Below are 55,028 nucleotides of genomic sequence, written 5' to 3'. Positions count from 1 at the left end.
GACGAAGCGCAGCGCGCCCTGATCCTGGCCGACGCCCAATGGCGCAGTGCCCAACGAGCGCTGGAGGCCTTGGCGCCAAACGGCAGCCAGCTCGCGCTGGCGGTGGCGGCCGTGGGCAGCGCCCAGGCGAACGCCGCCGCCGCTGCCGCGCGCCTGGCCTACACGCGGGTGCGCGCGCCGCAGGCGGGCCTGCTCATTGCCCGCAATGTGGAGGCCGGCGACGTGGTGCAGGCCGGCAAGCTGCTGATGACGCTGTCGCCCGCCGGCCAGACCCAACTGGTGGCCGACGTGGATGAAAAGAACCTGCGCCTGCTCGCGCTCGGCCAGGCGGCTCTCGCTTCGGCGGATGCCTATCCGCAGCGCCGCTTCGACGCCCGGCTGGCCTACATCAACCCCGGCGTGAATGCGCAGACCGGCGCGGTGCAGGTGAAGTTCGACCTGCCGGCCGCGCCGGCCGAATTGCGCCAGGACATGACCGTGTCCATCGACATCGAGGTGGCCCGCCGCCCGCAGGCCCTGCTGCTGCCGGTGGCGGCCTTGCGCGAGCCGGCATCGGCAGCGCCCTGGGTGTTGCGCGTGGTGGAGGGCAGGGCCGAGCGCTGCGTGCCCAAGCTCGGCCTGCGTGCCGGCGGATGGGTGGAGGTGCTCGAAGGCCTGACACCTGGCGACCGCGTGCTGCCGGCCACGGCCGCTGTTGCGGCGGGTGACCGGGTGCGGGTGGCCGCGCCGTGAGCTGGCTCACCTGGCGCCCGCGCGCGCCGTTCGAGTGGACCGTCGCGCTGCGCTTTCTGCGCGAGGGGCGCTTGCAGACGCTGTTCATCATTGCAGGCGTGGCCGTCGGCGTTGGCGTCATCGTGTTCATGTCGGCCTTGCTGGCCGGTCTGCAGGGCAACTTCATCCAGCGCGTGCTGTCCGCACAGGCCCACATCCAGCTGCTGCCGCCGCGCGCCGTGACGCGGCCGCTGCTGGCCGCCGGTGCCGATCAGCGCGTGGCGGCCACCGTGCAGCCGCCGCAGCAGCGCGTCCGCACGGTGGACCAATGGCGCTCGGTGCGCGAGCAGGTCCAGCAGTTGCCGCAGGTCCGGGTGGTCACGCCGGTGGCGGCCGGATCGGCCCTGGTGCTGCGCGGCACGGCGAGCAAGGCGGTGTCGGTCAGCGGCATCGAGCCCGAGAGCTATTTCCGCATCGTCGACCTGTCCGACAAGATCGTCCGCGGCAGCGCCCGGCTTTCGAGCAGCGACGTGCTCATTGGCACCGAGCTGGCCAGCGACCTGGCCGTGGATGTCGGCGACAAGCTGCGGCTCAGTGCCGCCAGCGGTGCGGTGATGGTGTTCAACATCAGCGGCGTCTTTGACCTCGGCAACAAGGGCGCCAATGAGCGCAGCGTCTTCGTGCCCCTGCGCGGCGCGCAGAGCTTGCTCGGTCTCAGCGGCCAGGTGACGAGCCTCGAGGTCACGGTGCGCGACGTCTACGCCGCAGAGGAGGTGGCGCAGCGCATCGCGGCCGACACCGGCGTGGAGGCCGACAGCTGGATCAAGGCCAGCGCCCAGTTCTTCTCGGCGATCAGTGCGCAGACCACGGCCAACCGGGCGATCCGTTTCTTTGTCGGCCTGTCGGTCGCCTTCGGCATCGCCAGCGTGCTGGTGGTGGTCGTGGTGCAGAAGTCGCGCGAGATCGGCATCCTGCGCGCCATGGGCATCTCGCAGGGTCAGGTCATGCGTGTGTTCCTGCTGCAGGGCGGCCTGCTGGCCTGCGGCGGTGGGCTGGCGGGCTGTGCCATCGGCGGGCTGGCCCTGGTGGCCTGGCAGCAGTTCGCCCGCAATGCGGACGGCACACCGCTGTTCCCGCTCAGCTTCGATCCCATGCTCTACCTGGTGGCCCTGCTGGTGGCCACTGTGACCGGCCTGCTGGCCGCCTACGCGCCGGCCCGCCGTGCCGCGCGGCTCGACCCTGTGGTGGCCATCCGTGGATAGCAAGTCAAGCACGCCCGTCGTGGCGCTGCGCCAGGTGCGCAAGGCCTTCAATGTCGGCACGCCGATCGAGACCGAGATCCTGCACGGCATTGACCTCACGCTCGAGCGGGGCGAGTTCTGTGCCGTGATGGGCCCCTCGGGCTCGGGCAAGAGCACCTTGCTGAACATCGTCGGCCTGCTGGACCGGCCCACCAGCGGCAGCTTGAGCGTGACCGGGCAGGAAAGCACCGCACTCGACGATGCGGCGCTGACCCGCTTGCGCGGCCACACCATCGGTTTCGTGTTCCAGTACCACCACCTGCTCAGTGCCTTCACGGCCGTGGAGAACGTGATGATGCCCATGATGGGCGCGGCCGGATTCCAGACCCGCGAGATGCGCGAGCGCGCAGCCGGCCTGCTGGAGAGCGTCGGCCTGGCCAAATGGATCGACCAGCCGGCCGGGCGGCTGAGCGGCGGGCAGCAGCAGCGCGTGGCCGTGGCCCGCGCGCTGGCCATGAACCCGGCCCTGCTGCTGGCCGACGAGCCCACCGGCAACCTCGACACCAAGAGTGCCGACGAGGTGTTCGAACTGCTGCGCCGCTTCAACCGCGAGCACGGCACGGCCGTGCTCTTCGTGACGCACAACGCGGAGCTCGCCACGCGTTGCGACCGCCTGATCGAGGTGGTGGACGGCCGGGTCACCGGCCGCACCACCGTCTAGCCGCGCCGGCTCAGAACGAGTACTTGCCGCGCACGAAGTAGCGCGCCCCGTTGATGCCGAAGGGCACGGTCTCCCAGCCATAGGTGAAGCCGAGCGCATTGAGCGGGAAGCCGGCCGCGTCGTTCCACTTGTCCGGATGCACATTGAAGATGTTCTGGCCGCCGACGCTCACGTCGAACTGCTTGTTGATCTTCCAGTTGAGCGACAGGTCGGTCAGCCACTTGCCGCTCCAGGTCTGCTTGACGCCGGTGAAGCCCTGGCCACTGACCTGGCCGTAGTAGCTGTTGTTCAGGTTGACGCGCCAGTCGCCACTCTTCCAGGTGCCGCCGAGGCTGCCGCGATGGTGGGGCAGGGCTTCCTGCAAGAGCGTGCGCTGGGTCTGGTCGAACAGCACGTCGCTGGACAGCACCGAGCTCTGCGAATGGATGGCCGTGATCGTGGTCTTGTTGTAGCTGTAGGAAGCATCGAGCGTCAGCGTGTCGCTGCCGGCAAGCTTCATCGTGTACTGGCCGACGAAATCGGCGCCCACGGTCTTGGTGTCGATCGCATTGGTGAACAGCGTGGCCGCACCCAGGTTCAGGTTGCGCAGGATCACGCGCACCGGGCAGACCTTGGCATCGGTGCAAGCGGCCGAGTTGGCCTCGGGGCCGATCTCGCTGGAGAAGACGATGCGGTCCTTGACGCGGATGTTGTAGAAGTCCGCCGTCAGCGAGACGCCCGGCGCCGGCTGCAGGGTCAGGCCCAGCGTGGCGCTCTTGGAGCGCTCTTCCTGCAGCGGCTTGATGCCGAAGGCCGTGGCCAGCGCGCTGCCCTGGCGCGCGGTGACGGTGTCGGTCAGCTGGCCCTGCGCGCCCAGCGTCGTCGAGACCTGGCTGAAGTACTGCTGCTGGATGCCCGGCGCGCGGAAGCCCGTGTTGACCGAGCCCCGGAACGAGAGTCCCTCGCTGGCCCTGAAGCGCATGGACAGCTTGCCGGTCGTGTTCTTGCCGAAATCCGAGTAGTCCTCGAAACGCAGTGCTGCGCCGAGCAGCAACTGGTCGGTGACCGAAGACTCGGCATCGGCATAGACGCCCACGCTGCGGCGGCTTTTGTCCACCGCCGTGGCCGGCGTGAAGCCCGGGAAGCCCTGGATGCCGGCGGCCGCCGCGCCACCGGTCTGGTTGGCGATGAAGATGGCGCCCTCGTTCTTGCGGCCATAGGCGTAGGAGACCGGATCGCCGGCCTGGATCTCGAAGCCATCGGAGCGCCATTCGGCACCGGTCGCCACATACAGCGGCTCCTTGCCAATGCCCCAGTCGAGCTGGCCCTTCACATCGAAGTTGGCCGTGGTCTGGTTGAAGCGCAGCGTGCCGTCCTTGGCCGAGGTGGGCGTGTCGGCATAGATGCCACCGCCCGGCTTGGGCTCGTAGTACCAGGAGACGTTCGCCGTGTTGCTGGAGGCGAACTCGAACTGGTTGTGGCCGCGGTTGATGCTGGCGTCGTAGCTCCAGGTCTTGTCGATCTGCCCGCGCAGGCCGAGGGCCATCGACCAGTCGTCGCTGGTGGTCAGGAGCGTCGGCAGGAAGCCGTTCGGGTACAGCGCGGGGATGGTGCGGCCGTCGCCGCTGGGGCGGAAGAAGCCCGAGGAATTGCCCTCGCGGCTCGAGTAGCCGCCGAAGAAGTAGAGCTCGGACTCGCCGACCGGGATCTCGCCATTGGCCCAAAGCAGCTTGCTCTTGGTGGCGGCATCGCCGATGCGCTGCGTCACCCGGGGCGGCGAGACACGCAGCGAGTCGAGGCCGGCGCGGTTGGTCTCGCCCCGGTCCACATATTCGGCGCTGAGGTTGAGGAAGCCGTTGCCGAGCGCGAAGCCGGTGTTGGCGCCGAACTTCCAGGTGTCGCCGTCGCCCTTGCTGGTCTGGCTGTACTCGCCGGTGACCGTGCCGCCGTCGTTCTTGCGCTTGAGGATGATGTTGATGACGCCGGAGATGGCGTCCGAGCCGTACTGGGCGGAGGCACCGTCGCGCAGCACCTCGATGCGCTCGATGGCCGAGACCGGGATGGTGTTGATGTCGGTGCCGGCCGAGCCGCGGCCGATGCTCTGCTGCACGTTGACGAGGGCCTGCTGGTGGCGGCGCTTGCCGTTGACCAGCACCAGCACCTGGTCGGGGCCCATGCCGCGCAGCGAGGCCGGCCAGATCAGGTCGGTGCCGTCGGAGACGAAGCTCTGCGGGAAGTTGAATGAGGGCGCCAGCTCCTGTAGCAAGCGGCCCAGTTCCACGGCGCCGCTGGAGGCGATGGTGGCGGCGTCGATCACGTCCACCGGCGAGGCGCTGTCCGCCACGCTGCGGATGGAGGCGCGGCTGCCGGTCACCGTGACCAGTTCCAGGCTCTTGGCCTCGGCCGGTTTGGCGTTCTGGGCCAGGGCCCCGCTGCTGGCCAGCGCGGCGGCCAGGGCCAGCCAATGGGGCTTGAATTGCGGACGAATTCGGAAGACGGAATTGGATGCAGTCATGGTCTTGTCCCTCTGGGTTGTTTGCCCTTGCGGCAGGCGCGCTGGATATTGAAGGACAGCTCTGATGGAGCTGTTGTTGTGCGCGCAGCGAGCCTAGCGTGCGCATATCGCGCCGCCAGAGGGTTGCTACCAGGGTGTTGCGTGCGGCGGACGGGCCGCCGGCATCAAGCGTCTTCGCCGTCCAGCAGCTTGCGGACGGCCGCCAGCAGCTCGGGCCTGGTGAAGGGCTTGTCGAGGCTCAGGCAGCGGGTCTTGTCGAGAAATCCGCGTGCGGCGGCCGAGAGGGTGTCGCCGGTGACGAAGACCATGCGGCGGGCGAGGCCCGGCGAGAGCTCGCCGACGGCGCGCCACAGGGCGGCGCCATCCATGTCGGGCATGCGCAGGTCGGAGACGATCAGGTCGAACTGGGCCTCCTGCAGAAGCGCCAGCGCCACGGCGCCGGACTCGGCCGTGGCCACCTCGTAGCCGGCGCCCTCCAGGAAGGCGCGCATCAGGTCGGCGATCTCCTGCTCGTCGTCCACCACCAGCACGCGGGCCTCGCTGCCCTGGTCCAGCGCGTCCAGCGGCGCGGGTGCCGTCACGGTCTCGGCGCGGCCGCTGACCGGCAGGCTCAGGCGGAAGCTGGCGCCCTGTTCGCTGCTGGCTTCCAGCACCAGGCTGCCGCCATGCTCGCGGGCAATCGAGCGCGAGACCGAGAGGCCCATGCCCGTGCCCACGCCATCGGCCTTGGTGGTGAAGAAGGGGGCGAAGATCTGTTCCTGCAGCCCGGGCGGCACGCCCCGGCCGCTGTCGGCCACGCGCAGCCAGATGCGCGGCGCGCGGTCGCTGCGGCGCTCTTCCAGGCCGCTGCTGATGCTCAGGGTCCGCGCGCCCTCGCAGCCCACCATGGCCTGCTGCGCATTGACCAGCAGGTTCAGCACCAACTGGCCGATCTGGTCGGGGTCGGCATGGACCTGGGGCAGCTCGGGCGCGAGGGCCAGGCGCAGCTCGATGCCGTGGCTGCGCAGGCCGTAGTGCAGCAGCTCCACGGCCGCGCGCACCAGCTCGTTGATGCCGACCGTGCTGCGCTCGGTGGGCTTTTGCCGCGCCATGTTGAGGAAGGTGCGCACGATGCGGCCGCAGCGCTCGGCGGCCTCGTGGATGCGCAGCGCGTCGGTGGCCAGCGCATGGCCTTGCAGCTTTTCTTCGAGCAGGGCGGCCCGGCCCATCACGATGGCCAGCGGGTTGTTCAACTCATGGGCCACGCCGGCCAGCAGGCTGCCCATGGCGGTCAGCTTCTCGCTCTGGCGCAGGGCCTCGCGCTGGCGCTCGATCTCGGCCTGGGCGTTGTGGCGTTCGGTCAGGTCGGCGATGGAGGCGGTGAAGTAGGCGCGCCCGCCGACCGAGGTGCGCCACAGCACCATCTCGATGGGGAACTCGCTGCCGTCGATGCGCAAGGCCGACATCTCGACGCGCCGGCCGATCACGCGGGCCGCGCCGCCGCCGGCGATGCGGCTCATGCCCTCGTCGTGGGCGCGCCGGTAGCGCTAGGGAATGATCAGCTCGGCCACTGAACGGCCCAGCGCGGCCTCGCGGCTCATGCCGAACATGGACTCGGCGGCCGGATTGAACTCGACCACCAGGCCGCGCTCGTCGGTCGACACGAGGGCGGCTAGCGCGTGGTCGACGATGGAGGCCTTCAGCGCCTGCGTGGTCTCCAGCTCCTCGATCTTGCTGGACAGCTCGGCCTCGCGCTGCTGCAGCGCCGTCCAGTCCAGGCTGATGATGATCAGCGAACGCAGCGGGTCCTCGCGCGGCCCGGTGGGCAGCAGGTGCTCGCGCATGTAGCGCCGGCCCCGCGCGGCGAGCTCGATCCAGCCCTCCCAGCTGGCAGCCTCACCGCGCCGCAGACGCTCCTTCAAGGGCTGGTAGGCCTCGTAGGCGGGCAGCCCGATGATGCGCGAGATCGGCTGGCCGAGGACCTGCGCGGGCGCGAGGCCAGTGAAGCGGAAGAACTCGTCGTTGGCATAGCAGAGCCGCTCCTCCTGATCCAGCGCGACGACGCGGGCCGGCACCTGGTCGAGCAGGGCCGTCAGCAGCGGCAGGCCGACCTCGCCGAGCGCGGCCAGGTTGCCGCAACCGGGCAGGGTGGGCAGGCGCAGGGGCAGGGCGGCTTGCATGGCGAATTGAATGCCGGATTCAGGCGCCGGGGACGAAGACATAGCCGACGTTGCGCACCGTCTTGATCAGCTCGGGCTTGTCGGGGTTGCGCTCGATCTTGCGGCGCAGCCGCATGATGCGCAGGTCGATGGAGCGGTCGAACACGTCCCAGCCGCGGTTGTGCGCCTGCTCCATGATCTGGTCGCGGTTCAGCGGCCGGTTCGGGTGGCGGGCAAACAGGGCGAGCAGGTCGAACTCGGCCGCCGTGATCTCGATCTCGCCGCCCGCGCCATCGAACAGCCGGCGCTGCTCCAGGTCAAGCCGGCAGGCACCGAAGGCCACGCGCTGGCTGTCGGCCGGCGGCATGGCCGGCGGCGCTGCTTGAGACACGGCGCTGGCGCGCTCGGCCAGGCGGCGCGTCACGGCGCGCACCCGGGCCAGCAGCTCGCGCAGCTCGAAGGGCTTGGGCAGGTAGTCGTCGGCGCCCAGTTCGAGGCCGACGATGCGGTCCACCGGATCGCTGGCCGTGGTCAGCATGACGATGCCGACCTGGGGCCGCGTCTCGCGCAGCCAGCGCGCCAGCGAGAGGCCGTTCTCGCCCGGCATGTTCACGTCCAGCACCAGGAGGCCAGGGTTGTGCCGCTGCAGCAGCTCGCGCGCCTCGGCCGCATCGGCCGCCATCAAGACCTGCAGGCCATGGCGCTGGAAATACTCGCCCAGCAGCGTGCGCAGCTCGGGCTCGTCGTCCACCACCATCACCTGGGTTTGCGGGCTCGTCATCTCGGCATCGCTGAAGGCTTGTGAGTCGGGCGGATGATAGCCAGGGTGGTGCGCGATGCTTGTCATGGAAATCAGCATCGCGGCCCCTTGTATCGGCGCGGTTTCAGGCCAGGTTTCAAATGTTTCAGGCCGGCATGGCCTCGGCGGCTGAGTCCATCATCGTGCGGCTGATCACGCCGTACATCGCCACCCAGGCCTCGCGCACTTCGGGCGTGAAGCGCTCGCCGAGGCCATCGGCCAGCGTGCGCAGCAAGGCGGCGCCGACGGTGCCGTAGTGCTCGTCGCGCACGCCGTAGCCGGCGTGGCGCTGGCCCATCTTCTGCAGCACCGGCATCAGCTGGCCGGGATGCTCCAGCAACGACACGGCAGCGGCGATCATCTGCATCAGGCGCTGCCCCTGCATCTGCATGTCGCCCATGAACATAGGTCGCAGCGTGGGGTCGGCGGCGAACAAGTGGCTGTAGAACAGGGCCGCAGCCTGCGGGGCGATGGGCTCGACCAGGGCGAAGCTGTGGCGGATGAGGGTGATCTGGTTCGGGGTCATGCGGTTCTCCGGGAGGTGTGGGGGGATCAGACGGGGCCTTGCATCAGCGGCAGGGCACCGCCCAGCACGGCGAGGCCGAGCGGCAGCAGCACGAGGCTCCAGCCGCGCGGGGCGGCGCGGGGCGGCTCCAGCAGGTCTTCGGCAAAGGCTTCGCTGCGGAAATCGGGCGGCAGCAAGGGGGCGGGTTCAGTGGCGCGGGGCAGGGTCACAAACTTCATGGCGGACTCCGGTTGTCGATGTCCGCACTGTCGGCCCGGCCTGTATCAATGCGGTGTCGCGCCCACAGGCCCTGCGTTTCAGTTGTTGCGGCGGCCGCCGCTTGGGCCCAAGATGCGTTGGTCCTTGGGGCCTTGGCTGTATCAGGAAGGGGCCGTGATGAGCACCGAACTCCAGAACCGTTTGCAGGACCTGCGCCGGCAACTGCGCGAGATCGTCGAGGCCCGCTATGCCGGCGACCTGAGCGAGGCCGAGCTCGAGGAGCGGGCCGTGCAGGCGCAGGACTGCGAATACCTGCTCGTGGCCTGCAAGCTGGCCCGCAGCGAGCGCGAGCAGGCGGCGCTGGAGCTGCCCTGGCTTTCGCCCGAGCGCCAGGCCGACCCGCGCGAGTCGCTGCGGCGCATCCGCGAGATCTGCCAGCAAAGCCCCGATGCCTACAGCGCCGTGCAGGCGGTGCTGGTCACCCATCCCAGCGTGCCACGCGGCAACCTAGTGCCGGCGATCAAGATGTTCCGCAGCGACCTGAGCCAGCTGTCGGTGGAAGACCTCTCAGGCCTGATCACCGCCGCCTGGAACGGCGGCCAGCAGGGCTTCGAGGCGGTGCTGCGCACCCGCAAGAGCGCGCCGCGCACGGCCACGGCCTCGCTCTGGTCCAAGCACGACGAGTAGGGCCGACTACCAAGCAGCGGCGCCAGCCTCGCCCAGGCGCATCAGCGTTTCGCTGCACAACTCCACGGTGGCGATGCAGGCCAGGCCTTCGCGCTCCACCTCGGACATCAGCGCGAGCCAGGCTGCCAGGCCTTCCAGCACCACCTTGGTCCGGGCTGTCGAGACCCAGCCGGCCTCGGTCAGCTGGCCGAGGTAGATCCAGGTCTGTCGCCGTGACAGGCCCGAGAGCTGGCCGACGAAGGCCTGCGCCACCGGCAGCGGCAGTCGGCTGCGCGGCGTGGTTTCGGCCAGCGGCGGCGCCAGGGCCGAAGCGAGCGTGGCCAGCACGCTGACCAGGCGCTGGAAGCCGTTGCCGGCCAGGCGCATCGTGATCTGGTCCTGCAGTCGCGCCTCGGTGGCGGCATGCAGCAGGGCGGTGTCGCCGCGCTCATGCGAATCGGGCGACTGGCTCAGCTGGGTGCGCGGAATGCTGATGGTCACCACGTCGACGAGGGCGTTGACCTCGTAGCGTGCCGCCAGCTTGCCCAGCGGCGAGTTCCAGCCGATCACGTCTCCGAGCCACAGGGCCGCCACGGCCACGCTGGAGTTGCCGGCCACCTTGGCCATCAGGCAGGCGGCGCCGCTGCTGATCGCCACCCATTCGCCGAGCTCGCTGCCGGCCTGGATGATGGTTTCGCCACGGCGGTAGGTCTTGACCCGGGCATCGGTCATCCAGGCTTGGGTGGGTTCGGGCGGCAGCTCGGGGCCGCCGTGGGAACTGCGGGGTTTCATCAATGGAATCTCGGTGGCGCTCGGGCCACTTTTGGGCTGACGAGCTTTTAGGGGATGCGCGGCCGCAGCGGTCGCCGAAGTAGCGGGGGGCGAGGGCGCCCTAAGCGGCTTGACCGCAGCAGCGTTCTCTGAGCCGCATCACCAGATGGACAGGCTGCGCGTCAAGACACGCTGCAGCCAGGTGCGCGAGGCGGCTTCCGACACGTCGCCCTGGCCGACGTTCTCCAGGCTGGCGTTGACCACGTCCTTGGAGCTGACGATGTTGCCGGGGCGGATGTCGCGCGGGTCCAGCGTGCCCGAGAAGCGCAGCGTGCTGCGGCCGCCGTTCAGCCCCGTGCTGCGCTCGCCAGCCACGACCAGGTGGCCGTTGGGCAGCACATTGATCACGGTCACGGCCAGTTGGGTACTGAAGCTGCTCGAGGCCTCGGTGTTGCCCGATCCCTTGAAGGAGTCGCTGCCCGAGGCCGTGGCATCGGCATTGAGGATGGTCTCGATCACGCCGCCCTTCTTGCGGCCGGGGCCGGGGCCCTTGACCGCGAGCTTGTTCTCACGGCTCGTGTCGCTGCTGCTGCGCTGGCTGGCCTGCAGGCTTTCAGCGATGTCGACCTTCAGGGTGTCGCCAATGGCCTGCGGCCGCCGCTCGCTGGAGAACAGCGAATTGGCTGGCATGTGAGCCTGGTAGATCGCGCCGTTGTTGGGCCGCTCCAGGTACAGCGGTGCCTTGACCGGTGCGGCCAGCATCGGGCCTTGCACCAGCGGCGGGGTGGAGCAGGCGCCGAGCAGCAACAGCGGCGCAAGCAGGAGTGGAAGGGCGGGAAGCGCGGGAAGGGATGAGGGGCAGGTCTTGCTCATGGTGTGTCTCCCTGGCCGGCTCAGCTGCTGAAGCCGGTAATGACGGCCTTGACCACGGGCGCCAGCTTGCGCCGCGTGGTCGACCATTTGCTGCTGCCGTAGTCGCTGTCCACGGCATAGGCGCTGCTGGCCATCAGGTTGCCATTGGCGTTGTGCAGGCTCAATGCCGCGGAGCTGAGGTAGGCGCGGTAGCCGTCTGCCAGCGGTGGCTGGCCCCATTCGATGGTGGCGGCATAGCGCAGCCAGTAGCGGCATTCCTGCTGGCCGGAACCCGGTTCGTACACGCGGCTACTGACGCCTTGCTCGCGCAGCTCGAGTTGCAGTGCGGGCACCAGGTCTTCGAGCTGGGTCGCGCGGTTGTATTCGATGCACAGGCTCTGCATCACCGGCTCGCCGTGGTGCACCGTGTTGATGGCCTTGCCCGGTGCGTAGGCGATGGCCGTGGTGCCAGCGACATCAGCCGCCTTCACGAGTCCCCAGGCCTGCAGCGGCGCCATCACCGAGCAGGCGGACAACAGGCCGAGTGCGGCAAGGCCAGCGAGCGCCGCCCTCATGCCAGCACGTCGATCAGGGCGCCACCGGCCAGCGCGGCCAGGGCCGCATAGCCGACGGCGGACTCCACCGCGTCGCCGGCACGGCCGGCCGCGTCGGTCACCGCGCCTTCCACGGCATCGGCCACCTCGCCGACGCTGCTTCGCACCGAGCTGATGCCCTTGACCAGGTTGTCTGCGCCGGTGTTGACCAGGTGAATCGCGCTTTCCCCGACCGCATCGATGGCATCGGCCGCACCGCCTATCAAATCAGCGCCGGCCTGGCCCACGCCAGTGACCAGGCCCTTCACCTCGCCGGCGATGGCCAGGGCCGAGTCTTCCAGGGCGCGCAGGCTCTCGGCGCTGAAGCTGGTCTGCACGCCGGCAGAAGCGGCTGAAGCCACTGCGGCCGGCGCAACGCCAGGCTCGGCGGCAGCCGCTTTGCGGGCGGTGCTTTCATCGGTGCGCGGCGCGACGGCGCGCGCACCGAGCGCATCGCCGCTGCTGCCGGCGCTCGTGGGCAGAAGGGGGCTCATCGGCGGCTCCGTCCGGCTCAGAGCGGTGCCGCTGGCGCCGGTGCCGCAGCCTGGGCGTTCTTCAGCAGTTCGCTGAAGCTGCCGGGCTGCGCCTTGCCGGCGTTGCCGGCGTTGGCGGCGTTTGCAGCGGTTGGTGCAGGCTTGGCCGTCGTGGGTTCGACCTTGTTGAGCGGCAGGTTGACGTGCATGGCAATGGCCTTTCTGTGTCAGTACAGAAATTGTTGCCAGCTCATGTTTTCAAGAAGCGCCGAGTACGGCGCCTCAGGCTCGGGACTTCGGTGCCTGGGTGATGGATGTCACTCAATCAGCCCGGCGGCAATGGTGGTGAGCGGCCGTGGGTCGACGTCACCGACCCACGACACCCTGCAGCGAATTGGCAAACGCCGGCCCGCTTCCGTCAACAACTCGGCGCAAGGTAGTGGGGACGCCTCGGACGTTCGCGTGGGCATCCGCTACTCGGTGAGCCAACATCTGCCAGGCATTGAGCCCGACTCGACGCGGGGCGCGGGACATTTGGCGGTGGCCAGGCAACATCTGGCCCCGACGGTTCAGCCGGTCCGGCAGCGAGGGGTCGGCAGAGCCCTAAATCAGGGCAATGAACTCAAGGCAGTTGCGCTGCCTCCACCCTGTTTACCAACCGGTCCTCCAACCTAGTGAAAGTACCTCTGTTGGGGCGATTTCTGTCCTCGTACTCGACCTTGTATGTCTCAACAACAATATTCAGGAAGCCAATTGCGGGGCCAGCGTTGCCTCTGGCCGCCACCAGCCCCTCCGGCGTCCAATTGAAAATACCACTTCGGTTCTCGCGTAAACCCTCAGAGAGGGCCCCACGGGTTGGGTACTTGCTCAAAAGATTAGTGATGTACAACCTGTAATCCACACGCTCTGAATAGTTGCAAAATTGTCCGCCATTGAGCGGCTTGCACGAAAAGTCGCCAATATCTATGGAAATTTCCCGCGTTGCTACGCTGCCGACCCTGTTGAAGCCGGTAATTTTGTAGCTATTCGGCGAAGTCCGTTCACTGGGTAACTTCTGTTTCGCTGACGACAACTCCATGCTGGCTTTTAGTATGGCAGATTGCAAATCTGCCAGGATTGGCGATCCATTGTTATTGAAGGCTGCTGTGATTCGTGCCTGATTCGCTGACGCTCGTCGCTCTTCTTCAGCATGGCCAACATTGATACGCTCGGCTTCTAAAGCTGCGCGTCGCTTCGATAGCGCTTGCTTGATTTCCGGATCCATCCCCGCCCTTAGTGCGGTCCTGGTATCGCCAAACACGTGAGGAAGGATTTCAATCAGACTTTGCTGATTGCCCGCAGAATTGATTTGCTGGAGCAGGCTTGGCTTGATTGCATCAATGGCCATCTGAGATTGCGAAACGTAGATTTCTTGCTCTCTGGCCTGAGCTTGCTTCAGTTGGTCCTTTTTTTGAGCGACCGGGGGCTTCTCGTCGACATTCGGGTGGCGGCCGCCAAGTGAATCCAGCTGTACAAAACTCCTCAGTGCATGTGTTCCAAATTTTCTCTCATTGAAGCTGAAGCAAGTTGAAATGTCCTTGCTGAAAGTGTCAAACTGGATCAGTAAATCTAGCTTTTCCAGCGGTGGTCGCTCCGAAGTTGAGAAATCTGAGAGTATTTTTGTGCGGATCTCAGCCTGTTTGATGTGATAGGAGTATTGAGCAATTGCGATTTCCGTCTCTGCGGCGCTCAGCGCGGCAAAGTTGTAATCCAAGTCGGCTTGTTGCGGAGCTGCAGGCTCCGGCTGTCCGGCAGATTCAAGAAGGCGCCTGCCTTGTGCGCCGGCATTCGCCGCCGCAACTCTTGCGTCGTGCCCCATTTGCGTTGGCTTGTTATATGGATTGGTTCCTGCTCTAGGGAGATGGCGTTGGATTTGTGCATTGATATAAAATAGTCTCGCCCAATTGTAGGACTGGAGCGCAGTTTGATAGCCTTCTCCCATGAGTTGGCCCCATTCGGCATGTTTTTGATAATCGTGGCCTGATTTGTCTCGAATGGGCGAAAACTTCGAATCCGGCATGCACATTTTCTTCAAGGCATCACTTTGCTCAAACTTCGGGTCCGGGTATTTGATATCGATGCCTGGAATGCGAACCTCTTTGAGCTGCAGGTCTGGCTGCAATTGCTGTGCAATGGATGAATTTATTCCCAGCGAGAGTGTGGAAATTAAAAGGTAGAGCTGATATTTTTTCACAATGGCTCTTTGTATAGGTTTAAGAAACAAAATAATTGCTTATGTGCCGGTTGTCTTGGTGTTCTTCGTTTGCAGTGGATTCAGTGAGTTGAAATGGCATTGTTGGAATTAGATCTCTGCAGTGCATCCGATTCAAGAAACCTCTGAGCTTGCAGGTCAGGTGCTGGCTGCAACGCCAGACGAATCGATGCCGATGTTCGTCAGGGCACCGAGAGGGCCTCGCGGCTGATCGGACAGGCATAGGCATGGCTGCCAGCCCGCCCCAGGCTGCCGCCAGGCAGCTCGATCACTTCGACGCCGGCCTCGCGCAGTTGGGCGTTGGTGTGGACATTGCGCTGCCAGGCCAGCACCTGGCCGGGTGCGGTGGCGAGCAGCTGGCCGCCGTCTTCCCAAGGGCCGCCAGGATCACCACCGCTGACCACGACGCGCAGCTGCTTGAGCGACAGCGCCTCGGCCAGCACCTGCAAGAGCGGGTGCGGCTCGGGGCGCACGTCGAGCTGGTCGTCGCGCGCACCCCGGCGCAGGCTAAAGGTCTGCGACGCATTGAGCGCGCTGCCGCCGACGACCACCAGGTCGCGGTCGCAGAAGCTCAAGAGGCGGTCCAGATGGCAGCCCGCAGGCTGCGCGGGCAGCTGGGCCACCAGCACGCGGTCGGCACCGCCACGCTTCAAGAGGTTGCGGGCCAGCTGGCTCACCGCCTGCACCGAGCTGTGTTGGCCGAGGCCGAGCAGCACCAGGCCCTTGCTGAGGGGCATCACGTCGCCGCCGGCCAGCAGGGCGGGGCCATGGTCCTGCTCGCCTTCGCCCCACCAGCCTGTGTTGCAACCGACGAAGCGGGGGTGGAAGTGGTAGACGGCACCGAGCAGCAGGGCCTCGTCGCGCCGCTCGGGTTCGCGCAGCCGCGAGAGGGCCACGCCGTCGCCGATCCAGACGCTGCTGTCGCGCATCAGCACGCTGCCCGGCAGCGGGGTGAGCAAGGGTGTGCGCGGATCGGCGCTGCGCAGCTGCAAACCCTGCGGCTCGCTCGCTTCGAAGGGCAGCTCGGCGCGCAGCAGGCCGCCTATCAGGCGCTCGGCCAGTTCGGCGGCGGGCAGGTCCTGCAGCCAGGGGCGCAATTGCTGGGCCAGCTCCGCATCGACGCGACTGACATCGAGCCAGCGGTCCAGCAGCCAGTTGCGTGCGATGCGGCGCTCCAGCGTGGCAGCGAGCAGGTGGTGCAGCTCCAGCACTTCGACGCCCAGCAGGCGCAGCGCGGCGCAGAAGCGGCCGTGTTCTTCGGCGGCCTGATCGACCAGGGGGAGGGCATCGAACAGCGCGCCGGCATCACTGCCTGGCCGCTGCCGGCGCTGCGCCATGCCGGGCTTGCACACCAGCACCTGGCGCAGACGCCCCAGCTCCGAATGCACGCCCAGCGACGGGTCCATACCGCTACCCCAGCAATGAATGCGGCGAAAGACTACGGGAAAAGCCCGGCCGGCGCGCGCTGGCGGCCGGTAACAGCCGCAAGCATTGGCATCCGGTCGCCTGAAGATGGGACGCCCGATTGGCGCGGCGCCCACGGGTTTACGGCGAGGCGCCGCCGCTGGCGCGCTGAGACACTGCCCTCCAATCCAGCGAGGAAGAAAGAGAGACCCGACGATGGCCCGCCCCACCGAAGCCTGGCTCACGGCGCAGTACGACAACCGCGCCCGCGTGCCCGAGGCGGCCGTGCTGCTGCGGCGCTGGGCCGAGGCTTCGTCGCTGGCCCGCTCGCAGACCGAATGCCGGCTCGACATCGCCTACGGCGAGGAGCCGGGCGAGACGCTCGATGTCTTCCCCACGCCAACGCCTGGCGCGCCGGTGCTGGTCTTCATCCACGGCGGCTACTGGCGGGCGCTCGACAAATCGGACCACAGCTTCGTTGCCCCGGTGTTTGCCGACGAGGGCGCCCTGGTCGTCGTGCCCAACTACGCGCTGTGCCCCACGGTCAGCATGGAGCGCATCGCGCTGCAGATGGCGCGGGCGCTGGCCTGGGTCTGGCGGCACGCGGCCGAGCATGGCGGCGATCCGAACCGGATCGTCGTGGCCGGCCATTCCGCCGGCGGCCACCTGGCCGCGATGATGAGCTGCTGTGATTGGAAGGCCGTGGGCATCGACCTGCCGCGCGACCTGGTCAAGGGCGCGCTCTCCTTGTCGGGCCTGCATGAGCTGGCGCCGCTGATGCGCACGCCTTTCTTGCAGCGCGACCTGCGGCTCGATGCCGAGGCGGTGCGCCGTCTGAGCCCGGTGAACTTCCCGGCGCCAGCATCGCCGCTTTATGCCCTGGTCGGCAGCGAAGAGAGCGAGGAGTACAAGCGCCAGGCCGAGGTGCTGCGCGAGGCCTGGGGCGCGCGGGCCGTGCCAGTCTGCGAGGAGGTGGCGGGATGCCACCACTTCAACATCGTGCACGAGCTCTGCGACCCCGAGAGCCGCGTGCACCGCATGGCCCGCCACCTGCTCGGCCTGCGCTGGTATAGCGGCCTGCTATGAAGCGGATAGTGGCTTTGTATTGGCACGCCGAGGTGCCTTGAGTTAGCGTCGTCAGCCCGGGTTCCCAGTCAGTCAATCAGTCAATCACCAATCATTGGAGAGCGATCATGGGCTTGAAAGGATCTAAGACCGAGCAGCACCTGAAGGACGCCTTTGCCGGCGAATCGCAGGCCAACCGCCGCTACCTCTACTTTGCGAACAAGGCCGACATCGAAGGCCAGAACGACGTGGCGGCGCTGTTCCGCTCCACGGCCGAAGGCGAGACCGGCCATGCGCATGGCCACCTGGAATTCCTTGAAGCCGTGGGCGACCCCGCCACCGGCCTGCCCATCGGCGCCACGCGCGACAACCTCAAGGCCGCCGTGGCCGGCGAGACCCATGAGTACACCGACATGTACCCGGGCATGGCCAAGACGGCGCGCGACGAGGGCTTCGACGAGATTGCCGACTGGTTCGAGACCCTCGCCAAGGCCGAGCGCTCGCACGCCAACCGCTACCAGAAGGCGCTCGACGCCCTGGTGGACTGAGCATCCAAGCAACCATGGCGGCGTCTTCGGACGCCGCGCTTCATTGGGGCCTTGAGCATGAGCCATCGCGAGGGAAATCTGGAAGCGCCGACCCGGCATCCGCTCGACTGGAAGAGCGCCGAGTTCTACGACGAAGACAAGTGCCTGCACGAGCTCGAGCGCGTCTTCGACATCTGCCACGGCTGCCGGCGTTGCGTCTCGCTGTGCCAGAGCTTCCCCACGCTCTTCGACCTGGTGGACGAGAGTGCCAGCGGCGAGCTGGACACGGTCAACAAGCAGGACTTCTGGAAGGTGGTCGACCAGTGCTACCTCTGCGACCTCTGCTACATGACCAAGTGCCCCTATGTGCCGCCGCACCCATGGAACCTCGACTTCCCGCACACCATGCTGCGGGCCAAGGCGATCAAGTTCAAGAAGGGTGAGGTCGGGCGCGGCGAGCAGTTCCTCGCGTCAACCGATGTGCACGGCCAGTTCGCCGGCATCCCGGTGGTTGTGCAGATCGTCAATGCGGTCAACAAGACCGGCGTGGCGCGCAAGGCGCTCGACGCAACGCTGGGTGTGCATCCCGAGGCCTGGATGCCCGAGCTGGCCAACTGGCGCTTCCGCTGGGGCGCGGCCAAGAGCACGGCCCAGGTGGTGACCAACGGCGAGCGCACGCCGGGCAAGGTGGCGATTTTCTCGACCTGCTACGTCAACTACAACGAACCCGGCATCGGCCATGACCTGCTGAAGGTGCTGGCGCACAACGACATTCCCTATGTCGTCGTCGAGAAAGAGCAATGCTGCGGCATGCCCAAGCTGGAGCTCGGCGACCTGGCCACGGTGGAGCAGCACAAGGACGCCAATATCCCGGTGCTGGCCCGCTATGCGGCCGAGGGCTACGCCATCCTCAGCGCCGTGCCCAGCTGCACGCTGATGTTCAAGCAGGAGCTGCCCTTGATGTTCCCGGCCGAGGCGGCGGTGCAGGCCGTCAAGGAGGCGATGTGGGACCCGTTCGAATACCTGGTCGCGCGGCACAAGGATGGCCTGCTGAAGACGGACTTCAGGACCGCGCTTGGCAAGGTCAGTTACCACGTTCCCTGCCATGGCCGGGTGCAGAACATCGGCCGCAAGACCGAGGAAATGTTCAATCTGATCGGCCAGACGGTGGAGGTGAAGCTCAACACCGTCGAGCGCTGCTCCGGCCATGCTGGCACCTATGGCGTGAAGACGCCCTACCACCCGGTGGCGATGAAGATAGGCAAGCCGGTCTTCAAGGCCATGGCCAAGGACGAGCCCGACCACATCGCGAGCGACTGCGCGCTGGCCGGCCACCACATCGCTCAGGGCATGGCGGCGGCCGGGACGCCTGCGCGCAGTCTTTCGCATCCGCTGAGCCTCGTGCGCCTTGCCTATGGATTGGAGTGATGCGATGAGCCGCACGATGATCACCCCCGAGAGCCTGATGACGCTGGAGGCCTATGCCAAGTACCGCAAGGCCCACAAGCCCGAGGTCATTGCCCACCGCCGGCTGCGCAGCGTGCAACTGGGCGAGCACCTGAACCTGCAGTTCGAGGACGAGCAGACGGTGCGCTACCAGATCCAGGAGATGCTGCGCATCGAGAAGATCTTCGAGGAAGAAGCCATCCAGGGCGAGATCGAGGCCTATGCGCCCCTGGTGCCCGATGGCTCGAACTGGAAGGCCACGATGCTGATCGAGTATCCCGATCCGCATGAGCGCAAGCGCGAGCTGGCGCGCCTGATCGGCGTGGAGGACCGCATGTTCGTCGAGGTCGAAGGCCATGCGCGCATCTACGCGATTGCCGACGAGGACCTGGACCGCGAGAACGAGGAGAAGACCTCGGCCGTGCATTTTGTGCGCTTCGAGTTCCCGGCGGCCGCACGCGAGGCGGTGCGGGCTGGCGCTCGCGTGAAGCTGGGTTGCGACCACGGCAACTACCCGGCCCATGTGGAGATCGCAGCGGAGACGCTGGCCAGCCTGGCGGGTGACCTGCGCGGGAGCTAGCCGGTCTCGACCTCGCGTCTCATGGCGGTGAATTGGGCGAACTCCCAGGAGCGCAGGCCCACCATCAGCGTGAAGCCATCGCGGCTGCTGCTCGGCAGGCGCTGGTCTTCGGCATGCAGGCGCGCCAGGTCAGCGGCCAGCTGCTGGATCTTCTGCACCATCTCCTGCGCGCTGGCACTGGTCAGCCGGCCATGGACCAGCATCAGGGTCTCGCCGCTGCCGTCGAAATTGCCGGCGAAATAGTCATCCACCACGAACTTGCGCAGGAAGCGCTGCACCGGCCCGTCGGGCATCCAACGGAAGGCGCGTGCCACGCGCAGCCGGTAGCGGTTCAGCGGCTTCAGCTCGATCAGTCCGAGCCGGTCCAGCTGGGCAAGGTGGCGGATGCCCTCGGGCTCGCTGATCTCATAGGTCTCGACGATCTGCTCCAGCGTCCAGTGGCCGAGGCAGCTGATGGCCACCAGCATCAGCACCGGGTCGCTGACGAGGGCCGTCTCCTGCTCCAGCGTCAAGGAATCGCTCTCGGGCGTGCTGGCGTCCGCGGCCTGGCGCATCAGGTCGTCCAGGCTGAGGCCGATGGCCTTGCAGATCTCGGCCAGCCGCGACAGCGTCATGTCCTGCAGCGAGAACATGCGCTTGACGCTGGATTCACTGAGCGTCAGCCGCGTGGCCAGTTCGCGGTAGGTGATGCCGGCGGCCCGCATCTCGGCGCGCAGCACCTGCAATAGTTTTTCGGGGCTGCTCATCGGGCAGTAACGGCAGTCATGCTCAGAGTAAAGGAATGTAAGTACAGCATTTTGATACTCGTTCGGCCTTTGACTTGTACATGGTTCATTGAAACGGTACTCCTCTGCCGAACTGGCAATACTAGGGTCATCCCGGATCGGCCGGGAGAAACCTGGAGATAGATCTGACATGACGAAGACCCGCAACACCATCGCCCGCCTGATCGCTGCCACGCTGCTTGCCGGCACGGCCGTTGCCGCCTCGGCGCAGAGCCTCAGCAAGCCCGAGCCCTATGCCGGCGCCAGCCTGGGTGTCTACAACAAATACAAGCTGGACTGCAGCGCCGGCGTCAGCTGCGACCGTACCGGCAGCTGGGGCGGCCGCATCTACGGCGGCCTGGACTACGGCAGCTTCGCCGTCGAAGGCGTGGCCTTCGGCGCGAAGGCTGGCCAGGGCACGCTGCGCCTGGGCAATGGCACGGCCACGCCGGGCTCGCTGAGCATGACGGGCGCTGGCGTGCAGGGCGTGCTGCCCTTCCTGGTCCATGGTGACTTCTCGCTCAAGGGCAAGCTGGGTCTGGCCTATGTGCGTGGCAAGGCCAGCATCGCCGGTGGCGTGCAGGATGATTCCAGCTGGCGTCCCATGGGTGGCATCGGCCTGTCCTATGCGCTGAACAAGCAGGTCTCGCTGAACGCCGACTACGACACCGTGCAGGCCAAGTACAACAGCGCCGGCAAGGTCCGAACCGACATGGTCTCGCTGGGCGCCAGCTACAAGTTCTGAGCGACGTCCCCTGTTGCCGCCTTCCCGCTTCGGGAGGGCGGCATTTGTCTTTCGCAATGGGCACAATCGGGCGCCTCAACCGGGGAACCCGATGACACATTCAACCGCTTTCTGGCGCGGCTGGCGCCCCATGACCATTGGCATGGTTCTGCTGGCCTCGGTCGGCCTCAGCCTGGCGCAAGTCGAGCCACCTGTGGCAAGCAAGATGCCGAAAGACGTGACGGTCCATGGCGACCGCCGCATCGACGACTACTTCTGGCTGCGCGAACGCGACAAGCCCGAGGTGATGGCCTACCTGAAGGCCGAGGCCGACTACACGGCCCAGTACTACAAGCCGCTCGCCGGCCTGCAGGACAAGCTCTATGCCGAGCTGGTGGGCCGCATCAAGCAGGCCGACGAAGGCGTGCCGGCCCGCCAGGGTGCCTGGTGGTACAGCTCGCGCACGCTGGAAGGCAAGCAATACCCGCTCTTCGTGCGCCGCGCCGCCAGCGGACCTCAGCGCAGCTATGACGCCGCTGCGCCCGAGCAGACCTTGCTGGACCTGAATGCGCTGGCCTCGGGCCGCAAGTTCCTGGCCGTGAACCTGATGCAGGTCAGCCCCGATGGCAAGCGCCTCGCGTACTCGCTGGACGAGACGGGCGCCCGCGATTTCGAGCTGCATGTGCGTGACATTGCGACTGGAGAGGACGTCGCCTGGAAGGCCGCACGCACCGACGGCGCGCAATGGGCTGCGGATTCAAAGACCCTGTTCTACGTCACCTCCAACGAGGCCAAGCGCCGCAACCAGCTGTGGCGCCACCGTCTGGACGGCAATGGCCCGGACGAGCTGATGTTCGAGGAGAAGGACGAGCTCTACAACATGGGCCTCGGCCGCTCCGCCGATGGCCGCTACCTGATGCTCTACAGCATCGCCAAGGACACGACCGAGATCCGCGTGCTGCCTGCCGACAAGCCGCTCGCCGCCTGGCAGGTGCTGCTCGCACGCAAGAGTGGCATCGAATACTCGGCCGAGCATCGCGAGGGCCAGCTCCTGCTGCGCATCAACGACCGGGGCCCCAACTTCCGCCTCATCTCGCTGCCGCTGCCCAAGAGCCTGAACGTCACGCCGGCCCAGCTGGCCAAGGCCAAAGAGCTGATACCGCACCGCGAGGACGCGATGCTGGAGCGCGTTGCCCTGTTCAAGCAGTACATGGCCGTGCAGGTGCGGGAGCAGGGCTCGGTCAAGCTGCGCGTGTTCGAGCATGCGCATCCGGGCAAGCCGCGCGATATCGCGTTTGATCAGGCCGTGTTCACCGCCACCGTGGGTGATAACCGCGAGTACGACAGCGACACGCTGCGCCTGAACTTCCAAGCCCTGACCACGCCGGCCACGGTCTACGACTACGGCATGAAGGATGGCAAGCTGACGCTGCGCAAGCAGCAGCCGGTGATCGGCTTTGACGGCTCGCGCTATGAATCCAAGCGCCTCTTCGCCACGGCCAAGGACGGCACGCAGGTGCCGATCTCCCTGGTCTATGCCAAGGCCCTGCGTGGCGAAGGCCCGCGCCCCTTGCTGCTGCGCGGCTATGGCAGCTACGGCATCTCGTCCGACCCGCGCTTCAATGCCAACGACCTCTCGCTGCTGGACCGTGGCGCCGTAGTTGCCATCGCCCACATCCGCGGCGGTGGTGACCTGGGCCGGCGCTGGTACCTGGAGGGCAAGCTGGCCAAGAAGATGAACACCTTCACCGACTTCGTGTCGGTGGCCGAGACCCTGGTGAAGGAGGGCTGGACCAGCCCGAGCCAGCTGATCATCAACGGCGGCAGCGCCGGTGGCCTGCTGATGGGGGCGGTGGTCAATCTGCGACCCGATCTGTTCAAGGCCGTGGTGGCCGAGGTGCCCTTCGTCGACGTGATCAACACCATGCTCGACGAGACCATCCCGCTGACGACTGAAGAGTTCATCGAATGGGGCAACCCCAAGATCGCCGAGCAATACGCCTGGATGCGCGCCTACAGCCCCTATGACAACCTCAAGGTCGGCGCCTACCCGGCCATCCTCACCCGCACCGGCATCAACGACAGCCAGGTGCCGTACTGGGAGCCGGCCAAGTACGTGGCCAAGCTGCGCACGCTGAAGACCAACAGCGCCACGCCGCTCTTGTTCGACATCAACCTCTCGGCCGGCCATGGCGGTGCCTCGGGCCGCTTTGACGCGCTGAAGGAGCGGGCCAAGGTCTACGCCTTCATGCTGCAGCAATGGGGCATGGCGACCGAGTGAGCGAGGCTCTGAGTCCCCATCACCTGCCGGCGCCGCCGCGCTCGCGGCTGCTGCTGGGTTTGCTGGCGGCCGCGCTGGTGAATGGCGGCTGGCTGGCGCTTTTGCAGATCAAGCGGCCGGTCGCGCCGGTGGCTTCGTCGCGCATCGTGCTGCGCATCCTGGCAGAGAAGCCCGTTGTGCCACCGCCGCCGCCCGGAGATGACGAGGGAATGCGGGTGCCGCCCAGCAATTTGCCAGCGGTTCCGGTGCTGCCGGTTCCAGAGTTGACCGGCGTGCCAGCATCGCCGATTCAGCAAGCAGCGGCGCTTCCGACAGCTTCAGCGGCGGCAACCCCGGCGCGGCCCGAGCCTTTGAAGCTGGGCCTGTCGCCCGCGCGGCCGGCCTCCGGCGCGCGCGGCGAATCGATGCTGAGTCAGATGCTGAACGACCCGCGCGCCAACAGCGAAAAGCGCTCGGTGGAATATGCCGTGGCCGACGCGGCCGGTACCTTGCCGGTCACGGTCTCGACTGCCACCGACGGCACCGGCTCCAAGCTGATCCGCCAGGGCAGCAAGTGCACACGCGTCACAGAGTCGCGCGTCAGCATGCTGAACCCCATGGATGAGCGGGCGCGCGGCCTGCCCTCGATGGCGGGGGCCTGCACCCGGTAGCGCCTTGCCTCAAACAGCCATGTAGCGGCCTGGCCGGTGATTGATGGCCAGTGCCGCATTGATGGCCGCCATGCCTAACAGCGACAGGGCGATGCGCTCCGGCGCCACCCAGGGCAAGCCCGCAAGCAGGATCAGCGCATCGAGCCCCGCCTGCACATAGCCGGCACGCCAGCCGCGAGCCTCCTGCAGCCACATCACCAGCACGTTGAGCCCGCCCAGCGACGCCTTGTGACGGAACAGGATCAGCATGCCGGCTCCGATCAGGAGGCCGCCGGCGATGGCCGCGAAGAAAGGGTTGATCGTGCTGATGGAGAGCCAGCGCGGCAGCGCTTCGGCCAGCAGCGCCATCAGGCCCACGGCGACCATCGTCTTGACCGTGAAGGCCGCGCCCATGCGCCGCCAGGCGAGGCCGTAGAAGGGCAGATTGATTGCGAAGAACAGCGCGCCGAAAGGCCAGCCGCTCGCGTAGTGCAGGAGGAAGGCAATGCCTACCGTGCCGCCGGTTAGCAGACCGGCCTGCTTGAAGAGCGCCACGCCCAGCGCTGCGAACAAGGTGCCGGTGAGCAGGGCCTGGGCGTCCTCGACGCGGCTGTGCCTGAAGGTGCGGCTGATGCGTGCTGCGGCGTCCTTCATGGCCTCAATCGCCGACGCCAGCCAGGAAGTACTTGATCAGACCCTTTGCCGCGAAACCGACCAGGCCGAACCCGAGGCCCAGCAGCAGCACGAAGGTGCCGAAGCGGCCGGCCTTCGACTCCCGCGCCAACTGCAGGATGATGAACACCATGTAGAGCATGAAGGCGGCCACGCCGAAGCTGAGGCCGAACTGGGCAATCTGTTCTTCGGTGTAGCCGAACATGGCCCGGCCCTCAGCTGGCCGCGCGAACCAGGTCGCGGTAGGCATGCCAGCTGGCATGGCCCAGCAGCGGCGCGATCACGACCAGGCCCAGCATGGCCGTGGCCATGCCCAGCAGGGTCAGCGCCATGATCAGGAGTGCCCACAAGGCCACCGGCGCCGGATGCTCCATCACCACGCGCCAGCTGGTGTAGACGGCACCGAGCACGCTGATCGGCCGGTCGAGCAACATGGGGATGGCGACCACGCTGGAGGCGAACACCGGCGCGGCCAGCAGGGCACCGAGGGCCAGCCAGCTCTCGAACAGGTAGTTGCTGTCGCTGAGAAGCACCTGGCGCACGAAGTCCATCGGCTTGTTGATCGGTGCAGGGGCGAGCGCCGTGATCAAGGAGGCCGAGGTCAGCACCCAGCCACTGCCAGCCAGCGCCAGCAGCAGACCAAAGCGGACCAGGCGGGTGTCTCGTGGTTGCCAGGCCTGCAGCACGGTGGTGATGCCTACGGGCTCCTTGCGCTCGATGCCACGGCTCAGCGCATAGAGGCCGGTCGCGAGGATGGGCGCCACCAGCAGGAATCCGCTGAAGGCACCGGCCAGCAGCCAGAAGCGCTCGCGGGCCAGCCAGAAGATGGCCGCACCACCGAACGCCAGCACGAGCCCGTGCAGCAGCGAGACCAGCGGGCTTTGCCAGAGGTCGCGCCAGCCACGCGCCAGCCAGCCCAGCGGGCGCAGCAGGGGCACGGGGCGGACGCCGAATTGCCGGGATTCGGCCAGGGCCTGATCGCTGGATTTCATCTTGGGCCCGATGGTGCCAGAGCAGCAGCGGCGAGGCCTTGATGGCCATCAATCAGTGCATCAGGGCGAGCCCCAGCGGCGCGACCAGTCCTCATAGGCCTGCAGCGCCTTCTTGGGCCAGGTGCCGTACCAGGCATAGCCGTTGCGGCGCTCGAGGCTGATGTCGTCGAGGTTGTCATGCAGGCTCTTGTCGCGGTCGCCAAAGATGGGCTTGAGCGTGGCGACATCGTAGTAGCGGGCCCAGACGGGTTCCGCGCCCGGCTTGTCTGTCAGCCGCCGCCCCTGCTGGTCGTCGATCTTGCCCCAGGCCTTGTCCTTGATGGCAAGTTCACGCAGGGCGGCGATGCCCGAGCGCACCGCCGCCTTGATCTCGGCGGAAGGCGCAGGGCGGCTCATCAGATAGACCAGGACGCCCGTGCTTTCGCCCACGCACAGGGAAGGCGGCTCGTAGTTGCGGGCCGACACAGGCGCCAGGGTGAGCGCGTCGTACTGCTGGGCCCACAGCAACTTGCGGCCGCCCACCACCATCTGCGCGTCGAGCAGCAACTGGAGCGCCCGCTGTCCGGCGGCGGCGGCGCGGGCCTTCACGTCGGGCGGCAGGAAGTCGAGCTGGTCCTCACCTCGGGCGGCGGCTTCCATCAGTTCGGCCACCTCGACCACCGCGTTGTCGTTCAGCGTGACGGCATCGTGATAGCCGCCCTGCAGCGGCCAGACCTGGGGCCAGCCACCGTTCGGGAATTGCGCGGCCAGCAGGTAGTTCAGGCCCTTGATGGCACTTTGCCGGTAGACCTCGCCAATGCTGCCTTTCAACTGCGCGGCGACCCGAGCGAGAAAACGGATTTCGGTGATGGTGGCGTCGTTGTCGATGGTGCCGACATAGCTCCAGCGCGGATCGGCCGCCAGGTCGAAATTGCCGGGCACCGCGCTCTTGAAGTTGTTGTCCGCCACGTAGTCCTGGCCTTTGAGGCGCGGCGCCCGGTCGCGGGGCTGGTTCTTGCCCCAGCCGCCGGCCGGCGTCTGGAAACTGAGGATGTTGTCGGCCACCTTCAGCGCCTCGGCCGTGGCGTACCAGGCGGCCGGTTGCTGTAAGGGCATGCTTTTTTCGGCATGGCCGCCTTCAGGAGGTGGCGGCAGCGTGGCCAGGCCCTGACGCTCGGCCGCCAGCGCCGCACGATCGGCCGCCAGTTGCGCCTTCGAGCGTGCCAGGTAGGCCGACCAGGCCGCGCGTGCGTCCGTCGGCAGCGCCGCCACGCGCTCGGCGTTCAGCGGCGGGGCCGGCGGGTTGGTGCCGATGACGGCGGCTGTCACTGGCGCGGCAAGGAGCAAGGGGAAGCACAGGCTCAGGCACAGGTGTGTGGACAGGGCGCGGGTGGCGGATCGCATGGATGGCATGGCGGGATTTGGGCGTTAGGGCCGAAATTCAAGTTTTGGAACATCGTTTCAAAACCATATTCTCGCCAGCTTCCGGGCGGCGAACCTGCGGGTTTCCCTCAGGGCCAGTCTCAAGCTGCCAGCAACTGCCGCGCCGCCTGCTGCAGCGCCTCCGGTCGTGCATCGCCGAGGCGGACCGGCGTCGCCCGCTCCAGTTGCGGATAGTGGTTGCGCAGCGAGCGCTCATAGCCGGGGTCGTAGTGCAGCCGCATCAGCTCACCGAAGACCTCGGCCCACTGGCCGCTGCGCGCCTGGGTCTGCCAGCGCCGGACGGTTTCGCGGCCGCGCAGCTCGATCAAGCCTTCGAGCAGCTTGCAGAAGACTTCCGGGTCGTCGCCGAAATGCGCGTAGTCCTGCAGCAGCAGCGCCACGCGCGCCGCCTCGGGCAACTCGATCCAGCAGCAGTCGCCCCGGTCGCGCAGGGCGTCGAGCAGTTGCTCTGGCAGGGTGATGCGCCCGATCTTGCGGCTCTCGCTCTCGACCCAGACCGGCCGCGCCGGATTGAGCCCGCGCAGTTGCTGCCAGAGCTGGCTGTCGAACCACTTCTGGCTCGGCTGGGCGTCGCCGGGCAGGCCGCCGAGCACCGAGCCCCGGTGGCGGGCCAGGCCTTCGAGGTCCAGCACCTGGCCGCCTTCGGCCTGCAGCGCATGCAGCAGCCGCGTCTTGCCGCTGCCGGTGCGGCCGCACAGCACCTGGTAGCGGAGCTGGCCGGGCAGGGCGGCGAGGTCAGCGCGCACCTGGTTGCGGTAGGACTTGTAGCCGCCGACCAGTTGGCGCGAGCGGAAGCCGATCTGGCCCAGGAACCAGTTCATCGCACCGCTGCGCTGGCCGCCGCGCCAGCAATAGACCAGGGGCCGCCAGGTCTTCTCGAGGCCGGCGCTCGACTGCTCGATGTGCCGCGCGATGTTGCGAGCCACCAGGGCCGATCCGAGCTTGCGCGCCTCGAAGGGCGAGCTGGCATAGAGCAGGCCCACCTTGTGGCGCTCCTCGTTGCTCAGCACCGGCCAGTTGATGGCGCCGGGGATGTGGTCTTCCTCAAACTCGGCGGGCGAGCGCACGTCGACGATGGCATCGAAGCGTGGCAGCTCGGCGAGCGCCTGCTCGATGTCTATCGTGTAGCTCATCCGGGAATCGAGACCGCGTCCAGCAGCTCGCTCTCGATCTGCAGCTGCAGCTTGTTCTGCTGCAAGGCCGCGCCGTCAACCAGGAAGGTGTCTTCCACTCGCTCGCCCAGCGTGGAGATCTTGGCCAGCTGCAGGTTGATGCCATGGCGGGCCAGCACGCGGGCAATGGCGTAGAGCAGGCCGGCGCGGTCGCTGGTGCTGATGGACAGCAGCCAGCGCTGCGCCTTCTCGTCGGGCCGCAGCGCGATGCGCGGCGTGAACGGGAAGCTCTTCACGCGGCGCGACAGCCGGCCGCGACGCGGCTCGGGCAGCGGGCCTTGCGCCTTCAGGATCTGCGAGAGCTTGGACTCGACCAGGGGCACGAGGTCGCGCTGGTCCAGATCCAGCTCGGGGCTGATGACCTGGAAGGTGTCCAGCGCATAGCCACTGCGCGTGGTGTGGACCTTGGCGTCGAGGATGTTGAAGCCGGCGCCGTCGAAGTAGCCGCAGATGCGGGCGAACAGGTCGGGCTGGTCGGGCGAATAAACCAGCACCTGCAGGCCTTCGCCGATGGGCGAGGGCCGCGCCTGCACCACCGGCACGGCGGAATCGATGTGCCGCCACAGCGCCCGCGCATGCCAGGCCAGATCGCCGGCGTCATGCCGCGCGAAGTAGCTGAGCTCCAGCGTCTTCCACAGCGGCTCCTCGGTCCCGGGCAGGGCCGAGAGCAGGGCGAGCGCCTGCCGGGCTTCCTGCTTGCGGGCCTCGATGTCGGCGTCGAGGTTGGGCTTGGCGCCGCCGAGCGCACGCAGGGCGAGTCGGTAGAGGTCTTCCAGCAGCTTGCCCTTCCAGGCGTTCCAGACCTTGGGGCTGGTGCCACGGATGTCGGCCACGGTGAGCAGGTACAGCGCCGTCAGGTGGCGCGCATCGATCATCTTCTTGGCGAAGGCCTGCACCACCTCGGGGTCGGACAGGTCTTCCTTCTGCGCCACGCGCGAGAGCGTCAGGTGGTGCTGGACCAGGAAGATCACCAGCTCGGTGTCTGCCTTGTCCAGCCCATGCTGGCGGCAGAAGCGGCGCACCTCGACGGCGCCCAGGTCCGAGTGATCGCCGCCGCGGCCCTTGGCCACGTCGTGGAACAGCGCGGCGATGTAGAGCAGGTGCGGCTTCTCGAACTGCGAGGCCAGCTGCGAGCAGAACGGGTACTCGTGCGCATGCTCGGGAATGAAGAAGCGGCGCACATTGCGCAGCACCATCAGGATGTGCTGGTCGACCGTGTAGACATGGAACAGGTCATGCTGCATCTGGCCGACGATGCGCCGGAACACCCAGAGGTAGCGGCCCAGCACCGAGGTTTGGTTCATCAGGCGGAAGGCGTGGGTCTGGCCCTCCTTCTGCTGCAGGATCTGCATGAACAGCGCGCGGTTGGCCGGGTCGCGGCGCCAGGCGGCGTCCATCAGCTCGCGGGCGTTGTAGAGGGCGCGCAAGGTGCGGGCCGAGAAGCCCTTGATGCCGGGCGTCTGCTGGTAGATCAGGAAGGTTTCGAGGATGGCGTGCGGTTCGCGCTCGAAGAGGTCGTCGCTGACCACCTCCAGCATGCCGGCCCGCTCCATGAAGTGCTCGTTGATCGGGCGCAGCAGCGCCTGCTGGGAGCCGTTGATGCGCTCCTCGAGGTTCAAGAGCAGCACCTGGTTGAGCTGGCTCACCGCCTTGGCCGCCCAGTAGTAGCGGCGCATCAGCACCTCGGAGGCACGCTGGCCGCCACTGGCCTGGTAGCCAAAGCTCTCGGCCACGGCGGTCTGCAAATCGAACACCAGGCGGTCTTCGCGCCGGCCGGCCACGGCATGCAGGCGGGCGCGTATCAGCGTGAGCAGGCCTTCGTTGCGCTGCAGCTGGCGGCTCTCGAAGGGCGTGATCAGGCCGGTGGCGGCGAGCTGGGGCCAGGTCTTGCCGAGGCCCGCAGCGCGGGCAATCCAGATCAGCAGCTGCAGGTCGCGCAGGCCGCCCGGGCTCTCTTTGCAGTTGGGCTCCAGCGAGTAGGGCGTCTCTTCGTACTTGGTGTGGCGCTGGGCCTTCTCCAGCGTCTTGGCGCGCAGGAAGGCCTTGGGATCCATGGCCTGCTGCAGCGCGCGCTCGAACTGCTTGAAGAGCGGCCGTGGCCCGGTCAGCAGGCGGGCTTCCAGCATGGCGGTCTGAACCGTCACGTCGCCAGCGGCTTCGGACAGGCATTCGGAGAGCGTGCGCACCGAGGAGCCGATCTCCAGCCCACTGTCCCAGCAGGCCGTGATGAAGGCCTCGAGGCCGCTCTTGATGGCGCCCGGCTGGTGTGCCTCCACGCCATCGGGCAGCAGCACCAGCACATCGACATCGGAATAGGGGAAGAGCTCGCCACGCCCATAGCCGCCCACGGCCAGCAGGCAGGCGCCCTCGGGCATGGAGGCGGCGCTCCAGAGCTGCTGCAACTGGGCGTCGACGTGGCGGGCCAGTTGCCGCAGCAAGGTCTTGGCGGCCGTGACCGTGGGCCGGGCTTGCATGAAGCCGGCGATCAGCGCTTGCTTGCCGCTCTTGAATTGACGGCGCAGTTCGGCCAGGTCCACCGCGCTCAACGCCCGGTCATCCAGTGATGAAAGCCGGCGGCGGCGGGCTGCCGGCCGAGAGCGTCATCACCTCGTAGCCAGTTTCGGTCACGACGATGGTGTGCTCCCACTGCGCCGACAGCGAGCGGTCCTTGGTGACGATGGTCCAGCCATCGCCCATCTCGCGAATCTCGCGGCGGCCGGCGTTGATCATTGGTTCGATGGTGAACACCATGCCAGGCACCAGCTCCTCGAGCGTGCCAGGGCGGCCGTAGTGCAGCACCTGCGGCTCTTCGTGGAAGACCTGGCCGATGCCGTGGCCGCAGAACTCGCGCACGATGGAGAAGCCGGCGTTCTCGGCAAAGGTCTGGATCGCATGGCCGATGTCGCCGAGGCGGGCGCCCGGCTTGACCTTGGCAATGCCCTTCCACATGGCGTCATAGGTGAACTGGCAAAGGCGCTTGGCCGCGATCGAGCCCTCGCCGACGATGAACATGCGGCTGGTGTCGCCATGCCAGCCGTCCTTGATGACGGTGACGTCGATGTTGACGATGTCGCCGTTCTTCAAGGGCTTGTCGTTCGGGATGCCGTGGCAGACCTGGTGGTTGATCGAGGTGCAGATCGACTTGGGGTAGGGCGTGTAGCCCGGCGGGCAGTAGTTCAGCGGTGCCGGGATCGCCTGCTGCACGTTCACGATGTGATCATGCGCCAGCTTGTCGAGCTGCTCGGTGGTGACGCCCGGCTTCACGTGGGCGGTCAGCATGTCCAGGACTTCGGAGGCCAGTCGGCCAGCGACGCGCATGGCGGCGATATCGGCCGCGTCTTTGATCGTGATCGTCATAGGAGGCGGATTTTATGCGGTCGGGCGGTCCGGCGCGGCCAAGGGGCCTAGTCGGCCCACACCACGACACCGCTCCAGGCCGTGGCCAGCACCACGACACCGAAGCCGATGCGATACCAGGCGAACGGCACGAAGCTGTGGCTGGAGATGTAGCGCAAGAGCCAGCGCACGCAGATCCAGGCGGCCAGGAAGCTGACCACGAAGCCCACACCGAACATCGGCGCGTCGGCCATGGACAGCGCATGGCGCTCCTTCCAGAGGCTGTAGACGCCCGCGCCCACCAGGGTCGGGATGGCCAGGAAGAACGAGAAATCAGTGGCCGCCTTGCGCGACAGGCCGAGCAGCATGCCGCCGATGATGGTGGCGCCCGAGCGGCTGGTGCCGGGGATCATGCCGAGGCACTGCACCAGGCCGACCTTGAGCGCGTCGAGGGGCGTCATGTCGTCCACGTCCTGGATGCGGGCCAGCGGCTGGGCGCGGCGCTCCACCCACAGGATGATCAGCGCGCCAACGATGAAGGCGCTGGCCACCACCGGGGCATTGAACAGATGGGCCTTGATGGCCTTGTAGGCCAGCAGGCCGATCACGGCGGCGGGCAGAAAGCCTATGCCCACGTTCAGCACGAAGCGGCGGGCCTTGGCGTCTGAGCCGAGACCCAGCAGCACGCCCTTGAGCCGCTGCCAGTAGACGATGACCACGGCCAGGATGGCGCCACTCTGGATCGCCACATCGAAGACCTTGGACTTGGCATCCGTCAGGCCGAGCAGCGAGCCGGTGAGTATCAGGTGGCCGGTCGAGGAGATCGGGAGGAATTCGGTCAGGCCTTCGACCACGCCCATCACGGCGGCCTTGATCAACAGGATGAGGTCCAAGCAGCGCTCCGGCAGTCTTGTTTTGAGAGGGCGCGATGATAGCTGCGAGGCCTTGCCGCCTTGATTGCCTCCGGGGTGGCGTTTATATTACTGACCAACCAGTCATTACTAGCCATGCCGCCCGCCGCCCCCCATTCGAGCCCCAGCGCCACCCGTGCCGCCGCAGCGCCGCAGCGCCAGCGCCGCAAGGAGGCGCGTCCGCAGGAGTTGCTGGCGGCTGCGCTCGCGCTGTTCGTGGAGAAGGGCTTCGCGGCGACGCGCTCTGAGGAGGTGGCGGCGCGGGCCGGCGTTTCCAAGGGCACGCTCTACCTGTACTACCCCAGCAAGGAGGAGTTGTTCAAGGCCGTGGTGCGCGAGAACCTGTCCAGCCACATCGCCGATGGCGAGCTGATGCTGGCTCAGCACCAAGGCCCGATGGCGGGGCTGCTGCGCGAGGTGATGCACGAATGGTGGCAGCGCATCGGCCTCGGGCCGGCCGGCGGCATCAGCAAGATCATGATGGCGGAGGCGCGCAACTTCCCGGAGTTGGCCCAGTTCTACGTGGATGAGGTGATCGCCCCGACGCATCGGCTGCTCGCCGGCCTGCTGGAGCGCGGCATGGCCAGCGGCGAGTTCAGGCGCGTCAAGGTGGACGATGCGGTCCATGTGTTGATCGCGCCGATGCTGCACCTGACACTGCATCAGCATTCCTTCGGCGCCTGCATGCTGCACGACCCGGACATGGATCCGCGCCGGGTGCTGGACCTGCAGCTGGACCTGATGCTGGAGGGCTTGCTGAGCGCCGAACAGGTGCCTGAGCGGGCGCCCGAACCACAGCGGCTTTCGACACCCCCAGCGGCCCGGCGGCCGAAATAGAATCCGCCATTCCGCTTTTTTGCACGACCCGGTTCTCGAAGGATTGATTGACATGGACATCGAACAGGCACGCTTCAACATGATCGAGCAGCAGATCCGGCCCTGGGACGTGCTGGACGCCGGCGTGCTGCAGCTGCTGGCCCAGGTCAAGCGCGAAGACTTCGTACCCGAAGCCCACCGTGGCCTGGCTTTCATGGACACCGAACTGCCACTGGGCGGCGGCCGCCAGATGCTGGCGCCGCGGGTCGAGGCCCGGCTGCTGCAGGAGCTCAAGCTCACGCGCCAGGACAAGGTGCTCGAGATCGGCACCGGCGCCGGCTATCTGAGTGCGCTGATCGCCCACCAGGCCAAGAGCCTGGTCACGCTGGAGCAAGACCCGACCCTCGCGGCCCAGGCCTCGCAAAAACTCAAGCGCGCCGGACTGTCCAACGCCACCGTGCGTGAGGCCTCCGGTGCTCAAGGCCTGGCCGGCGAGGCACCGTTCGACGCCATCCTGCTGAGCGGCTCGGTGGCCGAAGTGCCGCAAGCCCTGCTGGACCAGCTCAAGACCGGCGGCCGCCTGTTGGCCATCGTGGGCTCGGGCCCGATGATGCAGGCCACGCTGTTCACGCGCCAGGCCAGCGGCGAATGCAGCCGTCGCGAGCTGTTCGACACCGTCGCGCCGCGCCTGGCGGGTTTCGCTGACAAGCCTGCTTTCCAGTTCTGATCTCCAACGAATGAGCGAGCTGCAACTCTTGGCACCGGACCTGCACGCGCTGCTGCAGGGCGGCGCCGGCCCGGTGCCGCTGCTGCTCGACGTGCGCGAAGCCTGGGAGCGCGAGCATTGCCGCATCGATGCGCCCGAGCAGGAGAGCCTGCACATGCCCATGGGCGAGGTGCCGGAGCGCTTCGGCGAGCTGGCCCCCCTGCATCCTGTCGTTTGTTATTGCCACCACGGCGTCAGAAGTTTGCAGGTCGTCGCATTTTTGCGGCGCCAGGGCCTGCAGTCCGTCTATAACCTCGCCGGCGGCATCGAAGCCTGGTCGCTGGCGGTTGATCCTGCCGTGCCCCGATACTGAGCTGAGTCGATTCACCGCTGTACATCCGGAACCATGACCCGCGTCACCGTCGCGAAAAGGAAACCCATGTCTGACCACCGCGCTCCCGTCCTGCGTCAACGCTTCAGCCGCCTGGCGGCCGCAATCGCCGTGGGCGTCTTTGCCAGCGCTGGCGCCCAGGCACAGAGCCTGCAGGACCTCTACGATGCGGCCCGCGCCTATGACGCGAGCTTCCTTTCTGCCCGCGCAGCAGCCGAGTCGGCCGAGTACCGCGCGGCCCAGGTCGGTGCGCTGGCCAAGCCCACGGTGGGCCTCGGTGCCGGTACGACGCTGGCGCGCAGCGAGTCGCCCTCCGGCTCCTCCCTGAACACCACGACCACCACAGCCGGCGTCAAGGCCAGCTACTCGCTCTACAACCGCGGCAATGCGATCACCATCGAACAGTCGCTGCGCAGCCTGAGCGTTGCCAAGGCTGATCTGGAAACCGCCGAGCAGGACCTGATCGTGCGCGTGGCTCAGGCCTATTTCGACGTGCTGGCCGCACAGGACGTGCTGGGCAGCACCCGTGCGAACAAGACTGCCATCGCCGAACAGCTGGCCTCGGCCAAGCGCAACTTCGAGGTCGGCACCTCCACCATCACCGACACCCGCGAAGCGCAGGCCCGTTACGATCGCTCGCTGGCCCAGGAAATCGCTGCCGAGAACGACCTGCGCGTGCGCCGCGTTGCGCTGGAGCAGATCGTCGGCCGTGCCAATGTCGAGCCCAAGCCCCTGGTGCAGCCGGTGGCCTTGCCGGCTGTGCTGCCGCTGACGCTGGACCCCTGGGTTGCCCAGGCCGACGAGCAGAACCCCAGCGTGCGCAAGGCCCGCCTGGGTCTGGAAGTGGCCCAGCTGGAAACCAAGAAGGCCCGCGCCGCCGACGGCGTGACCGTCGACATGAGCGGCTCGGTCGGCCTGTCCAACCTGCATACCAGCCTGAGCGGCGCGGCCGCTGCGGCCGCCGGTTCTGGCACCTCCAAGAGCGCCAGCATCGGCGTCAGCATCAACTACCCGCTTTACACCGGCGGTGCCAGCCAGAACCGCGTGCTGGAAGCGCTGAAGCTGGAAGAGAAGTCGCGCAACGACCTCGAGTACGTGCGTCGCCTGGTGAACGAGAGCACACGTCGCGGCTTCCTCGGCGTGCAGTCGCTGACGGCCCAGGTCAAGGCGCTGGAAGCGGCCGAGTCGTCCAGCAAGCTGGCCCTTGAATCGACCCAGGTCGGCTACCGTGTCGGCGTGCGCGTCAACCTCGACGTGCTGAATGCCCAGACCCTGCTGTACACCACGCAAAGCGACCTGGCCAAGGCCCGCTACGACGTGCTGGTGACCGGCCTCAAGCTGCGTCAGGCTGCTGGCCAACTGCGTCCCGAAGACATCTCGGCGATCAACCAGCTGCTGACGAAGTAATCGCCGTAGCCCATGTCGCGACGCCGGCCGCCTGCAAGGGTGGTCGGCGTTTCTACTTGCGCGCTCCTCCTTGCACGCCAAGAGACAATCCCGCCCATGCTCTACCTGCTCTCGCCCGCCAAGTCGCTCGACTATGAAACACCCGTTGCCCCCGAGCTCGCTGCACTGGCCACGCGCCCGCAGTTCGTGCCGCAGTCGCAGGAGCTGATAGCACTGCTGCGCGAGCTGAGCAGTGCCCAGGTGGCCGAGATGATGGAGCTGTCCGAAGCGCTCGCCGATCTGAACGTGAAACGCTACAAGGCCTGGCGCCCGCGTTTCACCGCCAGCAACAGCAAGCCCGCCGTGCTGGCCTTCAATGGCGACGTCTACGAAGGCCTGCAGGCCCCCAAGCTCAGCGTCGAGCAGCTGCAATGGGCGCAGCAGCACCTGGCCATCCTGTCGGGCCTCTATGGCGTGCTGCGGCCCTTGGACCTGATGCAGCCTTACCGGCTGGAAATGGGGCGCTCCCTGGTCAATCCGCACGGGAACAGCCTCTACGCCTACTGGGGGGATCGCCTGGCCGAGCATCTGAACAAGCGCGCCGCCGCGCAGGCCGTGCCGGTGATGGTGAACCTGGCCTCGCAGGAGTACTTCAGGGCAGCCGACCGCAAGGCGCTGAAGCCCCGCGTGATCGACTGCCAGTTCGAGGACTGGAAGGGCGACCGCTACAAGGTCATCAGCTTCTTCGCCAAGCGGGCGCGTGGCCTGATGGCACGCTATGCGATCGAGCAGCGCGTTGATCGGCCCGAGGGGCTCAAGGACTTTGCCGCCGAGGGCTACCAGCTCGATGCCAAGGCGTCCACTCCGGAGCGCCTGCTGTTCCGTCGCCGGGTTGATCTGACTGCGGCTTGAGGCGCTGCGGTTCGAGGCAGAATTTGCCCCCATCATGAGCATCCAAGCCATCACCCCCGAACTGCGCCGCTGGATCCTGGAACAGGCCGAGGCCGGCGTGAGCCCCGAACAGACCCTGGCCGCCATGCGCAGCAGCGGCTGGGAAGACCCGGTCAGCATCCGCGCGCTCGAAGAGACGCTGAAGCGCTCGCTCGGGCTGGTGGCCGAGGACCCCAAGCTGCCGCGCGGCGTACCGGTGCCCGAGCCCGACCTCGCCGGCATGCCGAGCAAGCTCTGGGCGGGCGACCGCGAGGTCGAGGTGCTGATCAGCATGAAGCATCCGCGCGTCGTGGTGTTCGGCGGCCTGCTGTCCGACGATGAATGCGATGCCATGGTGGCGCAGTCCGAGAGCCGCCTGGCGCGCTCCGAGACGGTCACCCTGACGCAGGACGGCAGCGAGGTGAACGCCGCCCGCACCAGCGACGGCATGTTCTTCGACCGCGGCGAGACCGAGCTGTGCAAGCGCATCGAGGCCCGCCTGGCCAAGCTCTTGCGCTGGCCGCTGGAGAACGGCGAAGGCCTGCAGGTGCTGCGCTACCGACCGGGTGCCGAGTACCTGCCGCACTACGATTATTTCGATCCCCAGCATTCCAGCACCTCGACCATCCTCAAGCGCGGCGGCCAGCGGGTGGGCACCATCGTGATGTACCTGAACACGCCGGAGCAGGGCGGCTCGACCGTGTTCCCCGACATCGGCCTCGAGGTGCTGCCGGTCAAGGGCAATGCCGTGTTCTTCAGCTACGACCGCCCGCATGCCAGCACGCGCACCCTGCACGGCGGTTCGCCTGTCATTGCCGGCGAGAAGTGGGTGGCGACCAAGTGGATGCGCGAAGGCGTGTTCGAGTAGGCCCTATTCAGAGATTCAGACAGGAGTTCGCCATGGACAAGAAGCAAATCAAGGTGTGGACGTTGGCAGCGGCCCTGCTGCTGGGGTTCAACGTCACGGCCGTGCAGGCACAGGGCGCGCCGGCTGCTCCATCAGCACCCACGCAGCCGCTCAAGAAGGCCCACAAGAAGCCGGTGAAGAAGGCCGGCAAGCCCACCAAGAAGCCGGCGAAGAAGGCGGGGAAGAAGGGCGGCAAGAAGCCCGCCGTCAAGGCCCATCACCAGGTCAAGTCCAAGGCGGCCAAAGCGACCAAAGCGACAGGAACCCCGCTGAACTGAGCCTTCAGCGCCGCAGCGGCAACTGGCTCTGCTTCAGCGCACGCAGCACGAAGCTGCTCTTGCTGTGGCGGATGCCGGGGATCTTGTAGAGCCGCTCGCGCAGCAGGCGCTCGTAGTCGCGCGTGTCGGCCACGGCAATGCGCACGTAGTAGTCGTAGTCGCCCGAGACCAGGAAGGCCTCCATCACCTCGGGGATCTGCTCCAGCGCGCGGCCGAACTCGAACAGGGCTTCGTCCGAGTGGCTGTCCAGCGTGACCTGCACGATCACCGTGTCGGCCAGGCCCACCGCCGCCGGGTTCACCCGCACCGAATAGCCCTCGATCACGCCGGCTTCCTCCATCCGCTTGATGCGGGTCCAGCAGGGGGAGCTGGTCAGCCCGACCTTGCCCGAGAGCTCGTTGAGGCTGATGCGGGCGTCCTGCTGCAGGGCATTCAGGATGTCCAGGTCGAATTTGTCCAGTTTCATGCTGGGGGATTCTATGAGTGCGGAAAATTTTTCCGTGCACTGAAGAAGTGGCGGCAAATTCAGCAGCCTTTTCCGAGGCTTCGCGGGCAGAGTAGCGGACATGCAAGAGCTCCTGACCCCGCCCATGCCGGCCCTGGCCGACGCCTCATCGGCCCACCGCCCGTTTCCCCGCGCAACCGACCCTCGCAATGGCGCCGAAGCCCTGGTGGCCGGCCTGCTGGCCCTGGGCATAGACACCGTGTTCGGCTATCCAGGCGGCGCCGTGCTGCCGCTATACGACGCTCTGCATGCCGAGCCACGGCTGCGCCATGTGCTGGTGCGGCATGAGCAGGCGGCCGTCCATGCGGCCGAGGGCTATGCGCGCAGCACGGGCAAGCTGGGCGTGGTCTTCGTCACCTCGGGCCCGGGCATGAGCAACACCGTGACCGGGCTGCTCGACGCGCGTTGCGACTCCATCCCGCTGCTGTGCATCAGCGGCCAGGTGGCGACCACGGTCATCGGCACCGACGCCTTCCAGGAATGCGATGCCCTGGGCCTGGCCAAGCCGGTGACCAAGCATTGCGCGCAGCTGCGTGATGCCGATGCCGTGGTCTCGCAACTGCGCGCCGCTTGCGAGCTGGCGCTGGGCGGGCGGCCCGGCCCGGTGCTGCTGGACTTTCCGAAGGACGTTCAGCTCGCGCCGCTGGGCCAATGGGAACGGCCCGCGCCTTTGCATAGAGCCGAGCCACAGGCGCCGTCACCGGCGTCAGTGGCTGAGGCGCTGGTCCTGCTGCGTGAGGCTCGCCGGCCGGTGTTCTACGGCGGCGGCGGCCTGATCAACTCAGGCCCCGAGGCCTGCGCCAGCTTCAGTCGATTGGTGCGTGCCACTGGAGCACCCTGCACGCTGACGCTGCTGGGTCTCGGCGCCTTCGATGCCGAAGACCCGCAGTTCCTCGGCATGCTGGGCATGCACGGCACGCTGGAGGCCAACCTGGCCATGCATGGCGCCGACCTGATCGTCTGCGTCGGCGCCCGCTTCGATGACCGCGTGACCGGCCGGCTCGATGCCTTCTGCCCGGGCGCCAAGGTCATCCACCTCGACGTCGACCCCCGCTCCATCAACAAGGTCCGCCGGGCCGATGTGGCCTTGCTCGGCGATTGCGGCGCCAGCCTCCAGGCGCTGGAGCGTGGCTGGCGCGGCGGCCACGCCGACCTGCAACCCTGGTGGTCGCAGATCCAGCGCTGGCGTGCCGAGCGCTGCCTGGCCTTTGAGGACGAGGGGCCGCAGATCCTGCCGCAGGCCTTGATGAGCCGCTTGCAGGCGGCGCTGAAAGGGCGCGATGCCATCGTTGCCACCGACGTGGGTCAGCACCAGATGTGGGCCGCCCAGTACCTGCCGCCACGCCGGCCGCAACGCTGGCTCAGCTCGGGCGGCGCCGGCACCATGGGCTATGGCCTGCCGGCTGCCATAGGCGCGCAGATCGCCAATCCGGAGTCGCTGGTGGTCTGCGTCAGCGGCGACGCCTCGGTGCTGATGAACATCCAGGAACTGTCGACCGCCGTGCAGCACCGCACGCCGGTCAAGCTGGTGCTGTGCAACAACGCCCGCATGGGCATGGTGCGGCAATGGCAGCAGCTGATACACGGCGGCCGGTACAGCCACAGCTACACCGAGGCCTTGCCCGATTTCGTAGCCCTGGCGCGGGCCTTTGGCTGGGCGGCGCGAAGGGTCGAGCGGCGTGACGAGCTGGGCGAAGCGCTCGCCGAATGTCTGGCCTCACAGGGCCCGTTCTTTCTCGACGTCGCCGTGTCGGCCGAGGAGAACTGCTTCCCGATGATGCCGGCCGGCGCGGCCCACAACGAGATCTGGCTGGGCCAGGGCCGGCCCTACCGTGAGGCGGGCGGCTGAATCGGCAGGCTGATGTAGCTGTCGTTGTGCCAGCGTATCGTCAGCGGCGCGCCGGCATCGGCCGCGCTCTCCCTGCTCACGTCCTTGCCCGTGCCGTGGTTGAGCTGGGCGCCCGAGTTCTTGTTGACATTGGCGATCAGCACCAGGCGGCTGCCCTTTTGCAGTTCGCGCGCCACCATGCGTGTGCGGCTGAAGGCGAGGGCCGTGGGCTTGCCGGGCGTCAGCAGCTGGCGCCGGCTCATGTCGGCAACGTGGCTGGCGCGGCCGAGGAAGTACGAGAGGTGGATGTATTCGCCCGCCGGCGTCAGTTCGTACAGCACCAGGCCCAGGTCCACGTCGCGCTTGTTGATCGTGAGGTTCAGTCGGCCCGAGAAGCTGCCAGCCAGCGTGGCGGCTTCGTCCAGCGGCTCGCTGATGAACAGCAAGCCGTTGCCGGCCTCCAGCTCGCGCCGCACGATGGGGCTCGGGTAATAGTCGTTGTGGATGGTCTGGCGGTCCTTCAGGTCCACGGTCTGGCTGCGTGAGGCGGCTCGCGCTGGCTGGCCGTTGTTGAGTTTGTCGCCATCCAGGTAGAGCTTGCGTGGATGCTGCTCCAGCGCCTTTGGCGAGGCCGCATGGCCCCAGCGGTTGGCGCCCATCAGCTGGTAGTTGATCTTGTCCTTCAGCAAGGCCGGCAGCGGGCCACCGCGCAGCACATGGTCCAGCCAGTCGAAGGTCAGCTGGGGCGTGTCGATCTGCGCTACGGGGTCGATCGCGTAGCCGCGCAAGACGACCTGCTTGCGGTAGGACTGGGCGCCGAAATGGTCGTAGGGCCCGATCACCAGGTAGTGCTCGGCCTTCGGGTTGTGCTGGTAATGATGCTTCACGTACTCGATGGCTGAGATCTGGCCGTCGTCGTAGTAGCCCGTGATGCTCAGGACCGGGATCTTGATGCGTGCGAACTCCGGGCCGTAGGGCACCATGGCCTGCCAGTAGGCGTCGTAGCTCGGGTGCTTCAGCCAGCGCTGCAGCAGCGGATTGGGCGTGCCGTCGACGCGGTCGATCTCGCGGAACGGCCGGCCGCTCTCGAACCAGCAGTCTGAGAGCTGGTTCCAGCGCTGCGGGTCGTTGTAGACCTGATGGTCCAGCGTGAGGTTGTTGCCCACGTAGAAGGCCCAGCCGTAGTTGGCCGTCAGGAAGATGTTGTTCTCCATCGGCAGGCCGAGACCGGGGATGGCGGCCACGTAGGGGACGATGGTCTTGAGCGCCGGATGCGGGTTTTTCAGCGCCGCCCATTGCGAGAAGCCTTCGTAGCTGCCGCCGTACATGGCGACGCGGCCATCGTTCCAGGGCTGCTTGCTGATCCAGTCGATCACTGCGTTGACGTCTGTTGCCTCATGCTCGTAGGGTGCGATTTGGTCGGGGCTTTCCAGCTTGCCACGCGAGAAGGCCACGACGCCCGCATAGCCTCGTGCCGCTGCCTGAACGGCCGGCGCCCAGCTGCGCTGCGGCTCCGCGTAAATGGTGAAGAGCAAAGCGGCCGGCAGCGGCTTGCTGGCGCCCTTGGGTCGGACCACGTAGGCCGACAGGCTGGCAGCGCCCGAGCGCACGCGGACGGCTTCCACGCTGTAGCGGTTCGCTTCGTCCTCGGCCAGCAGGGCGGGCGACAGCGGCAGGATGGCCTGGTAGACCGACCAGGGCTGGTAGTCGCGCAGCAGGCGCAGCGCGGTATCGAGCGTGATCTCCTCGCCGGGCTTGATGCCGCCCAGGGCACGCTGCACAGCCTGCTCGGCGCGCGGCAGGTCATAGCTGAAGGACTGGCTGGCGCGGAAAGCCTGCGGCCCACTCAGGCCGGCGAAGCGGCTGCGGAAGGCGGCCTTGAAGGCGGGCTCGAAGCCGGTGTTCTCGGCCGCGCTCGCCAGGCGCGCGCGGGCATAGAGCTCGTATTGCAGATAGCCGATGTCGGCATCGGCCAGGCCTTGCTTGGCCTGCAGCTCGCGCAGAGTCTGGATCGTTTCCAGCGCTGCGGCCGGCTCGCCGGCCACCAATTGCAGGCGCAAGCGCGTGGTCAGCAGGCGCTCGGGATTGCTGTCCTGGTACTGCGCCAGGGCCGTACGGGCCAGGCCGGGCATGCTGGTGGCGAGCGCGGCCGGGTCCAGCTTGAGGGACTCAGCCGAAGCCGCAACAGGCAGGCCCAAGAGCAGGAATGACAGCGTGAACCTGAGGAAGATGCGTCGCATGGGCCTGTGTCCTGGAGCGGAGCTGGGATGCGGCGCATGGTAGCGAGCGGCTGCTGCCAAAAACAAAAGGCACCCGAAGGTGCCTTTGCTGTTGCCGAATGAGCGAAGGCTCAGACGCGCTTGCGGTACTCGTGCGTGCGGGTGTCGATTTCGATCTTGTCGCCTTGCGCCACGAAGATGGGCACGGGGATTTCGAAACCGGTGGAGATCTTGGCCGGCTTCAGCACCTTGCCCGAGGTGTCGCCCTTGACGGCCGGCTCGGTCCAGGTCACTTCACGCACCAGCGAGGTCGGCAGTTCGACCGAGATGGCCTTGCCGTCGTAGAACACCACTTCCACGGGCATCGCGTCTTCCAGGTAGGAGATGGCGTCGCCCATGTTCTCGGCTTCCACCTCGAACTGGTTGTACTCGGTGTCCATGAACACATACATCGGGTCAGCGAAGTAGGTGTACGTGCATTCCTTCTTTTCCAGAATGATCTGGTCCATCTTGTCGTCAGCCTTGAAGACGACTTCGGTGCCCGAGTTGTTCAGCAGGCTCTTCAGCTTCATGCGCACCGTGGCGGCATTGCGGCCACCGCGGCTGTACTCGGTCTTCAGCACGACCATGGGGGCGTTGCCGTGCATGATCACGTTGCCGGCGCGGATTTCTTGAGCGATCTTCATAGGGGTTCCGATGATGGGAGCTTGGGTTGTCCTTGGCGGGGCGAACGCGTTGATCACGCGGGTCACCCCTGTGGCGCGCGCCAAAAGTCTCCCATAGGCGCGGCAAAGCCGGCGATTTTAGCCTGATTCGGCCACGAAGCTGAGCAGCTGGCTGGCCAGATCGGGCTGCCGCGCCAAATGCTGCCGCCATTGCAGGGCCGTTGCGGCGGCCGTGTTGGAGGCGGGCAGGGCTGCGGGCCAGGCGCCCAGGCCGTTCCACGCGCGCCAGAGCCGGCGCGTGCCTGCGGCCAGGTCAGCAGGAGCCGCGGCCAGGTAGAGGTCGAGGAATGTTTCGAGCTTGGGCCCTTGGGCGCCATCGTCCTGCGGATAGATCTGCCAGACGAAGGGCTTGCCCGCCCATTGGGCGCGCACGAAGGAGTCCTCGCCACGCACCAGGTTGAAGTCGCAGGCCCAGAGCAGGCGGTCGAAGTTCGGTTGGCTCAGGAAGGGCAGGGCTTGCCAGCGCACATCGGCCGGTAGGGCCTGTGCCGCCAGTTGCGATTGCACGGCACCAGGACAGGCCAGTATCAGCGTGGGCTGCTCGGCCAGCAGCGGCAGCAGCTCGGGCATCAATCGGTAGGCAAACAGGCTGACCAGACGCTCGCCGGGGCGGCGCTCTATGCCCAGTGCGGCAAGCCAGGCGGGCGCATCGAAAGCAGCCTGCTCGGCAGCGAGGCCTGGTTCGCGCAGCAGCCCGCCAGTCCGTGTGGTGAAGCCGGGGTAGAAGAATTGCTTGCTCAAGCCAGCGCCCGGCCCGCTGAACTGCGGCGAGTGCAGGCGATGGCTGCGCTCCACATAGGACTCGGCGCTGAGGTACTCGAGGTTGATCCAGCGCGGTGCCGGCTGGCGGGAGGCCATGCGGGCCACAAAGGCCTCGGGCAGATCGCAGCCGAAGCTCTCGATGACCACGTCGCCGACCACGGGCTCATCGGCTGCGTCTCCCCAGTGCCGCACGACCAGCCCTCCGGGTGGCGGCCCGCCTGCCATCCAGCCGAGCGCGCTGGCGTCGTCCAGCCACAGCTGCACTTGCTCGCCACGCGCCGCCAGGTCGCGGGCCAGGCGCCAGCAGACGCCGATGTCGCCGTAGTTGTCGATGACGCGGCAGAACAGATCCCATTGCATGGCAGCGATTATGGGCACGGCACAATCCCGCCCATGTCAGAGATCGACGATCAAGCCGGCGAAGACCCGGCAGCGCTCGGGGCCCAGGTGCAGGCCGATTGGGCCGAGGAGCGCGCGGTGGCCGAAGCCGCCGAGAAGCTGCGCGTGGCCGAGGTGGAACAGGCGGCTCTGCTGGTGCGCGAGAAGCTGCTCGCCGAGGTGGCCTCGCTGCCGCTGCTGCCGGGCGTCTACCGCTACTTCGATGCGCAGGATCATGTGCTCTACGTGGGCAAGGCCAAGAGCCTGCGCAAGCGGGTCTCCAGCTATTTCCAGAAGGACCATGGCGGCACCCGCATCGGCATGATGGTGGCGCGCATCGCCCGCCTCGAGACGACCGTGGTGCGCACCGAGGCCGAAGCCCTGCTGCTTGAAAACAACCTGATCAAGGCGCTGAACCCGCGCTTCAACATCCTCTTCCGCGACGATAAGAGCTACCCCTACCTGAAGCTGAGCGGCCACGCCTATCCGCGCGTCAGCTACTACCGGGGGGCGGTCGACAAGCGGCACCGCTTTTTCGGGCCATTCCCGAGCGGCTGGGCGGTCAAGGAGTCGATACAGCTGATACAGAAGGTGTTCCGGCTGCGCACCTGCGAGGACACGGTCTTCAACAACCGCAGCCGGCCCTGCCTGCTGTACCAGATCCGCCGCTGCTCCGGGCCTTGCGTGCAGGCCTGCAGCGACGATGACTACGCGCGCGACGTGCGCAATGCCGAGCGCTTCCTGCTGGGCGAAACGCAGGAGGTGATGGACGGCCTGCAGGCGCTGATGATGTCGCACGCCGAGGCGCTGCAGTACGAGCAGGCGGCCGAGGTGCGCAACCAGATCCAGTCGCTGGCCAAGGTGCTGCAGCAACAGGCGGTGGACGAGAACAGTGCGACCGGACGCGACCGTGACGTCGACATCCTGGCCGTCAAGGTCCAGGGCGGCCGCGCCTGCGTCAACCTGGCCATGGTGCGCGGCGGCCGCCACCTGGGCGACCGCGCTTACTTCCCGAAGCATGTGGACGAGGGCACGGCCGTGGCATTGGCCGATCATGAGGATGACGAAGGCAGCACCAGCGCGCCGCGCAGTGCGGAGCAGCAGGTGCTGGAAGCATTCATGGCTCAGCATTACCTCGACGCCCATGTGCCCTCGCTGATCGTGGTCAGTGAGGCGGTCGATGCCGGCCTCGCGGAAGCGCTGTCTGTGCAGGCCGGCTACCGCGTCACCGCCCAGGCCCAGCCGCGCGGCCAGCGCCGCATCTGGCAGGAGATGTGCGTCAAGGGGGCCGAGCTGTCGCTGGCTCGATTGCTGTCGGAGGAGGGCTCTCAGCAGGCGCGCACCCGTTCGCTGCTGGAGGCGCTGGACCTCACGGTGGCCGAGGTCGACAAGTTCCGCATCGAGTGCTTCGACATCAGCCACACGGCCGGTGAGGCGACGATGGCCTCCTGCGTGGTCTTCGAGGGCCACCAGATGCAAAGCAGCCAGTACCGCCGCTACAACATCGAGGGCATCACCGGCGGCGACGACTACGCCGCCATGCGCCAGGTGCTGACGCGCCGCTACAGCAAGCTGGCCGAAGGCGCCCAGCTCGGCACGGCGCGCCTGCCCGACCTGGTGCTGGTGGACGGCGGCAAGGGCCAGGTCTCGATGGCGCGCGAGGTGTTCGAGGAACTGGGTCTTGACCTCTCGCTGATCGTCGGCGTCGAGAAGGGCGAGGGCCGCAAGGTCGGCCTTGAGGAGCTGGTGTTTGCCGACGGCCGCGAGAAGGTCTATCTGGGGCGTGACTCTGCTGCCCTGATGCTGGTGGCCCAGATCCGTGACGAGGCCCATCGCTTCGCGATCACAGGCATGCGGGCCAAACGGGCTTCGGCCCGCACGGGCGGCAGCCGCCTGGAAGACATCGCCGGCGTCGGGCCCAAGAAACGGGCGCAGCTGCTGCAGCGTTTTGGTGGCGTGCGCGGGGTGGCTGGCGCCAGCGTTGAGGAACTCAGTTCGGTCAAGGGAGTCTCAAAAGAGCTTGCCGAGGAGATCTACCGTGTCCTCCACTGAACCCAGGCAAGACCTGGCACCTGTGCCCAGGCACCCGATGCGCCGGGCTGCGGCGCTGGTCGTGTTGCTGGCCGGCTGCTCGGGGCCGCCGCGTCCGGTGCCGCCCCCAGCCCCCGCCCCGGTGGCAGCACCCAAGCCGCCGGCGGTCGAAAACCGACCTGCAGCGCCCGTCATGCCGCCTGGGCCTGGCCTGTCCGGCCCCAAGTTGCCGCCGCCAAACGCATCTCGCACCCACGATGAATTGCGCCGCCAGGCCGCGCACCGGCTGATGGCCGCCAATCCCGAGCGGGTCTATGCCGGCGTGGTGCCGGCCATCCTGCTCGCCATCCCGGTGCTGGAGGTCGAGCTCCATGCCGACGGCAGCATCCGCAAGATCGACGTGCTGCGCCGCCCTGGCCAGGCGCCCGAGACCTTGCAGATGGCCATCGACGCGCTGCACCGGGCGGCACCCTTCGGCGACGTCAGCCGCCTGCCCAAGCCCTGGAAGTTCAGCGAGACCTTCCTGTTCAACGACGAGCGGCGCTTCAAGCCGCGCACGCTGGATTTCTGATTTACACCACAGGCCGTCATATAAGCGAGGCGCGGTGGCGCCCGCTGCACCGTTCTTGGGCACAATGCCGCCCATGTTCTTCACGCTGCCAACCCTGTTCACCTGGGCCCGGATCGTCGCGATTCCGTTGATCGTTGGCGTGTTCCATCTCCAGCTCGCGCCCGAGATGAAGAACCTGATCGCCACCGTGCTCTTCGTGGCCGTGGCGCTGACCGACTGGCTGGATGGCTATCTGGCCCGCAAGCTGAACCAGACCTCGTCCTTCGGTGCCTTTCTGGACCCGGTGGCCGACAAGTTCCTGGTCTGCGCCTCGCTGCTGGTGCTGCTGGAGCTGGCGCGCGTGAATGCCCTGGTGGCCCTGGTCATCATCGGCCGCGAGATCGCCATCTCGGCCCTGCGCGAATGGATGGCTCAGATCGGTGCATCGCGCAGCGTGGCCGTCCACATGGTGGGCAAGCTCAAGACCACGGTGCAGATGGTTGCCATTCCCTTCCTGCTGTTCCACGGGCAGTTGTTCGGCATGATCGACACCCAGATGGTCGGCACCTGGCTGATCTGGGCGGCGGTGGTGCTGACCATCTGGTCCATGGTCTATTACCTGCAGAAGGCCCTGCCCGAGATCCGGGCCAAGGTGCGCTGAAGGCCTGCGCCGCCGCTGGTGGCGCCGTCCCTTTGTATCAGGACTTTTCCCTGCTCAGAACGGCGCTTGAATGCGCATAGAATCCGTCTCCCCGCGTCGCCTCGAGCGTTGATTTCATCGGCCTTGGCGGCGTGCGGACCAGACATGCTGTCGTGCATTTTGCGCATCCTTTTGAGGGGGTAACTTCGTGAACAAGTCCGAATTGATCGAGCACATCGCCAAGCAGGCCGACATCTCCAAGGCGGCCGCCGGGCGGGCACTCGAGGCGCTGATCGGTGGCGTGAAGACCACGCTGAAGAAGAACGGCAGCGTGTCCCTGGTGGGCTTTGGCACGTTCAGCGTGACCAAGCGTGCTGCACGTTCGGGCCGCAACCCGCGCACCGGCGACACCATCAAGATCAAATCGGCCAAGGTTCCCAAGTTCCGCCCGGGCAAGGCCCTGAAGGACGCCGTCAACTGAATCGTTTCGCGATGCAGGGTGCTTAGCTCAGTTGGTAGAGCGCTTCCCTTACACGGAAGATGTCAGCGGTTCGAGCCCGTTAGCACCCACCATCCATTGCATAGGTCAGCTGTTTCCTGGGCATGGCTACAATGGCACAGCAGTCAAAGGCGAACCAAGGTTCGCCTTTGTCATGTCTGCGGCAGGTGATTGATCCGCCTCTCGTCGAGCTGCCTGTTTGCTCCTCGCTTCCCGCACCCGATGGCTCCTGGGCCACTCAGAGGTAATTTGATGTTCGATTTCGTTCGCAAGCACACCAAAATTCTCCAGGGCCTCTTGACCCTGATGATCCTCCCGTCATTTGTCTTTTTCGGCGTGCAGGGGTACAGCAGCTTCATGGATGGCAGCAATGCTGGTGTTGCCAAGGTGGATGGCCAAAAAATCTCGCGTGCTGAGTTCGATGCAGCGCATCGCAATCAGATTGAGCGCATGCGGGCTCAAATGCCGACCCAGGACCCCAAGGAATTCGACACCCCGGAAGCCCGGCAGGCCACGCTGGACAGCCTGATACGCGAGCGTGTGCTGCGTGCCACGCAGTTGAAGCAGCACCTGACCGTGACGGACGAGAAGCTGCAAGCGGCCTTCCTGGCTGATCCACAGCTGGCGTTCTTGCGCAATCCCAATGGTTCGGTCAATCGCGCCATGCTGGCGGCTCAAGGCATGAGTGTCGAGAGCTTCATGCAGCGCTTGCGCGAGGATCTGGCGCTGCGCCAGGTGATGGGTGTCGGAAATTCCAGCCCGGCCAACCAGGGCAACGCTGCGGTGGCATTTGATGCGCTGCTGCAGCAACGCGAGGTGCAAATCCAGCAGTTTGATGCAAAGGACTTTGCGGCCAACATCAAGCCTACCGAAGCTCAACTTGAGGCCTTCCACAAGGACCCGTCGAACGCCGCCCTTTTCCAGCTGCCGGAAAGCGCCGATATTGAGTACCTGGTGTTGGACCTGGATCAGCTGAAGAAGGGCCTTAAGGCAAGCGACGAGGATCTGCGCAAATACTACGACGACAATCAGGCACGCTATGCAGTGCCGGAAGAGCGCCGCGCCAGTCACATCCTGATCAAGGCCGACAAGGGGGCGTCGGCTGCAGAGCGAGCAAAGGCAAAGGCCCGCGCCGAGGAATTGCTGGCCCAGGCCCACAAGGCGCCGACGGCGTTCGCCGAACTTGCTCGCAAAAACTCGCAGGACGAAGGCTCTGCGCAGAACGGCGGCGATCTGGATTTCTTCGGTCGCGGCGCGATGGTGAAGCCCTTTGAGGATGCTGCGTTCGCCTTGAAGCAGCAGGGTGACATCAGCAACGTCGTCGAGTCAGACTTCGGCTTCCACGTGATCCAGTTGACTGGCAAGCGCGGTGGCGACAAGAAGAGCTTTGAGGAGGTGCGGGCCGAGATCGAGGGCGAGGTGCTGAAGCAACTGGCTCAGAAGCGTTACACCGAAGTGGCCGAGACCTTCCGCAACACCGTCTATGAGCAATCGGACAGCCTGAAGCCGGCAGCGGACAAGCTGAAGCTGACCGTTCAGACGGCCTCGGTACAGCGCAAGGCCAAGCCTGGCTCGATGGGCGTACTGGCTTCGCAGAAGTTGCTGGATGAAGTCTTTGGGAATGACGCGCTGCGCAACAAGCGCAACACCGAGGCCGTGGAGACACAGCCCAATCAGATGGTTTCGGCTCGCGTCGTGAATCACCATCCGACGCGTCTGCAGCCATTGGAAGAGGTGCACGCGCAGGCCAATGCCATGCTTGTAGCCAAGCTGGCCCTTGATCAGGCGATAGCGGCTGGCAAGGCGCGACTGGAAGCGCTGAACAAGAATCCGGCTGACCTTGGCGGCTTAGGTGAGGCAAGCGTTGTCTCTCGCGCCAAGCCCGGCCAGTTGGACCGCAAGGTTTTGATCAAATTGCTGGGCGCTGACGCTAGCAAGCTGCCTGCCCATATCGGCATAGATGCCGGCAACGGAGCTTTCGTGGTGGTTCGGATCAACAAGCTGCTGCCTCGCGACCCTGCCGTGCTCGATCCGAAGCGGGCTGCAGAACAGTATGCTCTGGTCTGGGCTGCCGCCGAGGCAGCGGCCTATTACAACCACCTGAAGACCGAGCTCAAGGTCAAGGTGACCGCTGACGCGGCCTCGGCCCCGGGAAAGTGAAATTAATGAGCGCGACTTCTCCTAAAGCTGGAAATATCGCGCTACAATCATAGGCTCAGCGGTGGTTGTAGCTCAGTTGGTAGAGTCCAGGATTGTGATTCCTGTTGTCGTGGGTTCGAGTCCCATCAGCCACCCCAAGAAGTAAATGAAAAGGCCGTCGTGAAAACGACGGCCTTTCTCATTGGTGCGCAGCAACGCAGTGATTGAACGGCGCGTTCTAAATGCGCCCCCAAGGCGCAGGTTCAGCGCAGGTTCAGACCAGTCCCTGCTTGCTCGCGAGCACCGCAGCTTCGGCGCGGCTCGACACATTCAGCTTCTTGTAGATCGACTTGATGTGGTCGTTGACGGGTTACGAGTTGATGCCGTGATTCCCTTGCGTGACAACCACTTAGCGATTTCAGTCGAAGGCAAAAGAGCCCGCCCAGATGATTTGCTCCAGCAATGGTCCAACTGCTTGAAGCAAGGATCATCGACATGGCCACCATCACCGAACGCAATGGGCGGTTCACCATCCGGGTGCGCATACAGGGGGCACCGACCGCCACCAAGACTTTCACCAGGCGCAGCGATGCCGAGAGGTGGGGGCGCAAAGTTCAAGCTGAACTTGAGTCGGGCCTGTGGGTGCCCGAGAAGATGCCGGTGCCGACCTTGCGGCATGCGGTCCAGGAGTACCGCAGGACGGTCGGCGCGAAGCTGCGTGGGGCACCCTACTACGAACGCCATTGGGACGCTTATGAGGCCCTTCCGTGGGCTGCCAAGGCCATCGACAAGGTGACGCCACACGACCTCGCGACATGGCGTGACCACCTCCTGGATCGCGGCCTCAGCGCTGCCACTGTCCGCAAGGACATCACGCTGCTGTCCTGTGTTTTCACCTATGCGGTGAAACAGCGTCAGTGGATCGACCGAAACCCCACCAGCCTGATTGCATGGCCCAAGCCAGCAGCAGGCCGGACGCGGGTGGTATCGAACGAGGAGATGAGCTATCTGCTGGCCTCGGCAGGCAAGAGTAAGGCTGCTTGGATGCGGCCGACCATCGTGCTGCTCGCTCGCAGCGCCATGCGGCGTGGGGAACTGTTCAGCTTGCGCCGCTGTGACGTGAATCTGGAGGCCCGAGTGGCCCACTTGAGCATGACTAAGAACGGCAGTGCACGAGACGTGCCCTTGTGCCCTGAGTCCGTTGAGGCACTGCGGCAGTTGCTTTCGCTCATTCCAGAGGCGGAGGATGCGTGCCTGCTGCCATTGAACTCGGCTGTGTACATCAGCGTTCGCTTCATCGCCACGGTCAAGCGCGCACGGGCCATGTATTTGGCCGATTGCCAGGCCGGTGGGGTCGAGCCAGAGGCGGCATTTTGCGTGGACCTTCCGCTTCACGCGTTGCGGCATACCGCAGCGACCTTCTGGGCCTCTTCGGGCCAGCTCGGAGTTCACCAGCTCCAAGCCATCACAGGTCACAAGAACCTGTCGATGCTGAATCGATATACGCACCTTTCAGCGTCGCAACTCGCGCAAAAGTTGCAAGTCATAGCTCAGTCACGATGATCGCCGCGCTGCTGTGATGGAGAGGCAGCAGGTCCGGTGTAAGTGCGCCGGGCCCGTATTTGCGCACCGCGGCTGTAGATGCCAAGTGCGGGTTGAGCGCGAGCTGCCCGATGGGAAATGGGGCGCAAGCGCGCTCAGGCAGCCAGCCATATTGCCCCCCCATGTGGACCAAGGCGGACATGCCCCGGGGCTTTGGGTTCCCATCTGGATTCCCATTCACGCGCTCCGGCGTTCGGCGTCTGGCGCGACATTTAAGTCAGTGCCTGTCTTTCGTTTTCGAACAGCGGCTTTGCGGTGGAAAGGTCATCACGAATCCGCTCGCAGATGATGTTTCCGGCGGCAATGCTGTAAGACCTGAGGCGTTGAGTCGAGCGTCGAGACGTTTTGCGGCCTGCTGCAGCAGATCAGGCACTGGATTGGCCGGTGCAGGACTTCGAGGCACATTTCCGACCAGCGAGCTGTTGGTGCCTTTCCAACCCGCATGGCTCGTATTGCGAATCGAGTTGCGATTGGCCGTGGACTTCTTCTGCTTGGGCATTGTTGATTCTCATAGGAGATTGGGTAGAAGGATTTCGTCTAGCTGTTTCAGAATTCCCCAGTGAGTCACCAGATCGACGTTGAGCAGTTTCAAGCGCGCGCCAGCCAGCTTATGCATCGGCTATGCAGGGGCGCGGTCGCCCAGATCGGCAATTTCTTCGCCCCAAAGCAGGCGCTCACCGCATTTTGAGCGCGGAGCTCATCTCAGGAGGAAACGTCCGATTTCCATCACAGCTGCCAATGTCCGCCTGGACGGGTGGATAGGTCGGATGGAAGGACCAAGAACCCGTTCGGCAGCGGTCGGATCCGCTGCGGTCGTATCGCTTGGTGGTGACAGGTCTCGTCGAAGGCAAGAAGCGTATCGGGCGGGCTCTCGGGCGCAAGCCAAGTCACGTAAACGTACTCCAGTGACTTCCCCTCAGGGTCAAAGTCCTTCAAGGATTGCAGAACCTTGTCATATCGTTTTCGCTCAACGTCGTCACCATCAACAGCCTCGAAGCCGATGTGAACGATTCCGGGCCGCCCGTCAGGCAGCTGTCGGCACCCTTCTGCGACGCGCTTGAATACGTCCCGTGCGCGCTTATCTATGGCGGCTTCACTCTTGCTGTCCCAATCAAAGACGCATCCGGCATCACACTCCTTGACGTACACGGGGTTGTCGGCGTGCTGGACGTGCAAGGTGGTGATGATGTGGGCATTGCGCTTGTAGCGACCGGTGAGCAGCTCGTGCATACGGGAACTGTTCATAGCGACATCGTCGGTCCGGAGCACCTTCTGCAGAGGCTTCAGGTTGAGTCGTTCGACTCGACCTACGGAGATGGAGTCGCTCCAAGAATAGGCAAATAGGCCGCCGGTACGCATCCATTCAACTGTCTTCTGAGCCACGTACTCCCGCGGCACCGCGCTCAGCTCCACCAAGAACTCGACAGTGCACAGGACGTTCAGCCCACGTTCATGGAGTTCGTGGGCAACCGGAAGCCACAGTTCCCGAGCCCGCACCCGCTCAGCTTCCGAGTATTCGCCCCCTTCCAAACGCTTGCATTCCACAGCCCAATTGGTTCCGTTCAAGGCCACGTCCATGTCGTGGGTCTTGGCCACGCCGGGCCGCTCTTCGAGAAATGTGACCTGGGCCCTCTGGCGACAGTAGGCCGCGGCGACTAGCAACTCGAACAGGCAGGCGTTGGGCTGGCTCTTCTCCGGGCCAACCATTCGACGCACGCGCGCGTCGATCCCCGTCACGCCTTTGAGCAGTTCGAGATTGCGCCCGATTGCAGTAAGGACCGGAACAACCCGGCTCCCGTACATGTAGTCGTAAATGATCGGGTGGTCGAGGACCGCCTGGCCGAGGAAGAGATACCAAGCAAAGCGGTCTCGGTCATTGAAGAACCGCCCCTTGCCTGAGGAATCGGCGGAATTCCCTGAGACTGCGTCCACAAAATGACGCAACGCGGCAAACCGTCTTCGCTTCCACTCATCTGCCGGCACGAACGACAGCAGCCAATCAACCCCCGCACGGAGCTCTGGATCGTCCTTCCAACCCCTCGGCTTCAGGTCGGCCTCGAAGATGTCGGGGGAAATCCAAGTCCCCTCATTCGCAGGGTCCTCTGCCTGCTTCTCTGTCTCTGACATCCAGTTCTCCCCTTGCTGGCTCTTCTCATGTGTCCAGAGTCTAGAGTCCGACACAGGATTCACTTCCTAGCGCCTAGCGCGGAGGGGCCGCAAAGCAGCCATCGTTGAACTACGGCAACCAACCTGCAACCGTCCTAGCTGCATTGCCGGATGTTTGTAGCGAATGCCTCCAATCTCGCCCATTCCGATGGTCAACCGTTCACGGCGGTAGCGGTCAGTTGCCAGCAAATACTTTTTGCCGGGCAGTCCGTCAACATGCCCCGGGGTCGATTCACCATTCGCCGTTTGCGTGTGGAAGAAGCTCCAGCGCTACCTACTGGGCCCCGTGGTGTGATTCGTTAACCGCCAAGCGGCGCGTGGCGCGGGGGCGTGCGAAGACCAGCACCGCGAAGGACAAACCGACCAACGCGACGCTGTCAGGCTCTGGCACCGCGTTGCCTGCATCGCGCTGTGCGAACAACAAAATCGCGCTGCAGCCTGATGCGTTACAGCCGTATGCGGAGATGTCGCCGAACTCGTTGATGTCTCGCGCCTCTTCGATCGTCCATCCGGAGGCTGGGTCGATCAGATCATTGAGATCTTGCATCACGCCGTTTTGATAAAGAAAAGCGTGATCGGGCCCGGCCGTGGTGTATGAGCGCCCAACGATCTGCCCGGAACTGTTGATGCCCCAGGCGAAGCTGTCGGTGCCGCCGAGCGTTCCGAGGTCCAGGACTGTGCCTGCGCTGTACAGCGCGGCATGGGCGCTTGTGTCCCCGGAAAGGAATGCATAGCCCACAGCTTGTCCAGCGTTGTTGATGCCGAGGGCCGTACTGACGGTGCCACCGAGCGTGCCTAGGTCAGTAACTGTGCCGTCGCTGAAAAGGGCTGCACGAGGAAACGCGTCTCCGGTTGTCCACGCGTATCCAACTGCTTGTCCGGCGTTGTTAATGTCAACGGCAGAGCTCTGGGATCCACCCAGCGTTCCCAGATCCGTGACAGTGCCGCCGCTAAATAGCGAAGCATGCCAAGAGTAGTTCCCGCTCGTGTAGGAATACCCAACGGCTTGCCCGAAGTCATTGATGGCCCATGCCATGCTGTTGTTGCCACCTAGCGTTCCCAAGTCCGTGACCGTGCCGCCGCTAAAGAGCGCAGCATGTTGCGCGGAGTTCCCACTCGTGTTGGCATACCCAACAGCCTGTCCGTAGCTATTGATACCGATTGCGGCACTGTAGGTGCCTCCCAGCGTGCCCAAGTCGATGACCGAGCCG

General features: G+C 66.1%; 52 protein-coding genes, 2 tRNA genes and 2 pseudogenes (2 of these 56 cut by a window edge). 27 read left to right on the top strand and 29 right to left on the bottom strand.

Features of this window, described 5'->3' with window-relative positions; all coding sequences use genetic code 11:
• The 3 genes in view from J7U46_RS10820 to J7U46_RS10810 are tightly spaced (each overlapping or abutting the next) and all read left to right on the top strand, a layout consistent with a single transcriptional unit that may run on beyond the window.
• Positions 1-732, top strand: partial view of an efflux RND transporter periplasmic adaptor subunit gene (locus J7U46_RS10820; RefSeq protein ID WP_282825646.1) — the 3' portion only. The gene continues 450 nt to the left of window position 1, outside the view; only the last 732 of its 1,182 coding nucleotides appear in the window; its start codon lies beyond the left edge, outside the window; it ends in the stop codon at positions 730-732.
• Complete coding sequence (locus tag J7U46_RS10815) at positions 729-1,973, top strand: FtsX-like permease family protein (protein WP_282825644.1); 1,245 nt, start codon at positions 729-731, stop codon at positions 1,971-1,973. The genes J7U46_RS10820 and J7U46_RS10815 overlap by 4 nt, the downstream gene beginning before the upstream one ends.
• The gene (locus J7U46_RS10810) at positions 1,966-2,673 is read left to right on the top strand and encodes an ABC transporter ATP-binding protein (RefSeq protein WP_282825642.1); all 708 of its coding nucleotides are present in this window, start codon (positions 1,966-1,968) and stop codon (positions 2,671-2,673) included. Before J7U46_RS10815 ends, J7U46_RS10810 begins: the two co-directional genes overlap by 8 nt.
• 10 nt (positions 2,674-2,683) lie before the next feature.
• Here J7U46_RS10810 and J7U46_RS10805 read toward each other — a convergent pair whose 3' ends face one another.
• From J7U46_RS10805 to J7U46_RS10780, 5 genes and pseudogenes are all read right to left on the bottom strand, one after another.
• Complete coding sequence (locus J7U46_RS10805) at positions 2,684-5,167, bottom strand: TonB-dependent receptor (RefSeq protein WP_282825640.1); 2,484 nt, start codon at positions 5,165-5,167, stop codon at positions 2,684-2,686.
• Between the two features lie 164 nt (positions 5,168-5,331).
• Positions 5,332-7,326, bottom strand: a pseudogene (locus J7U46_RS23205) (PAS domain S-box protein).
• Positions 7,327-7,345: 19 nt separating this feature from the next.
• A complete protein-coding gene (locus J7U46_RS10790; RefSeq protein WP_282825637.1) occupies positions 7,346-8,152 on the bottom strand; it encodes a response regulator in 807 nt (268 codons plus the stop codon).
• A 58-nt stretch (positions 8,153-8,210) separates the two neighbouring features.
• Positions 8,211-8,630: a globin family protein gene (locus J7U46_RS10785; protein ID WP_282825635.1), complete on the bottom strand. Its 420-nt coding sequence runs from the start codon at positions 8,628-8,630 to the stop codon at positions 8,211-8,213.
• 26 nt (positions 8,631-8,656) lie between these two features.
• On the bottom strand, positions 8,657-8,848 hold the full coding sequence (locus J7U46_RS10780; protein WP_282825633.1) for a hypothetical protein: 192 nt from the start codon (positions 8,846-8,848) through the stop codon (positions 8,657-8,659).
• 157 nt (positions 8,849-9,005) lie between these two features.
• Here J7U46_RS10780 and J7U46_RS10775 point away from each other — a divergent pair, with 157 nt between their 5' ends.
• A complete protein-coding gene (locus tag J7U46_RS10775; RefSeq protein ID WP_282825630.1) occupies positions 9,006-9,515 on the top strand; it encodes a hypothetical protein in 510 nt (169 codons plus the stop codon).
• A gap of 6 nt (positions 9,516-9,521) precedes the next feature.
• Here the strand turns inward: J7U46_RS10775 and J7U46_RS10770 are convergent, their stop codons facing one another.
• The 7 genes from J7U46_RS10770 to J7U46_RS10740 all read right to left on the bottom strand — a co-directional run bounded on the left by J7U46_RS10770 (position 9,522) and on the right by J7U46_RS10740 (position 15,840).
• On the bottom strand, positions 9,522-10,286 hold the full coding sequence (locus J7U46_RS10770; protein ID WP_282825627.1) for a cyclic nucleotide-binding domain-containing protein: 765 nt from the start codon (positions 10,284-10,286) through the stop codon (positions 9,522-9,524).
• Positions 10,287-10,424: 138 nt separating this feature from the next.
• On the bottom strand, positions 10,425-11,138 hold the full coding sequence (locus J7U46_RS10765; protein WP_282825626.1) for a flagellar basal body L-ring protein FlgH: 714 nt from the start codon (positions 11,136-11,138) through the stop codon (positions 10,425-10,427).
• A 20-nt stretch (positions 11,139-11,158) separates the two neighbouring features.
• The gene (locus J7U46_RS10760) at positions 11,159-11,692 is read right to left on the bottom strand and encodes a cell division protein FtsI (protein ID WP_282825624.1); all 534 of its coding nucleotides are present in this window, start codon (positions 11,690-11,692) and stop codon (positions 11,159-11,161) included.
• Positions 11,689-12,204 carry a hypothetical protein gene (locus tag J7U46_RS10755; protein ID WP_282825622.1) on the bottom strand — a complete coding sequence of 172 codons (516 nt, stop codon included), beginning with the start codon at positions 12,202-12,204 and terminating at the stop codon, positions 11,689-11,691. Before J7U46_RS10755 ends, J7U46_RS10760 begins: the two co-directional genes overlap by 4 nt.
• Positions 12,205-12,221: 17 nt before the next feature.
• Positions 12,222-12,392, bottom strand: a complete 171-nt coding sequence (locus tag J7U46_RS10750) for a hypothetical protein (RefSeq protein ID WP_282825620.1) — start codon at positions 12,390-12,392, stop codon at positions 12,222-12,224.
• Positions 12,393-12,805: 413 nt separating this feature from the next.
• Positions 12,806-14,416, bottom strand: a complete 1,611-nt coding sequence (locus tag J7U46_RS10745) for a hypothetical protein (RefSeq protein ID WP_282825618.1) — start codon at positions 14,414-14,416, stop codon at positions 12,806-12,808.
• Positions 14,417-14,616: 200 nt separating this feature from the next.
• Positions 14,617-15,840, bottom strand: coding sequence for an arginine deiminase family protein (locus tag J7U46_RS10740; protein WP_282825616.1), 1,224 nt, complete (start codon positions 15,838-15,840; stop codon positions 14,617-14,619).
• 214 nt (positions 15,841-16,054) lie between these two features.
• Here J7U46_RS10740 and J7U46_RS10735 point away from each other — a divergent pair, with 214 nt between their 5' ends.
• The 4 genes from J7U46_RS10735 (at position 16,055) to J7U46_RS10720 (ending at position 19,456) form a co-directional block, all read left to right on the top strand.
• Positions 16,055-16,924, top strand: a complete 870-nt coding sequence (locus J7U46_RS10735) for an alpha/beta hydrolase (RefSeq protein ID WP_282825614.1) — start codon at positions 16,055-16,057, stop codon at positions 16,922-16,924.
• 104 nt (positions 16,925-17,028) lie between these two features.
• Complete coding sequence (locus J7U46_RS10730; RefSeq protein ID WP_282826200.1) at positions 17,029-17,451, top strand: rubrerythrin family protein; 423 nt, start codon at positions 17,029-17,031, stop codon at positions 17,449-17,451.
• A gap of 57 nt (positions 17,452-17,508) precedes the next feature.
• Complete coding sequence (locus J7U46_RS10725; RefSeq protein ID WP_282825612.1) at positions 17,509-18,858, top strand: heterodisulfide reductase-related iron-sulfur binding cluster; 1,350 nt, start codon at positions 17,509-17,511, stop codon at positions 18,856-18,858.
• 4 nt (positions 18,859-18,862) lie between these two features.
• The gene (locus J7U46_RS10720; protein WP_282825610.1) at positions 18,863-19,456 is read left to right on the top strand and encodes a DUF3501 family protein; all 594 of its coding nucleotides are present in this window, start codon (positions 18,863-18,865) and stop codon (positions 19,454-19,456) included.
• Here the strand turns inward: J7U46_RS10720 and J7U46_RS10715 are convergent.
• The gene (locus tag J7U46_RS10715; RefSeq protein ID WP_282825608.1) at positions 19,453-20,202 is read right to left on the bottom strand and encodes a helix-turn-helix transcriptional regulator; all 750 of its coding nucleotides are present in this window, start codon (positions 20,200-20,202) and stop codon (positions 19,453-19,455) included. The two genes, J7U46_RS10720 and J7U46_RS10715, sit on opposite strands and share 4 nt — an antisense overlap.
• A 169-nt stretch (positions 20,203-20,371) precedes the next feature.
• On the opposite strand from J7U46_RS10715, the gene J7U46_RS10710 reads away from it, so the two are divergent.
• The 3 genes from J7U46_RS10710 to J7U46_RS10700 all read left to right on the top strand — a co-directional run bounded on the left by J7U46_RS10710 (position 20,372) and on the right by J7U46_RS10700 (position 23,875).
• Positions 20,372-20,965, top strand: coding sequence for a porin family protein (locus tag J7U46_RS10710; RefSeq protein ID WP_282825605.1), 594 nt, complete (start codon positions 20,372-20,374; stop codon positions 20,963-20,965).
• Positions 20,966-21,056: 91 nt separating this feature from the next.
• Entirely contained in the window at positions 21,057-23,225 is a 2,169-nt protein-coding gene (locus tag J7U46_RS10705) for a S9 family peptidase (RefSeq protein ID WP_282825603.1), read from the top strand.
• Positions 23,222-23,875 carry a hypothetical protein gene (locus tag J7U46_RS10700; protein WP_282825601.1) on the top strand — a complete coding sequence of 218 codons (654 nt, stop codon included), beginning with the start codon at positions 23,222-23,224 and terminating at the stop codon, positions 23,873-23,875. The genes J7U46_RS10705 and J7U46_RS10700 overlap by 4 nt, the downstream gene beginning before the upstream one ends.
• A gap of 9 nt (positions 23,876-23,884) precedes the next feature.
• Here the strand turns inward: J7U46_RS10700 and J7U46_RS10695 are convergent, their stop codons facing one another.
• From J7U46_RS10695 to J7U46_RS10660, 8 genes are all read right to left on the bottom strand, one after another.
• Positions 23,885-24,508 carry a YitT family protein gene (locus J7U46_RS10695; protein ID WP_282825599.1) on the bottom strand — a complete coding sequence of 208 codons (624 nt, stop codon included), beginning with the start codon at positions 24,506-24,508 and terminating at the stop codon, positions 23,885-23,887.
• 4 nt (positions 24,509-24,512) lie between these two features.
• Positions 24,513-24,731, bottom strand: coding sequence for a DUF2788 domain-containing protein (locus tag J7U46_RS10690; RefSeq protein ID WP_282825597.1), 219 nt, complete (start codon positions 24,729-24,731; stop codon positions 24,513-24,515).
• A 10-nt stretch (positions 24,732-24,741) separates the two neighbouring features.
• Positions 24,742-25,518 carry a DUF2189 domain-containing protein gene (locus tag J7U46_RS10685; RefSeq protein WP_282825595.1) on the bottom strand — a complete coding sequence of 259 codons (777 nt, stop codon included), beginning with the start codon at positions 25,516-25,518 and terminating at the stop codon, positions 24,742-24,744.
• Positions 25,519-25,578: 60 nt separating this feature from the next.
• Positions 25,579-26,901: a pectate lyase gene (gene pelA, locus J7U46_RS10680; protein ID WP_282825593.1), complete on the bottom strand. Its 1,323-nt coding sequence runs from the start codon at positions 26,899-26,901 to the stop codon at positions 25,579-25,581.
• Between the two features lie 119 nt (positions 26,902-27,020).
• A complete protein-coding gene (mnmH, locus tag J7U46_RS10675) occupies positions 27,021-28,073 on the bottom strand; it encodes a tRNA 2-selenouridine(34) synthase MnmH (RefSeq protein WP_282825592.1) in 1,053 nt (350 codons plus the stop codon).
• Complete coding sequence (locus J7U46_RS10670) at positions 28,070-30,658, bottom strand: [protein-PII] uridylyltransferase (RefSeq protein ID WP_282825591.1); 2,589 nt, start codon at positions 30,656-30,658, stop codon at positions 28,070-28,072. Before J7U46_RS10670 ends, mnmH begins: the two co-directional genes overlap by 4 nt.
• A gap of 7 nt (positions 30,659-30,665) precedes the next feature.
• Entirely contained in the window at positions 30,666-31,469 is an 804-nt protein-coding gene (gene map, locus J7U46_RS10665) for a type I methionyl aminopeptidase (RefSeq protein ID WP_282825589.1), read from the bottom strand.
• Positions 31,470-31,516: 47 nt separating this feature from the next.
• Positions 31,517-32,341 carry an undecaprenyl-diphosphate phosphatase gene (locus tag J7U46_RS10660; RefSeq protein ID WP_282825587.1) on the bottom strand — a complete coding sequence of 275 codons (825 nt, stop codon included), beginning with the start codon at positions 32,339-32,341 and terminating at the stop codon, positions 31,517-31,519.
• Positions 32,342-32,455: 114 nt separating this feature from the next.
• Between J7U46_RS10660 and J7U46_RS10655 the strand changes: the two genes are divergently transcribed.
• From J7U46_RS10655 to J7U46_RS10625, 7 genes are all read left to right on the top strand, one after another.
• The gene (locus J7U46_RS10655) at positions 32,456-33,196 is read left to right on the top strand and encodes a TetR/AcrR family transcriptional regulator (protein ID WP_282825585.1); all 741 of its coding nucleotides are present in this window, start codon (positions 32,456-32,458) and stop codon (positions 33,194-33,196) included.
• A 52-nt stretch (positions 33,197-33,248) separates the two neighbouring features.
• Positions 33,249-33,902 (top strand): protein-L-isoaspartate O-methyltransferase, encoded by a 654-nt coding sequence (locus J7U46_RS10650; protein WP_282825583.1) that lies wholly within the window; start codon positions 33,249-33,251, stop codon positions 33,900-33,902.
• Between the two features lie 10 nt (positions 33,903-33,912).
• Positions 33,913-34,254 carry a rhodanese-like domain-containing protein gene (locus J7U46_RS10645; RefSeq protein ID WP_282825581.1) on the top strand — a complete coding sequence of 114 codons (342 nt, stop codon included), beginning with the start codon at positions 33,913-33,915 and terminating at the stop codon, positions 34,252-34,254.
• A gap of 66 nt (positions 34,255-34,320) precedes the next feature.
• Complete coding sequence (locus tag J7U46_RS10640) at positions 34,321-35,679, top strand: TolC family outer membrane protein (RefSeq protein ID WP_282825579.1); 1,359 nt, start codon at positions 34,321-34,323, stop codon at positions 35,677-35,679.
• Positions 35,680-35,775: 96 nt separating this feature from the next.
• On the top strand, positions 35,776-36,570 hold the full coding sequence (gene yaaA / locus J7U46_RS10635; RefSeq protein ID WP_282825578.1) for a peroxide stress protein YaaA: 795 nt from the start codon (positions 35,776-35,778) through the stop codon (positions 36,568-36,570).
• 34 nt (positions 36,571-36,604) lie between these two features.
• Positions 36,605-37,456 (top strand): 2OG-Fe(II) oxygenase, encoded by an 852-nt coding sequence (locus J7U46_RS10630; protein WP_282825576.1) that lies wholly within the window; start codon positions 36,605-36,607, stop codon positions 37,454-37,456.
• 32 nt (positions 37,457-37,488) lie between these two features.
• Entirely contained in the window at positions 37,489-37,773 is a 285-nt protein-coding gene (locus J7U46_RS10625; protein WP_282825574.1) for a hypothetical protein, read from the top strand.
• 4 nt (positions 37,774-37,777) lie between these two features.
• Here J7U46_RS10625 and J7U46_RS10620 read toward each other — a convergent pair whose 3' ends face one another.
• Positions 37,778-38,239, bottom strand: coding sequence for an Lrp/AsnC family transcriptional regulator (locus J7U46_RS10620; protein ID WP_282825572.1), 462 nt, complete (start codon positions 38,237-38,239; stop codon positions 37,778-37,780).
• A gap of 124 nt (positions 38,240-38,363) precedes the next feature.
• On the opposite strand from J7U46_RS10620, the gene ilvB reads away from it, so the two are divergent.
• Positions 38,364-40,127: a biosynthetic-type acetolactate synthase large subunit gene (gene ilvB, locus J7U46_RS10615; RefSeq protein WP_282826198.1), complete on the top strand. Its 1,764-nt coding sequence runs from the start codon at positions 38,364-38,366 to the stop codon at positions 40,125-40,127.
• On the opposite strand, the gene J7U46_RS10610 is transcribed toward ilvB, so the two are convergent.
• The 3 genes from J7U46_RS10610 to earP form a co-directional block, all read right to left on the bottom strand.
• Positions 40,106-42,346: a CocE/NonD family hydrolase gene (locus J7U46_RS10610; RefSeq protein ID WP_282825570.1), complete on the bottom strand. Its 2,241-nt coding sequence runs from the start codon at positions 42,344-42,346 to the stop codon at positions 40,106-40,108. The two genes, ilvB and J7U46_RS10610, sit on opposite strands and share 22 nt — an antisense overlap.
• 110 nt (positions 42,347-42,456) lie before the next feature.
• Positions 42,457-43,011: an elongation factor P gene (gene efp / locus J7U46_RS10605; protein ID WP_282825568.1), complete on the bottom strand. Its 555-nt coding sequence runs from the start codon at positions 43,009-43,011 to the stop codon at positions 42,457-42,459.
• Positions 43,012-43,128: 117 nt separating this feature from the next.
• Positions 43,129-44,172, bottom strand: a complete 1,044-nt coding sequence (gene earP / locus J7U46_RS10600) for an elongation factor P maturation arginine rhamnosyltransferase EarP (protein ID WP_282825565.1) — start codon at positions 44,170-44,172, stop codon at positions 43,129-43,131.
• Positions 44,173-44,205: 33 nt separating this feature from the next.
• On the opposite strand from earP, the gene uvrC reads away from it, so the two are divergent.
• The 7 genes from uvrC to J7U46_RS10565 all read left to right on the top strand — a co-directional run bounded on the left by uvrC (position 44,206) and on the right by J7U46_RS10565 (position 50,207).
• Positions 44,206-46,242, top strand: coding sequence for an excinuclease ABC subunit UvrC (gene uvrC / locus J7U46_RS10595; protein ID WP_282825563.1), 2,037 nt, complete (start codon positions 44,206-44,208; stop codon positions 46,240-46,242).
• A gap of 268 nt (positions 46,243-46,510) precedes the next feature.
• Complete coding sequence (locus tag J7U46_RS10590; RefSeq protein WP_282825561.1) at positions 46,511-46,792, top strand: hypothetical protein; 282 nt, start codon at positions 46,511-46,513, stop codon at positions 46,790-46,792.
• 73 nt (positions 46,793-46,865) lie between these two features.
• Positions 46,866-47,432: a CDP-diacylglycerol--glycerol-3-phosphate 3-phosphatidyltransferase gene (gene pgsA / locus J7U46_RS10585; protein WP_282825559.1), complete on the top strand. Its 567-nt coding sequence runs from the start codon at positions 46,866-46,868 to the stop codon at positions 47,430-47,432.
• Positions 47,433-47,619: 187 nt separating this feature from the next.
• Positions 47,620-47,892 carry an HU family DNA-binding protein gene (locus J7U46_RS10580; protein WP_282825557.1) on the top strand — a complete coding sequence of 91 codons (273 nt, stop codon included), beginning with the start codon at positions 47,620-47,622 and terminating at the stop codon, positions 47,890-47,892.
• Positions 47,893-47,908: 16 nt separating this feature from the next.
• Positions 47,909-47,984 (top strand) — tRNA-Val (locus tag J7U46_RS10575).
• 178 nt (positions 47,985-48,162) lie between these two features.
• Positions 48,163-50,070, top strand: a complete 1,908-nt coding sequence (locus J7U46_RS10570; protein WP_282825555.1) for a SurA N-terminal domain-containing protein — start codon at positions 48,163-48,165, stop codon at positions 50,068-50,070.
• Between the two features lie 61 nt (positions 50,071-50,131).
• A tRNA-His gene (locus tag J7U46_RS10565) sits at positions 50,132-50,207 on the top strand.
• Between the two features lie 116 nt (positions 50,208-50,323).
• Here J7U46_RS10565 and J7U46_RS10560 read toward each other — a convergent pair.
• A pseudogene (locus J7U46_RS10560) lies at positions 50,324-50,407 on the bottom strand (DNA-binding response regulator); the annotation flags it as partial.
• 137 nt (positions 50,408-50,544) lie between these two features.
• Between J7U46_RS10560 and J7U46_RS10555 the strand changes: the two are divergent.
• The gene (locus J7U46_RS10555; RefSeq protein WP_282825553.1) at positions 50,545-51,612 is read left to right on the top strand and encodes a site-specific integrase; all 1,068 of its coding nucleotides are present in this window, start codon (positions 50,545-50,547) and stop codon (positions 51,610-51,612) included.
• A gap of 256 nt (positions 51,613-51,868) precedes the next feature.
• Here J7U46_RS10555 and J7U46_RS10550 read toward each other — a convergent pair whose 3' ends face one another.
• The 3 genes from J7U46_RS10550 to J7U46_RS10540 all read right to left on the bottom strand — a co-directional run.
• Complete coding sequence (locus J7U46_RS10550) at positions 51,869-52,150, bottom strand: hypothetical protein (RefSeq protein WP_282825551.1); 282 nt, start codon at positions 52,148-52,150, stop codon at positions 51,869-51,871.
• Positions 52,151-52,377: 227 nt separating this feature from the next.
• The gene (locus J7U46_RS10545) at positions 52,378-53,778 is read right to left on the bottom strand and encodes a hypothetical protein (protein WP_282825549.1); all 1,401 of its coding nucleotides are present in this window, start codon (positions 53,776-53,778) and stop codon (positions 52,378-52,380) included.
• Between the two features lie 313 nt (positions 53,779-54,091).
• Positions 54,092-55,028 carry the 3' portion of an HAF repeat-containing protein gene (locus tag J7U46_RS10540; RefSeq protein WP_282825547.1) on the bottom strand. Its footprint extends 236 nt past the window's final position, so the window shows 937 of its 1,173 coding nt (coding positions 237-1,173); the start codon falls outside the window, past its right edge — the gene reads right to left on this strand; it ends in the stop codon at positions 54,092-54,094.

Origin of the sequence: Pelomonas sp. V22, assembly GCF_030014915.1 — a bacterium.
Lineage (GTDB): Bacteria > Pseudomonadota > Gammaproteobacteria > Burkholderiales > Burkholderiaceae_C > JAUASW01.
This window is presented reverse-complemented; position numbering and strand designations above follow the sequence as displayed.

What these genes read in the sequence shown, in the direction of transcription:
- J7U46_RS10690 (WP_282825597.1), bottom strand. Translation starts at nt 24,731, where the DNA reads ATGTTCGGCTACACCGAAGAACAGATTGCCCAGTTCGGCCTCAGCTTC.
- efp (WP_282825568.1), bottom strand. Translation starts at nt 43,011, where the DNA reads ATGAAGATCGCTCAAGAAATCCGCGCCGGCAACGTGATCATGCACGGC.
- J7U46_RS10545 (WP_282825549.1), bottom strand. Translation starts at nt 53,778, where the DNA reads ATGTCAGAGACAGAGAAGCAGGCAGAGGACCCTGCGAATGAGGGGACT.
- J7U46_RS10760 (WP_282825624.1), bottom strand. Translation starts at nt 11,692, where the DNA reads ATGAGGGCGGCGCTCGCTGGCCTTGCCGCACTCGGCCTGTTGTCCGCC.
- J7U46_RS10790 (WP_282825637.1), bottom strand. Translation starts at nt 8,152, where the DNA reads ATGACAAGCATCGCGCACCACCCTGGCTATCATCCGCCCGACTCACAA.
- J7U46_RS10705 (WP_282825603.1), top strand. Translation starts at nt 21,057, where the DNA reads ATGACACATTCAACCGCTTTCTGGCGCGGCTGGCGCCCCATGACCATT.
- J7U46_RS10770 (WP_282825627.1), bottom strand. Translation starts at nt 10,286, where the DNA reads ATGAAACCCCGCAGTTCCCACGGCGGCCCCGAGCTGCCGCCCGAACCC.
- J7U46_RS10610 (WP_282825570.1), bottom strand. Translation starts at nt 42,346, where the DNA reads ATGCGACGCATCTTCCTCAGGTTCACGCTGTCATTCCTGCTCTTGGGC.
- J7U46_RS10740 (WP_282825616.1), bottom strand. Translation starts at nt 15,840, where the DNA reads ATGGACCCGTCGCTGGGCGTGCATTCGGAGCTGGGGCGTCTGCGCCAG.
- J7U46_RS10685 (WP_282825595.1), bottom strand. Translation starts at nt 25,518, where the DNA reads ATGAAATCCAGCGATCAGGCCCTGGCCGAATCCCGGCAATTCGGCGTC.
- J7U46_RS10650 (WP_282825583.1), top strand. Translation starts at nt 33,249, where the DNA reads ATGGACATCGAACAGGCACGCTTCAACATGATCGAGCAGCAGATCCGG.
- uvrC (WP_282825563.1), top strand. Translation starts at nt 44,206, where the DNA reads ATGTCAGAGATCGACGATCAAGCCGGCGAAGACCCGGCAGCGCTCGGG.
- J7U46_RS10655 (WP_282825585.1), top strand. Translation starts at nt 32,456, where the DNA reads ATGCCGCCCGCCGCCCCCCATTCGAGCCCCAGCGCCACCCGTGCCGCC.
- yaaA (WP_282825578.1), top strand. Translation starts at nt 35,776, where the DNA reads ATGCTCTACCTGCTCTCGCCCGCCAAGTCGCTCGACTATGAAACACCC.
- ilvB (WP_282826198.1), top strand. Translation starts at nt 38,364, where the DNA reads ATGCCGGCCCTGGCCGACGCCTCATCGGCCCACCGCCCGTTTCCCCGC.
- J7U46_RS10555 (WP_282825553.1), top strand. Translation starts at nt 50,545, where the DNA reads ATGGCCACCATCACCGAACGCAATGGGCGGTTCACCATCCGGGTGCGC.
- J7U46_RS10755 (WP_282825622.1), bottom strand. Translation starts at nt 12,204, where the DNA reads ATGAGCCCCCTTCTGCCCACGAGCGCCGGCAGCAGCGGCGATGCGCTC.
- J7U46_RS10765 (WP_282825626.1), bottom strand. Translation starts at nt 11,138, where the DNA reads ATGAGCAAGACCTGCCCCTCATCCCTTCCCGCGCTTCCCGCCCTTCCA.
- J7U46_RS10720 (WP_282825610.1), top strand. Translation starts at nt 18,863, where the DNA reads ATGAGCCGCACGATGATCACCCCCGAGAGCCTGATGACGCTGGAGGCC.
- earP (WP_282825565.1), bottom strand. Translation starts at nt 44,172, where the DNA reads ATGCAATGGGATCTGTTCTGCCGCGTCATCGACAACTACGGCGACATC.
- J7U46_RS10785 (WP_282825635.1), bottom strand. Translation starts at nt 8,630, where the DNA reads ATGACCCCGAACCAGATCACCCTCATCCGCCACAGCTTCGCCCTGGTC.
- J7U46_RS10725 (WP_282825612.1), top strand. Translation starts at nt 17,509, where the DNA reads ATGAGCCATCGCGAGGGAAATCTGGAAGCGCCGACCCGGCATCCGCTC.
- J7U46_RS10550 (WP_282825551.1), bottom strand. Translation starts at nt 52,150, where the DNA reads ATGCCCAAGCAGAAGAAGTCCACGGCCAATCGCAACTCGATTCGCAAT.
- J7U46_RS10775 (WP_282825630.1), top strand. Translation starts at nt 9,006, where the DNA reads ATGAGCACCGAACTCCAGAACCGTTTGCAGGACCTGCGCCGGCAACTG.
- J7U46_RS10645 (WP_282825581.1), top strand. Translation starts at nt 33,913, where the DNA reads ATGAGCGAGCTGCAACTCTTGGCACCGGACCTGCACGCGCTGCTGCAG.
- J7U46_RS10695 (WP_282825599.1), bottom strand. Translation starts at nt 24,508, where the DNA reads ATGAAGGACGCCGCAGCACGCATCAGCCGCACCTTCAGGCACAGCCGC.
- J7U46_RS10710 (WP_282825605.1), top strand. Translation starts at nt 20,372, where the DNA reads ATGACGAAGACCCGCAACACCATCGCCCGCCTGATCGCTGCCACGCTG.
- pgsA (WP_282825559.1), top strand. Translation starts at nt 46,866, where the DNA reads ATGTTCTTCACGCTGCCAACCCTGTTCACCTGGGCCCGGATCGTCGCG.
- J7U46_RS10590 (WP_282825561.1), top strand. Translation starts at nt 46,511, where the DNA reads ATGGCCGCCAATCCCGAGCGGGTCTATGCCGGCGTGGTGCCGGCCATC.
- J7U46_RS10750 (WP_282825620.1), bottom strand. Translation starts at nt 12,392, where the DNA reads ATGCACGTCAACCTGCCGCTCAACAAGGTCGAACCCACGACGGCCAAG.
- J7U46_RS10780 (WP_282825633.1), bottom strand. Translation starts at nt 8,848, where the DNA reads ATGAAGTTTGTGACCCTGCCCCGCGCCACTGAACCCGCCCCCTTGCTG.
- J7U46_RS10735 (WP_282825614.1), top strand. Translation starts at nt 16,055, where the DNA reads ATGGCCCGCCCCACCGAAGCCTGGCTCACGGCGCAGTACGACAACCGC.
- J7U46_RS10715 (WP_282825608.1), bottom strand. Translation starts at nt 20,202, where the DNA reads ATGAGCAGCCCCGAAAAACTATTGCAGGTGCTGCGCGCCGAGATGCGG.
- pelA (WP_282825593.1), bottom strand. Translation starts at nt 26,901, where the DNA reads ATGCGATCCGCCACCCGCGCCCTGTCCACACACCTGTGCCTGAGCCTG.
- map (WP_282825589.1), bottom strand. Translation starts at nt 31,469, where the DNA reads ATGACGATCACGATCAAAGACGCGGCCGATATCGCCGCCATGCGCGTC.
- J7U46_RS10625 (WP_282825574.1), top strand. Translation starts at nt 37,489, where the DNA reads ATGGACAAGAAGCAAATCAAGGTGTGGACGTTGGCAGCGGCCCTGCTG.
- J7U46_RS10640 (WP_282825579.1), top strand. Translation starts at nt 34,321, where the DNA reads ATGTCTGACCACCGCGCTCCCGTCCTGCGTCAACGCTTCAGCCGCCTG.
- J7U46_RS10620 (WP_282825572.1), bottom strand. Translation starts at nt 38,239, where the DNA reads ATGAAACTGGACAAATTCGACCTGGACATCCTGAATGCCCTGCAGCAG.
- J7U46_RS10630 (WP_282825576.1), top strand. Translation starts at nt 36,605, where the DNA reads ATGAGCATCCAAGCCATCACCCCCGAACTGCGCCGCTGGATCCTGGAA.
- mnmH (WP_282825592.1), bottom strand. Translation starts at nt 28,073, where the DNA reads ATGAGCTACACGATAGACATCGAGCAGGCGCTCGCCGAGCTGCCACGC.
- J7U46_RS10570 (WP_282825555.1), top strand. Translation starts at nt 48,163, where the DNA reads ATGTTCGATTTCGTTCGCAAGCACACCAAAATTCTCCAGGGCCTCTTG.
- J7U46_RS10805 (WP_282825640.1), bottom strand. Translation starts at nt 5,167, where the DNA reads ATGACTGCATCCAATTCCGTCTTCCGAATTCGTCCGCAATTCAAGCCC.